Source organism: Streptomyces sp. NPDC107528 (assembly GCF_055639295.1).
In genome coordinates this window covers 369,942-424,707 of record NZ_JBVKAV010000007.1, presented here as the reverse complement: position 1 = coordinate 424,707, position 54,766 = coordinate 369,942, and the positions used below count along the sequence as shown (strand labels likewise).

The following is a 54,766-nucleotide window of genomic DNA, read 5'->3' as shown; positions in this document are numbered from 1 at the left end:
GGGCGTCGATGCGGGTGCACAGGGCGCGTTCGCTGTAGGGGTTGATCTTCAGGGCCCGGTCGGCGTACTTCAGGGCGTCCTCGAAGTCGTGGCGGGCGGCGGCGAGGGCGGCCCGGCCGGCCAGGGCCTGGTCGTTGTCGCGGTCCAGCTCCAGTGAGCGCTTGAAGGCCTGCTCTGCCTGCGGGTAGCGGGAGGGGTCGCCCTTCGTGCGGGCCTGCTCGACGTAGGCGAGGCCGAGGGTGGCCCAGCTGCCGACGTCCTTCGGCTGGTCGCGGAGGTGGGCCTGGAGGGAGGAGATTCCTGAGTCGAGGTCGCCGGTGGCGAGGAGGCCGGGCGACACCGCGGCCGCCGCCGGGGTGAGGCTCTGGCTCGTGTTGTCGCGGGCGGCGCCGAGGGCGATGGAGCCCGCGGTGAGTGCTACGGCCAGCAGGGTGGCGCAGCCGGCGACGTGGAGCGTGCGGCTGCGGCGTGCGGCTGCGGCGGCGCGGCGCAGGGCGGCTTTGCGGTTCTCGTCCCCGCCGCCCCGGCCCTTGTCGTCCTCCCCCTGAACGGGCCTCGTCCTCGAACGCCGGACGGGCTGGAAGGCCTGCCGTGCCCGCCGTACGGCGGCCACGCGCTGCTCCTCGTTCTCCGGCGCGCTGTCGTTCGTACGCGGGGCCATGCCCTCTCCTCAGTTGGCTTTCCTGCGACGGTGGTTGCTGCGTGCGGCGGCGCGGCCCGCGCCGTGGGGGATGAGTACTGCGCGGGCCGCGCCAGTTGGGGGGACTCAGCGCCTAGTACGCCCGGTCCCGCATCCGGCGCCACCACAACAGGGCCGCGCCGATCAGCAGGATTCCCAGCGCTCCGGCGCCTGCCGAACCGGCGATCAGGGTCATGTCGTCCGTTCCGCCGGAGGCACCCGCCGGTTGCAGCGCGTCGCCGAGCTGGCTGCGGACGTCGGTCTCGCCGTCCGTGCCCTTGGCGAGCGGGCCGCGGGAACCCTCGGTCGGGAGGGCGACGTACGGGAAGGCCTTCTCGAAGTCCTTGTCGTTCTTGTCGACGGCGTCGCCCAGGTCGTTCTTGGCTCCGAGCAGTTCACCCTCGACGACCTGGAGCGAGGCGTCGATCACGTCGTCGGTGAGGCGACGGCCGTTCGGGAAGCCGGCGTTGTCGCCGTCGAGGACACCGAGCCGCTTGGGTTCGGCGGTCGGCTTGATCGAGGTGTTCAGGCGCAGCATCTCCGAAGGCGTGACGTGCGGAGGCTGATTGAGACCCTTCACGCCCTTGAGGAAGACGTCGACGAGGTCGTTGCGCGGCTCGTCGGGGGCCGGAATCTTGTAGATCGCCTCGATGAGCTTCGGCAGCTCCGGGTTGGTGACGTTCTTCAGGAACTGGGCGTCCTCCCACGGCGAGGACGCGTTGAACTTGTCCTTGTCCTTGATGGGGTTGACGACCTCGTTGACCAGCGGGCTGCCGAGGCGCGAGACCTGCTCGAAGTGGCCCTGCGCGTTCTTGCGCTGAGTCGTCGACCAGATGCCGACGATCGGCTGGTCCGCCGACTCGGCGATCATGTGCGTCGGGACCTGCAGGGCGATGGAGTTGACGTTGTAGCCCTTGAGCGTGTCGTTGCCGACCTCGGAGAGGTTCCCGCCGTACAGCAGGTCGAAGACGCGCAGGTCCAGGAAGAACGGGTCGTCGGCCTGCCCGGCGAACGAAGAGGCGTCGCCCGCGAGCTTGTGCACGGCCTGATCGCGCAGCTTGGCGTAGTCCGGCATCGACGCCTTGCCGACGTTCGAGGGCGCCACCGGCACGTCGTTGGCGACCTTCGTCTTCGAGACCAGGTGCTGGTCCTTCAGCTTCAGCAGCTCTACGTCGTACGTCTGCGTGATGTTGAGGTCGGGGTCGTCCAGACTCTCGACCGGACCCGTGTTGTAGAGGAACGTCTTCTTGTTCTTGACGTGCGTCTTGAAGGTGAAGCGGTACAGCAGCTCGCCCTGCGCGTCACCGTTGTTGTCGATGTGGATGTCGTACTGGGCGTCCTCGGCGAACGTGAAGAAGTTGGGTCCGCCGGCGGGCTCCTCGAACGGTATCCAGTTCGCGACGATCGTCGTCGTGTCCGGCTTGTCCGGGCTGACGAACGCGTACACGTCCGTGTTGTCGTACTGCGGAGTCCCCGAGATGAGCGGGGCCTCGCGGTGGCTGGAGGCGGAGGCCGCCCCCGGTTCCAGCGCGGTCACGCCGGCGGCTGCGAGCCCCCCGGCGGCCAGCGCACCGCATACGAGGGTCGCGAGGCCCTTGCGTCCCGCACCGCTCCTGGAATTAGGTGTCATGCTGTCCGTCCTCAGTGCCAACTTGCCTGACGCACCGGGATTCGGAGCCGGGGGCGGGCCGGATTGGTCGATCTCGAAAACAAATTTCTCGGCTGCTCGACCCGCGTTTTCGGTTCGTTGATCCGTAACCCCATCCGGAGGTGTGTTCGTTGCGAATACCTCGTGGGACAAGACGGCCGAGATGCGGTCTGGCTGGAGGGGGAGACGAGTTGGAGGCGGACGAGCTGCTGGTGCTCGTGGCGGGCGGGGACCAGAAGGCGTTCGAGGAGCTGTACGGGCTGGTCTCCGGACCGGTGTTCGGGCTCGTACGGCGCGTCGTGCGCGACCCCGCCCAGTCGGAGGAGGTGGCGCAGGAGGTGCTGCTCGAACTGTGGCGGTCCGCCGCCAAGTTCGACCCCGGCCGGGGCAGCGCACTGTCGTGGATCCTCACCCTCGCCCACCGCCGCGCCGTGGACCGGGTGCGCAGCGCCCGCGCGGCAGGCGAGCGCGAGCAGCGCGAGGCACTGCGCGCGAACCACCCCGCGTTCGACCATGTCGCCGAGGAGGTCGAGGCCGGCCTCGAACGCGAGTGGGTGCGGCGCTGCCTGGAGCGGCTCACAGCCCTGCAACGCCAGTCCGTCACCCTCGCCTACTACGACGGCTACACATACCGTGAAGTGGCCGAGCGGCTCTCCCTGCCGCTCGGCACGGTCAAGACCCGGATGCGCGACGGACTCACCCAGCTGCGCAAGTGCCTGGGAGGTGTCGCGTGAGTTTCGTCGACCGACTGCTCCGGCGCGAGGACCTGCACTCCCTCGCCGCCCCCTACGCCCTCGACGCCCTGGAACCCGGCGAGCGGTACCGCTTCGAGAAGCACCTGAGGAACTGCGCCGTCTGCGCCGCCGAGGTGCGCGCCCTGTCCGAGGACGCCGTGCGCCTCGCCTGGTCGACGGCTGCCGCACCGCCCGCCGCGATGCGCGACCGGGTCCTGGCCGCCGTACGGTCGACTCCGCAGGAGTCCGCCGGGCAGGCCGTCGGCCGGGAGCCGGCACACGCGCGTGCCACTCAGCTGCCGCCGCATGTGTGGGGGAACCAGCCGCCGCCGCGCACCCGTGCGACCAGGACGCGCCCTTTGCTGGCGCCGTTCGCCACCCTCACGGCCGCCGCGGCCCTCGTCGTCGCCTCCCTCTTCGCCGTCCAGGCGACCAGGACGCAGGACCAGCTGGACGCCCAGCGTGCGCAGGCAAGTGAGATCGCTAACGTTCTGGCCGCGCCCGACGCCCGGGCGACCGCCGGCGAGGACGCTGAGGGGCGAACGATCGGAGTGGTCGCCTCCGCATCGGCGGGGAGCGCGATCGTCACTCTGAGCGGCTACGGCGATCTGCCGAGCGGCCGGGTGCACCAGCTCTGGGAGATGCGCCCCGAGGTGCAACCGCGCTCCCTCGGGCTCTTCGAGGGCGACACGCCCTTGCTGGCGTCCGGTCTCGACAAGTCGGCGACGTCACTGGCTGTGACCGTGGAGCCGGACGGAGGGTCTCCGCAACCCACCAGCCAGCCCGTTGTCCAACTCGCCCTGAAATCGGTCGGATTCGGAGAGTAATCAACGACGAGTCGTCAACACCCTTACGGGGAAGGTGAATCCTGTGACCGCGATACACGAGTGCCCCGCCGGGGCGATAGGGTTAACCTGCCCGGGCCGGGTGGACTCGTACGGGTGGGGAGTGACATGGATCAGATAACAGTGCGCAGCAGGGCCAGGGTCCCTGCGATCACCTGCGGGAGCAGCGCGACCAGTTCGCGCCTCGACCGCCATCTCTCGGTGCTGGCGGGTCCCGCCGTGCCGCAGACGGAGGCGGCCGAAGCGACCTCGCTGATGCGTGAGCTGACCAGTCGTGACACCACGCACGCGCGCAGCGACCGGGGTGCGCGAGTCCGCCGCGTCTCGCTCTTCGCCCCGCTGCGTCGACTGCGTCGTTCGCTGTTCGGCGGACGCTGACTCACACCGGCGTTCCCCCTGACGACCTCGCAAGGCCCGCGCTCGACAACCCGCTCCGACCCGGCGTCACGCCGCGCTGTCGTCGCCGTCATCCCCAACGGCACGCAGCGGCACCTCGGAGCGCTGCCTCGGCGCGGGCCCAAACCCTGAAATCCACCCACCCCGCTCCCCGGCCCACGTCCGCCCCACGTAACACCTCGGTCACGTACGGACGTTGACGGGCCACCCTGCACGAGCCGACGACCGTGTCGGCGACCCACCGGGCCGCCAACACGGTCGTCGCGTCATTCGGTCGCCGTACGTCACCGCTCCCCGCGCGTGTACCGGCGTACCGCGAGCGGTGCGAACACCGCTATGAGCACCGCACACCAGGCCAGCGACCCGGCGACGGGATGGGCGACCGGCCAGGCGGCACCGTCCGGTACCGGCGCGTTGCCGAAGAGGTCCCGCAGGGCCATGGTCACCGCGCTGATCGGATTCCACTCGGCGAGGGTGCGCAGCCAGCCCGGCAGGCCCTCGGTCGGAATGTACGCGTTGGACAGCAGCGGCAGGATGAAGGTCGCCCCGCCGAGCTGACCGGCGGCCTCCTCGTTCCGCGTGAGCAGCCCCAGGAAGATTCCGACCCACGTCGTCGCGAACCGGAACAGCAGCAACAGCCCCACGGCGCCGACCGCTGCCGGCGCGGACCCCTCGATCCGCCAGCCCACCGCGACCCCGACCAGCAGGAACGGCACCGCTCCGGCAGCCGTCACCAGCAGATCCGCCGCCGCCTGTCCCAGCGGCACGGCGGCCCGGCTCATCGGCAGCGTCCGGAAGCGGTCCATCACGCCGCGGTGGGTGTCCTGGGCGGCCTGGAACATGCCGGTCATGATCCCGTTCGCGGCGGTCGCCACCAGCAGCCCCGGCACCAGGAAGGAGCGGTACTCCTCGCCGGGCATCGCCAGCGCGCTGCCGAAGACGTAGCCGAAGAACAGCAGCATGGTGATCGGCATGGTCTGGGTCAGGACCAGCAGCCCCGGGTTGTTGCGGATCCGCCGCAGCTGCCGGCCCAGCATCGCGCCGCCGTCGTACGCCAGGGTGCTCATGCGGCACGCTCCTCTTCTCGGGCTTCCGGGGCTTCCGGGGCTTCCTGGGCTTCCGGGGATTCCTGGGTGAGTCGCAGGAACACGTCGTCGAGCGTCGGTGGTTCGATGCGGGCGTCGAGCAACGGCACACCCGCCGCGTCGAGTTCACGCACCAGGCGGGGGAGGGTGAGCGTGGCGTCCCGGGTGACCGTGCCGACGGCTCGCCGCTCGTGGTCGAACGACGGCTCGGCGCCCGTCAGTTGGTCCAGCACGGCCGCCGCCTTCACCATGACGTCCGGATCGGTGACGACGACCTCGACGTGCGCGCCGATGGCGGCCTTGAACTGGGCCGGTGAACCCGTGTGGGCGACCCGCCCCCTGTCCACCAGTGCGATGTCGTCGGCGAGTTGGTCGGCCTCCTCCAGATACTGCGTGGTCAGCAGCACGGTCGTGCCGTCGGCGGTCAGCTCCCGCACGGCGTCCCAGATCCGGTTGCGGCTGGCAGGGTCGAGGCCGGTCGTGGGCTCGTCCAGGAACAGCACGTCGGGGCGGCGCACGAGGCTCGCCGCCAGATCGAGGCGGCGCCGCATCCCGCCCGAGTACGTCGACGCCTGCCGGTCGGCCGCCTCGGTCAGCCCGAAGCGGTCCAGCAGTTCACCGGCCCGCTCGGCCGGTCCGCGCACCCGGTGCAGCCGGGCGAACAGCCGGAGGTTCTCGCGGCCGGTGAGGTCGCCGTCGACCGAGGCGTACTGGCCGGTGACGCCGATGCTGCGGCGGACGGCCGCGGGGTCCCGGAGCAGGTCGTGCCCGGCGATGCGGGCCGACCCGGCGTCGGGGCGCAGCAGCGTGGTGAGGAGCCGTATGGCTGTCGTCTTGCCCGCGCCGTTCGGGCCGAGGAGGCCGCAGACGGTGCCCTGCGCGACGGCCAGATCGAGTCCGCGCAGGGCGTGGACCTCGCCGAATCGCTTCTCCAGGCCTTCACTAAGTACAGCGTACGTAGAAGTCATGGGTCGACCATAGCGCACTACGTACGCTGTACGTAACTAGGATGGAGGCCGAGGTGATGATCGATGGCGGGCAAGGCGGCCGAACCCCAAGTGATCTGGGCGCGTCCCGAGCGGACCGGGCGTGGCCCCAGGCCCGCGTTCACGCGGGCGGACATCGCGGCTGCGGCGGTGCGGATCGCCGACACCGGCGGGCTGGATGCCGTGTCCATGCGACATGTCGCGGCCGAGCTGGGCTGCGGGACGATGTCGCTCTACAACTACGTCCCCCGCAAGGAGGACCTGTACGAGCTGATGATCGACGCGATCGGTGCCGAGCACGACATCCAGGAGCCCTCGGGTGACTGGCGTGCCGACATGATCCGCAACGCGCAGGAGACCCGGGCCATCATGCGCCGTCACACCTGGGTGCCCCGGCTGATGTCAGGGGTGTACGGCTTCAGCCCCAACACCCTGCGCTACCTGGAGCACTGCCTGGCCTGTCTCGAACCGCTCGACGTTCCGTACAGCGTGAAGATGGAGCTGGTCGCGCTGCTCAACGGCGTGGTGACGACGTACACCGAGAACGAGATCGCCACCGCCGAGCGCACCCGTGCCATGCCCTGGTCCGAGGAGGAGGAGAACGCGGTCCGTATCGCCTACCTCGGCAGCCAGGTCGCCACCGGCGCCTATCCGCGGCTGGCCGCGGCCTTCATGGCGGACAGCGGGCCGATCGATCTGGAGGCGGTGTTCGCGCGGGCGCTCGAACGGGTGCTGGACGCCTTCGACCCCGACCCGCGTTAGATCAGCGCGAGTTGTCCCTCCGGGCCCTCCTCGTGCCCGTCCAGCACTGATGCCGGCCTGCGCGCCGCCCCCGGCACCGGCAGGACTCCGGCCTCGTGGAGGTCGTTCGCGGTGATGGCGGAGGTCAACTCCTCTTGGAGCGGCCGCAGTTCCGCCAGCAGGGCCAGGACCGTGATCAGTTCCAGCAGCTCCGACGTCCACGCCTGCGGCCAGGTCGTCGGGCGGATCGCCGCCAGCGTGCCGGGCTCGGGCTCTGCGACCCGGGCTGCGAACCACTGCTCCAGAACCTTCGCGCCGGCCATCTCGAAGTCCCAGGCCTCCGGCGGCACGGGGGAGATGCGGCCCCCGTCGACGTGGAGGGCCTCCTCGTCGCGGTCGTAGTGCAGGGTCAGCGGGCGGGCCGGGAGCGGGGCACGGACGTAGGGGCGACGGCCGCCGGGGAGCTTCGGGCGGTCGCCGTGGCGGAGCATCAGCCAGAGCATGCGGTGGCCCGACTCGACGCCTCGCGCCCAGAGTTCGGGGTCCCGCGGGAGCGGGACGGTGAGGTCGGGGCGGGCGGCGGCCAGGATCCAGGCGAGGACGTCCGCCGGCGCGGGGGAGTGGCCCAGCCGGGAGGCGAGGTGTGGCAGCAGGCCCGGGGCCAGGTTGGGTTCCGTGCCGCCGGGGCGGCGGTACAGCGGGCGGACACGTCCCGGGCGGAGCAGCGGCAGCAGGGAGGTCGCCAGCAGCGGGGAGTCGGGGGTCTCCAGGACGAAGACCTGGCGCTCGTCCGCCACCCGCCACAGCTCGGGGCGGGCCGCGTCGATCAGACGGTGGTCGGGGATCAGCCACTGCTCGTCGAACGGGGCGTGCAGGACCCGCACCGGCTCCGGACAAGGACCCGAGGCGCGGATCAGCTTCTCCGTGCCGGTGGGCCGGCCCGGTAGTTGGCCGACCGCCGAGTGCAGGGTGCGGGAGCGCGTCGGCTCCAGCAGGGTGTCCCGGTCCGGGCCCTCGGCCTTCACGAAGGCGTCCCAGCGGGCCTTCAGGGAAGCCGCGTCGGGACCCGTCGGCCACCCCCGGCCGAGCCGCGGCGGTGCGACGGACCACGGCATGAGGTCCGCCAGCAGCGGAGCGTCGTCGTGCGTCACGCTGGGCATCGTACGACCTGGCTACGACACATGGGTCAGGTGGCGTCCAGGGTCACGGTGAAGGAGAAGCGGTCACCGCGGTAGTGGATGACCGCCGCGTCCAGGACCCGGCCCTGCGCGTCGTACGTCACGCCCGTGTAGTGCAGGATCGGGCTCAGCAGCGGGACTTGCAGCAACCGTGCCGTCTCCGGGTCGGCGAGGCGCGCCTCCACCGTGTCCGTGATGCGGCTGATGTCCGCCCCGACCACGTCCCGCAGCACCTTGGTCATCGGCCAGCGGACGAGGTCGTCCAGGTCGATGCGCGCGGCGAGTTCGGGGCGGACGTAATTGCGGGCGTGGTTGGTCGGCTCGCCCGACTTCTCCTCACTGCGCAGGCGGTGGTACGTCGCCACCTCGTCGAGATCCGGGAAGAACTCGGCGACTTCGGCGGGCACGGGTGCCGTGCCGTGCTCCAGCAGCTCCGTGACCATCCCGGACTGCTGGGCCACGATCGCGTCCACCGAGCCGAGCAGCCGCACGGGGGCGCCCGGGAGGGCGTCCGGCTCGATGAAGGTGCCGCGTCTGCGGTGGCGCGTGATCAGGCCCTCGTCCTCCAGCTCCTTCAGCGCTTGGCGCATGGTCAGCACGCTCACGCCGTAGTGCTCCGCCAACTGCTCCTCGGTGGGCAGGCGCAGCGGGTCCTGCGGCCGGCGGCCCAGTATCGAGGCGCGCAGTGACTGCGACACCTGGTACCAGAGCGGCAGTTTGCGGTTCAGGACGATGGAGTCCGGGGCGAAGGAGGTCACGGGGCCATCCGTACCGGTCGGGGATCTTTACTGCAAGGGGCGGAAGTGCCGCTCCATGCCGTGCCAGACGTCGTCGTAGCGCTTCTGCAGGTGCTCGGCGCCGGCCGCGTGCGGGGTCAGGGTGACCGGCCAGCGCGTCTCGAACATGAACGCAAGACCGTCGTCGATCTTCTGCGGCTTCAGCTCGGCCGCGCTCGCCCGGTCGAACGTCTCCCGGTCCGGGCCGTGCGCCGACATCATGTTGTGCAGCGACCCGCCCCCGGGCACGAAGCCCTCCGCCTTCGCGTCGTAGGCGCCCTCGATGAGGCCCATGTACTCGCTCATCACATTCCGGTGGAAGTACGGCGGCCGGAAGGTGTCCTCACCCACCAGCCAGCGCGGGGCGAACACGACGAAGTCGACACCCGCGAGGCCCGGTGTGTCCGACGGGGACGTCAGCACCGTGAAGATCGACGGGTCGGGATGGTCGTACGAGATGGTGCCGATCACATTGAAACGGCGCAGGTCATAGATGTACGGCACATGGTTGCCGTGCCAGGCGACCACGTCGAGCGGGGAGTGGTCGTAGGTGGCCGTCCAGAGGTTGCCGCAGAACTTGTTCACCACCTCCACCGGGCCCTCGACATCCTCGTACGCGGCCACCGGCGCCTTGAAGTCCCGTGCGTTCGCGAGGCCGTTGGCGCCGATCGGGCCGAGGTCGGGGAGGTGGAAGGGGGCACCGTAGTTCTCGCACACATAGCCGCGGGCGGAGTCATCCAGTAGCTCCACACGGAAGCGCACCCCACGCGGAATCAGTGCGACATGTCCCGGCTCCACATGAAGCAGCCCGAACTCCGTGCGCAGCAGCAGTCCGCCCTGCTCCGGCACGATCAGCAGCTCGCCGTCGGCGTCGCTGAAGACACGGTCCATCGAGGAGGTGGCGTGATACAGGTGCACGGCCATACCGGTGCGCTGGGTGGCGTCGCCGTTGCCGCCCAGGGTCCACAGGCCGGCCAGGAAGTCGGTTCCGGGAGCGGGCTCGGGCAGCGGGTTCCAGCGCAGCCGGTTCGGGTCCGGCTCGGACTGGGTGAAGGGCGCCGTACGGATCGCGTCGTTGTCGGTGCGGGTGAAAGCCGGGTGGGCGGCCGACGGGCGGATGCGGTACAGCCAGGAGCGGCAGTTGTGGGCCCGCGGCTCGGTGAACGCCGAACCGCTCAGCTGCTCCGTGTACAGCCCCAGCGGGGCGCGCTGGGGTGAGTTCCGGCCCTCGGGAAGGGCGCCGGGCACCGCCTCCGAACTGTGCTCGTTGCCGAAACCGGAAAGGTAGGTGAGCCCTTCGGCGGTCTTCCGCGCTCCCCCACGCTCGAACCCGCTCGCGCGGGAGGTACCCCCATCGCTCATGATCGCTCCCTCGAGATCTGATTCCTATGCTTCACCGTAGGATTGCGATTTCATCGGCGCAAGTGATCCGCCGGACCTCCTCTGCGGGGACGACGAGAAACGGGCGGGAACCCGACTCCAGGGGGATCCGGCTGTCGGGCCGGTGTTCTAGTCTCCCGGGCATGTCGTGGACGCGGACCCTGCTCGCCGCGCTCGCGGTCTGTGTCCTGCTGCTGACCGGATCCGCGGGCTGCGGCTCCGGTGACGCGCGGCACCAGGGTGCGAACGCGGTCTCGCCCTCCCCGGTGGGCAAGGTCCTCGACGACACCGACGAGCAGGGGCGGCACTATCGCGCGGTGGACGAGGGTGACGCCCCCGAGGTCGGCATCGAGGTGCAGCCGGACCCGGACGGCGGCGACCGGGGCTGGGACGTACGGCTGACGGTCCGCAACTTCCGCTTCTCGCCCGCAGGTGCGCCGGCGCGGGCGGTCGCCGGGCGCGGGCTCGCGTACCTCTACGTGGACGACCGCCTGGTCGCCGGGCTGCGCAGCCCCGACCACCGTCTCCCGGCGGAGCTCGTGCCACGCGGCACGCACCAGGTCACCGTCCGGCTGTACGCGGACGACGGCACGGTGTGGGCCGTGGACGGCGACCCTGTCGAGAGCACGGCCGACATCACGGCATCGGGGGCGGAGACGACCGTGACGCCGGAGTCCGCGTCGACAGCGTCCGCCGCGGCACTGAGCACGCCGGGTACCCGCTTCCGTACAGGGGGCCGAGGTTCACCGGACCGAGGCGGAAAGGCATCATGAAGACCGTGCCCCACCCAGACACGCTTCGCCGGGCGCCTGTGCAGCGGCGCAGCGCCGAACGGCTCACCAGGATCCTGGACGCCTGCGCCGACCTCCTCGACGAGGTCGGCTACGACGATCTGAGCACCCGGGCCGTCGCCCAGCGCGCCGGCGTGCCCATCGGCTCGGTCTACCGGTTCTTCGGCAACAAACGCCAGATGGCCGACGCCCTGGCGCAGCGCAACCTGGAGCGGTACGCCGCCCGTGTCACCGAGCGCCTCAAGGAGGCCGGCGACGGCGGCTGGCGTGCGGCGATGGACGCCGTGCTCGACGAGTACATCGCCATGAAGCGCACCGCCCCCGGCTTCTCCCTCGTCGACTTCGGCAACCAGATCCCCGTCGGGACCCGCGGCGAGCCCAACCACCGCGTCGCCGACGCGCTCACCGACCTGCTCGCCGGCTACCTCGGCCGCGAACCCGACGAGGACCTCCGCCGCATCTTCCTCATCGCCGTCGAAACCGCCGACACCCTGGTCCACCTCGCGTTCCGGGTGGCCCCGGAGGGCGACGAACGGATCATCGAGGAGGCGCGCGACATGCTGCGGGCGTATCTGGCGCGGGTGCTGGACTGACAACCCTGCCCGGGCGCCGCGCGGACGCTCCGCCCGGCTGACGGCTCGCGAATTTCCGACTCGCGAATTTCCGACCTCACCCCTCGCGAGGACTCCCCTCCGTGCATACCGGTCGGTATGCTCGGCCTCGCCCGTGCGTCACCGCCGCCGCCACCCCGGGAGGACCCGTGTCCCGCACCGCACTGCGCATCTGCCCCCTGTGCGAGGCCACCTGCGGCCTGACGCTCGCCATCGAGGGGACCGCGGTCACCGGCGCCCGTGGTGACCGCGACGACGTGTTCAGCCAGGGGTTCATCTGCCCCAAGGGCGCGTCCTTCGGGGCCGTCGACGGTGACCCCGACCGGCTGCGCACCCCGCTCGTGCGCAAGGACGGCGAGCTGCGCGAGGCCACCTGGGAGGAGGCGTTCGACGCGGTCGCCGCCGGTGTCCGGGGGGTCGTCGAGCGGTACGGGCCGAACTCGGTGGGCGTGGTGCTCGGCAACCCCAACGTGCACACCGTGGCCGGCGCGCTCTACCCGCCGGTCCTGCTCGCCGGCCTGGGCACCCGCAGCATCTTCACCGCGTCCACGGTCGACCAGATGCCCAAGCACGTCTCCAGCGGCCTGCTCTACGGCGACGCCCTCGCGATCCCCGTGCCGGACCTGGACCACACCGACCATCTGCTCCTCATCGGCGCCAACCCGCTGGAGTCCAACGGCAGCCTGTGCACCGCCCCCGACTTCCCGGGCAAGCTGAAGGCGCTCAAGGCCCGCGGCGGCACCCTCACCGTCATCGACCCGCGCCGCACCCGCACCGCCAAGCTCGCCGACCGGCACATCGCGATCCGGCCCGGCACGGACGCGCTGCTCCTCGCGGCGATGACATCCGTCCTCTTCGAGGAAGGGCTCGTGGCCCCCGGTGAGCTGGCGCCGCACCTCCAGGGTCTCGATGAACTCCCCGACGCCGTACGGGGCTTCAGTCCCGAAGCCGTGGCGGACGCCTGTGACGTGGACGCCGGCACGATCCGCGCCCTCGCCCGCGAGCTGGCCGCCGCCCCCACCGCCGCCGTCTACGGCCGCATCGGCAGCTGCACCGTCCCGCACGGCACCCTGGCCAGCTGGCTCGTCGACGTCCTCAACATCCTCACCGGCAACCTCGACCGCCCCGGCGGCGCCCTCTTCCCGCAGGCGGCCACCGACAAGACGCCCCGCCCCGCAGGGCCCGGCCACGGCTTCGCGCTCGGGCGCTGGCACTCGCGAGTGAGCCGACACCCCGAGGCCAAGGGGGAGTTGCCGCTGTCCGCGCTCGCCGAGGAGATCGACACGGCCACCGACGAGGGCGAGCCGGTCCGCGCCCTCATCGCGGTCGCCGCCAACCCGGTCCTGTCGGCCCCCGACGGCGACCGCCTCGACAAGGCCCTCGACTCGCTCGACTTCATGGTCAGCGTCGACCCGTACCTCAACGAGACCTCGCGCCACGCCCAGGTCGTGCTGCCGCCGCCCCCGCCCTCACAGAGCCCGCACCACGACTTCGCCTTCAACACCCTCGCGGTGCGCAACCAGGTCCGCTACACCCGCCCCGCGGTCCCACTGGAGCCGGGCCGGATGGCCGAGTCCGAGATCCTGGCCCGGCTGGTCCTGGCCGCGACCGGCATGCACCGCGCCGACCCGGCCGCGGTCGACACGCTGGTCATCGACCAGACCCTCGGCAAGGCGGTCAAGGAGCCGCACTCCCCGGTCCACGGCCGCGACCCGAAGGAACTCGCAGCTCAGCTCACCGGCGTGAACGGTCCCGAGCGGCGCCTCGACATGATGCTGCGCCTCGGCCCGTACGGCGACGGCTTCGGCGTACGACCGGACGGACTCGCCCTGGACAGGCTCCTCGCGCATCCGCACGGCATCGACCTCGGGCCGCTGAAGTCCCGGCTGCCGCAGCCGCTGAAGACCGTCAGCGGCAAGGTGGAGCTGCTGCCGCGGCCCATCGCCGACGACCTGCCCCGGCTGCGGGCGGCCCTGCGCGAGCGCACCGACGGGCTCGTCCTGGTCGGCCGCCGCCATCTGCGCTCCAACAACAGCTGGATGCACAACGTGCCCGCCCTCACCGGCGGCACCAACCGCTGCACCCTGCACATCCACCCCGAGGACGCCGAGCGGCTGGGACTGCGGGACGGGGCGCCCGTGCGCGTGAAGGGCGCCGGCGGGGAGGTGGTCGCGGAGGCCGAGGTCACCGACGCGGTCCGCCCCGGTGTCGTCAGCCTGCCGCACGGCTGGGGCCACAGCCGCCCCGGCACCCGGCTGAACCATGCGCTGAAGGACCCCGGCGTCAACGTCAACCAGCTCCTCGACGGCAGCCTGCTCGACCCGCTCTCGGGCAACGCGGTCCTCAACGGCGTACCGGTAAAACTCGCCACGGGATCAGCGCTGTGAGCAGTGCAAAGCTGTGACCAGCAGTTTTGCGCTTATTGCTCGCATGTCAACGTCTTGTTAACGCCGCTTGACGGGACCTAACGTCAACGCACCGCCGGCCCTGGTGGGTCGTTCAAGGGCGAACGTTAGGTATCCACTCATGCTGACCATCCTTGGCTTCGCCATGATCGCGACCTTCCTGGTCCTGATCATGATGAAGAAGATGTCGCCGATCGCGGCGCTCGTGCTGATTCCGGCACTGTTCTGCGTCTTCGTCGGGAAGGGCGCCAAGCTCGGTGACTACGTCCTCGACGGCGTCACCGACCTCGCCCCCACCGCGGCGATGCTCATGTTCGCGATCGTCTACTTCGGTGTGATGATCGATGTCGGCCTCTTCGACCCGATCGTGCGCGGGATCCTGAAGTTCGCCAAGGCGGACCCGATGCGGATCGTGGTCGGCACGGCGATCCTCGCCGCGATCGTCTCGCTCGACGGCGACGGCTCGACCACCTTCATGATCACCGTCTCGGCGATGTACCCGCTGTACAAGCGCCTGAAGATGAGCCTGGTCGTGATGACGGGTGTCGCCGCGATGGCCAACGGCGTGATGAACACGCTGCCGTGGGGCGGCCCGACCGCCCGCGCCGCCACCGCGCTCAAGCTCGACGCCAGCGACATCTTCGTCCCGATGATCCCGGCCCTCGCCGTCGGTCTCGTGGCCGTCTTCGTCCTCTCGTACTTCCTCGGCCTGCGCGAGCGCAAGCGCCTGGGTGTCCTCACGCTGGACCAGGTCCTGGTCGAGGAGAAGGCCGAGGAGAAGGAGACCGAGACGGTTCTCGTCGGCGCCGGGTCCGGGTCCGGTTCCGGTGCCTCCGGTACGGGCAAGGCCACCGGCGGCGCCGGCTCCGGCACGGACGCCGAGGACGACGCCGAGGACGACGCCGAGGACGACGACGAGGAGGGCGACGCGGAGCGCTTCCAGGTCCTCGACCCGGACCGGCCCACGCTGCGTCCCAAGCTGTACTGGTTCAACGCGCTGCTCACCGGCGCCCTGCTCACCGCCATGATCATGGAGTGGCTGCCGATCCCGGTGCTGTTCCTGCTCGGCGCCGCGCTCGCCCTGACGGTCAACTTCCCGCACATCCCGGACCAGAAGGCCCGCCTCGCCGCCCACGCCGACAACGTCCTCAACGTCTCCGGCATGGTCTTCGCCGCCGCAGTCTTCACCGGCGTCCTCCAGGGCACCGGCATGGTCGACCACATGGCCAAGTGGATGGTGGACGTCATCCCCGAGGGCATGGGCCCGCACATGGCCCTGGTCACCGGTGTTCTGAGCCTCCCGCTCACCTACTTCATGTCGAACGACGGCTTCTACTTCGGCGTCCTGCCGGTCCTCGCCGAGGCCGGCGCGGCGCACGGCGTCACCCCGCTGGAGATGGCCCGTGCCTCCCTGGTCGGCCAGCCGCTGCACATGTCGAGCCCGCTCGTCCCCGCCGTGTACGTCCTGGTCGGCATGGCCAAGGTGGAGTTCGGCGACCACACCAAGTTCGTGGTGAAGTGGGCGGCTCTCACCTGCCTCATCATCCTCGCGGCGGGAATGCTCTTCGGAATCATCTGACCCCGCGAGCAAGCACCTTCAAGTCTGGAAGGAACACGATCATGGCGCCCGGTGGGAACCGCGGCTGGCTGCTCCGTCTCGTCATCGCCTTCAGCTTCGCGCAGGGGGCGGTGTCGATGGCCCGGCCCGCCGTCTCCTACCGGGCCCTCGCGCTGGGCGCCGACGAGCGGGCGATCGGCGTGATCGCGGGGCTGTACGCCCTGCTCCCGCTGTTCGTCGCCGTCCCGCTGGGCCGCCGCACCGACCACGGCCGCTGTGCGCCGCTGCTGCCCGTCGGTGTCGTCCTGATATCCGGCGGCTGCGCCATGAGCGGCCTCGCGGACTCCCTGTGGGCGATGGCGATCTGGAGCGGGGTCATGGGCCTCGGCCACCTCTGCTTCGTCATCGGCGCCCAGTCGCTCGTGGCCCGCCAGTCCGCCCCGCACGAACAGGACCGCAACTTCGGCCACTTCACCATCGGTGCTTCGCTCGGCCAACTGGTCGGCCCGATCGCCGCGGGCGCGCTGATCGGCGGCCGGGACATGGCGGGGACCAGCGCACTCGCCCTGCTGGTGGCGGGTGCGGGCGGCGCGGTCGCGCTGACCTCGCTGTGGCGCATAGAGAGCCGTACCGCGTCCGAGTCCGGCAAGGAGCAGGGCGAGCGCGTCCCCGTCCGGCGCATCCTGCGCGCCCGGGGTGTGCCCGCCGGCATCTTCATCAGCCTCGCCGTGCTGTCCGCGACCGACATCCTCACCGCCTACCTCCCGGTGGTCGGCGAGCACCGCGGCATCGCCCCGTCCGTGATCGGCCTCCTGCTCAGTCTGCGCGCGGCGGCCACCATCGCCTGCCGACTGGTCCTGACACCCCTGCTGCGGCTGCTCGGCCGGGCCCTGCTGCTGACCGTGACCTGTCTGCTCGCGGCCCTGCTGTGCGCCGGGATCGCGCTGCCGGTGCCGGTGTGGGCGCTGGCCCTGGTCCTGGCGGTTCTCGGCTTCTGCCTCGGCGTCGGGCAGCCGCTCTCCATGACGACGGTCGTCCGGGCGGCCCCCGACGGCGCCCGCTCCACGGCCCTCGCCCTGCGGCTGACCGGCAACCGCCTCGGGCAGGTCGCCGCGCCCGCGTCGGCGGGCCTGATAGCGGGCCTCGCGGGCGTGGCGGCGCCCTTCGTCATGCTGGGGGCGCTGTTGCTGCTGTCGGCCGGGGTCGCGCTGCGGGCGCCGGCGAGGCCGGCGGGGGAGGCGGAGGGCGGCGGTGAGCGGGGCGGAGCCAGACCGGCATTGCGGCGAAAGAGTGGTATCTGACGGGTCGTAGGGCGATGCTCCCCCGATTCGTCGCGCGCATGTGAAAGAGAGTCAGGCAAAGCGCGATTTGTACGAAAATCGTCTGACTCGGAGGACTCGCATGCCCACCACGCCTCTTCCACGCCGCGCCGGACTGCGTATCGCCGCCGTCACGGCGCTCACTGCCGCGCTCACACCGCTCTCCGGGATGCCGACGGCGGGCGCACAGGAGAATGCCACCATCAAGATCCACACGGCGCCGTGGGACGGGGTCGCGCGCACGCCGTACGGAGACGCGATCGACGAGCCGCGTGTCTGCCGGTTCTACCTCGACGCCGTCAACTTCGAAGAGGTGACCACCGCCACCTACCGCATCGCGGCCGAACCCCCGGCCGGCGGAGCTGCCGGGCTCACCGGGACCATCAACCTCGCGAATGGCGCCGGCCACTCCGTGGACCTGACGCTGCCCGACGGGCAGTACCGGCTCTACTGGACGTACCCGGGCGCCACGGCCCCCGAGCGGGAGAAGAGCTTCACGGTCGACTGCCGGTCCTCGATGTCGACACCCTCGCCCGGCCCGCAGGGCGGTCCGCCCGCCGGCGGTGGCGGCATCGCTCGCGATGAGGCGTTCACCACGGTCGCCGGCGCCGGCGTCGTCGGCCTCGCCGCTGTGGGCGGGGTGATGTGGTTCCGGCTCCGTCGCCGTACGCATGGCGCGTAGGAGGCGACGCAGGCCCTGGTACCGCAGGCGTGCCTACCGTCTGACGAGGACGGCCGTACTGGCCGCCGCGCTGGTGGTGGTCGGCGTCCGGTGCGACCACGAGCGGCCCGGAGTGGATACGGCCGCTCCGGGCTCCCCCGAGGCCTCCGAGGTCCAGTCCGCCGGCACCGGGTCCGGTGCCGGCGGGGCGGGCGCCGACTCCCGTCCCGGCCCCACCGACCCGGGCGCCGCCGCCCGCGAGGCGTCGCCCCCGCAGCCCACTCGCTCCGAAACGGAGGTTCCGCCCGCAGGCGCGGCCGGCAGTCCCTCCCCGCCGCCCCCGAGCCCCGCCGGTAAGGGGAAGGCCGTCAAGCGCCCGGCCTCGCCCCGCCCCCTGCCCCGCTCGCGTGCGACCCGCCTCGTCATCCCCTACATCGGCGTCGACGCCACCCTCATCGACCTGCGCCTCGACGGCGAGCGGCGACTGCCCGCGCCCCCCGAGAGCGAGCCCGAAGTGGCCGGCTGGTACGCCGACGGGCCGTCACCCGGCGAGCAGGGCACCGCCATCGCGGTCGGCCATCTCGACACGAACACCGGCCCGGCCGTGTTCGGCGGTCTCGGCGAGCTGAAGCGCGGCAAACGCATCGAGGTCCGGCGCGCCGACGGCCGGAGCGCCGTCTACAAGGTGGACGCCATCAAGTCGTACGAGAAGGACAAGTTCCCCAACCGGGAGGTGTACGGCTCCCGGAGCCGACCCGAGCTGCGCCTGATCACCTGTGGCGGCAACTACGACCGCCGGACCGGCTACTCGGGCAACCTCGTCGTCTTCGCCCATCTCACCGCGACCCGTGAGCCGCGCGCGGTGGCCGACAAGCGCTGAACCAGGCCGTCCGCTTTCTCGTTTGCCCGACCGCGACGCGCGATTGCGCCCAGTCCCTTCCCCCAGCCGCACACATTCCGTTAACTTCCGTGACTCATACGCCCCGTACGACCCGCACGAGGCGTTCGACCGCGGAGCAAATGAGCCCCCGGGGGCAGCCGTCATGACACGCGCCATATCCCTGCACCACGTGAGCAAGTCGTACACGCGAGGCCTCCGGGTCGTGGACCGGCTCATGCTGGACATCGAGCCCGGCGAGTTCCTCGTCCTCCTCGGGCCCTCCGGCTGCGGCAAGTCCACCGTGCTGAGGATGATCGCCGGCCTGGAGGAGATCGACGAGGGCGAGCTGCTGCTGGACGGCGAGTGGTCCAACGACCTGCTGCCCGCCGACCGGCACATGGCGATGGTCTTCCAGAACTTCGCCCTCTACCCGAGCATGACCAGCCGCGACAACATCGGCTTCCCGCTGCGCATCGAGTCGCCCGGCGCGGATCCCCGCCCGCGGGTGGACGCCACCGCCCGCATGCTGGGCATCGAGGACCTCCTCGACCGCTTCCCCGCCCAGCTCTCCGGCGGCGAACGCCAGCGTGTCGCCATGGGCCGGGCCATCGCCCGTCACCCCACGGCCTTTCTGATGGACGAGCCGCTGTCCAACCTCGACGCCAAGCTGCGCAACCACCTGCGTGCCGAAATCTCCTCCCTCACGCGGAAGTTGGGCGTCACCACGGTGTACGTCACCCACGACCAGGCCGAGGCGATGTCGCTCGGCGACCGGGTGGCCGTCCTGCGCGGCGGCGTCCTCCAGCAGGTCGGCACCCCGCGTTCGGTGTACGCCCTGCCCCGCAACGTCTTCGTCGCCGCCTTCATCGGCACCCCGCGCATCAACCTCCTGCGCGGCCTCGTGCGCGCCCCGCTGGACGGCGCGATGACCATCAGCCTCGGCAAGCAGTACCTCCGGCTGCCCGAACCCCTGTCCCTGGACCACCAGTTGCTCCGCGTCCGGCAGGGCCGCGAGGTGATCGTGGGTCTGCGCTCGGAGGCGGTGCGGATCGCCTCGCCCGCCACCGCCCGCCCCGGCGAGGTGCACATCACTGGCCTCGTCGAGCACGTGGAGTTCCAGGGCCACGAGGTCCTCGTCCACTTCAACACCGGCTCCCAGTCGGCCGTCGTACCGGACCTGGAGGCGCCGCGCCCCGTGCCGCCGGTCCGGCGCCGCCGCCGTGACGCCGGCACGGTGCTGGACCGGCTCCGCAGCCGGGCGGGCGCGTTGCGCGCCGGGCCGGTGGTGACGCTGGACCATCCGGCCGACGCCGCTCCCGACGCGGCGCCGCCCGAGGGGCGGCTCCCCGGGGACCTCATCGTGCGCACCACGCCCGACATCGACCTGCGGCACGGCATGCAGGTTCCGCTCCTGGTCGACATCGCCCACCTGTTCGTCTTCGACCAGCACGGCGAACGTATTTGTCCCGCCCCGGCGCGGCTTCCGGATCTGGATGAATGAGACATCTCGGGCATAGGTAGTCATGGGTGCATGACCCTGCAACTCACCCGAACCAGGACCGCCTTGGCGGTGTCCGGTCTGCTGCTGGCCGTCGGCGCGCCCGCGGCGTACGCCACCCTCGACGACACAACCGCCTCGGCGCCGTCGCGGGGGGACTCGTACGTCGAGACGCGGCTCTTCTTCGGCACCGCGCGCCCCGACGGCGGCCCGGCCGTCACCGACCGGCAGTTCATGGCCTTCGTCGACAAGGAGGTCACGCCGGACTTCCCGGACGGCCTGACCCTGCAGAGCGGGCGCGGGCAGTGGCGGGACGCGAGCGGGGCGATCGAGAAGGAGCGGTCGTACGAACTGATCCTCCTGTACCCGGTCGACCGGGCCGCCGCGAACGACCGGAAGATCGAGGAGATCCGCCGGGCGTACGGGAAGCAGTTCGGCCAGGAGGCCGTGGCTAGGGTGGACGACAGAGCCAGGGTGGACTTCTGATGCCAGGGGCCAGCCCCGGCGCGAAGTCAGGGGGTGCCTGGCGCCCGAAAACTATCGCCGCTAGTTTATGAGTGGCACGACGACACGGCCCAGCCCGGGAGGACGCACCATGAAGGCGCACGACGGCATGTACATCGACGGCGAGTGGCGCCCCGCCGCCGGCCCGGACACCATCGACGTCGTGAACCCGGCCGACGAGCAGGTCATCGGCCAGGTCCCGGCCGGTACGGCCGTCGACGTCGACACCGCCGTACGGGCCGCCCGTGCCGCCCTCCCGGCCTGGGCCGCCACCCCGCCCGCGGAACGGGCCGCCCGGCTCACCGCCCTGCGGGACGCCCTGGAGGCCCGCAAGGACGAGATCGCCGAGACGGTCACCGCCGAGCTCGGCTCGCCCCTGAAGCTCTCGCAGTCGGTGCACACGGGTCTGCCGATCGCGGTCGCGGGCAGCTACGCCGAGCTCGCGGCGACGTACGCCTTCGAGGAGAAGGTCGGCAACTCCACCGTCCACCACGAGCCCATCGGCGTGGTCGGCGCGATCACGCCCTGGAACTACCCGCTCCACCAGATCGTCGCCAAGGTCGCCCCGGCGCTGGCCGCCGGCTGCACGGTCGTGCTGAAGCCCGCAGAGGACACCCCGCTGGTCGCCCAGCTCTTCGCCGAGGCGGCCCACGAGGCCGGCGTACCCGCGGGCGTCTTCAACCTGGTCACCGGCCGCGGACCGGTCGCGGGCCAGGCGCTCGCCGAGCACCCGGGCGTCGACCTGGTCTCCTTCACCGGCTCCACGGCCGTCGGCCGGCAGCTCGCCGCGGTCGCCGGCGCGGCGATCAAGAAGGTCGCCCTGGAGCTGGGCGGCAAGTCCGCCAACGTCATCCTGCCGAGCGCCGACCTGGCCAAGGCGGTCAACGTCGGCGTCGCCAACGTCATGTCCAACTCCGGGCAGACGTGCAGCGCCTGGACGCGGATGCTGGTGCACCGGGACCAGTACGACGAGGCCGTCGAGCTGGCCACGGCCGCCGCCACCAAGTACGGCGAGCGCATCGGCCCGGTGGTGAACGCCAAGCAGCAGGAGCGGGTGCGCGGCTACATCGAGAAGGGTGTGGCGGAGGGCGCGCGACTGGTGGCCGGAGGCCCCGAATCCCCGCGTGAACAGGGCTACTTCGTCTCCCCGACCGTCTTCGCCGACGTGACCCCTCAGATGACGATCGCCCAGGAGGAGATCTTCGGCCCGGTCCTGTCCGTCCTGCGCTACGAGGACGAGGAGGACGCCCTGCGCATCGCCAACGGCACGGTCTACGGCCTCGCCGGCGCGGTCTGGGCGGGGGACGAGGCGGAGGCGGTGGCCTTCGCCCGCCGTATGGACACCGGGCAGGTCGACATCAACGGCGGCCGCTTCAACCCGCTCGCCCCCTTCGGCGGCTACAAGCAGTCCGGCGTCGGCCGCGAGCTCGGCTCGCACGGTCTCGCCGAGTACCTCCAGACCAAGTCCCTGCAGTTCTGAGGAGCGTTCACGTGGTACGCGCAGCCGTCCTGCCCGAAGTGGGTGCCCCGCTGGAGATCACGGACATCGAGCTTCCCGACCCCGGCCCCGGCCAGGTCCGCGTCCGTCTCGCCGCCGCCGGGGTGTGCCACTCCGACCTGTCCCTGTCCAACGGCACCATGCGGGTGCCGGTCCCCGCCGTCCTCGGCCACGAGGGCGCCGGCACCGTCGTCGCCGTCGGCGAGGGCGTCACGCACGTCGCGCCCGGCGCCGAGGTCGTCCTCAACTGGGCCCCGTCCTGCGGTAGCTGCCATGCCTGCTCGCTCGGCGAGGTCTGGTTGTGCGCCAACGCCCTCAACGGCGCCGGCGACGTGTACGCCCGCACGGCCGACGGCACCGACCTCCACCCCGGTCTGAACGTCGCGGCGTTCGCCGAGGAGACAGTGGTGTCGGCGGGCTGCGTCCTGCCGCTCCCGGCGGGCATCCCCCTCACCGACGCCGCCCTCCTCGGCTGCGCGGTCCTCACCGGCTACGGCGCCGTCCACCACTCGGCGCGGGTCCAGCCCGGCGAGACGGTCGCGGTGTACGGCGTCGGGGGAGTGGGTCTCTCGGCACTCCAGGCGGCCCGTATCGCGGGTGCCGGACGCATCGTCGCGGTCGACGTCTCCCCGGCGGAGGAGGAACTGGCGCGCGCGGCCGGGGCCACCGACTATGTGGTCGCCTCCGAGACCACCGCCCGCGAGATCCGGGGGCTGACCGACAAGCAGGGCGTGGACGTGGCCGTCGAGTGCGTGGGCCGCGCGGCCACGATCCGCACGGCCTGGGACTCCACCCGCCGCGGCGGCCGCACCACGGTCGTCGGCATCGGCGGCAAGGACCAGCAGGTCACGTTCAACGCCCTGGAGATCTTCCACTGGGGCCGGACCCTCGCCGGCTGCGTCTACGGCAACTCCGACCCGGCGCGGGACGTACCGGTCCTGGCCGAGCACGTACGGGCAGGCCGCCTGGACCTGGGCGCGCTCGTGACGGAACGGATCGGCCTGGAGGGCATCCCGGCGGCCTTCGAGAACATGCTCGCGGGGAAGGGCGGCAGGGCACTGGTGGTGTTCTAGACCTGCTTTCCGCACGCCCCGGTCTCCGTGCGAGGCCGGGGCCGCAGGCGTGTCCGGATGCCGCTCTGTGTGCCATGTGCAGGTAAAAACTCCTGCTGTACGACCGTTGACGTACATACCGTCCGGTCAGTACGTTCCCCGGAACCTGAGCCACCCCCCGTTCCGTCCCCAGCACCCATCGGAGTGTGCACGCATGGACACGGCACCTTCCGCCCAGCCGCTCACCCCTACCGCGCCCGCCGCCGGCAACCGCCGCCGCGTCGCCACCGCCGCCGCTCTCGCGTCAGCCGTGGAGTGGTACGACTACTTCGTCTTCGGTATCGCAGCCGCTCTCGTTCTCGGCGACCTGTACTTCCCGGCGGGCAGCCCCACCGCCGGCGTGCTCGCCTCCTTCGCGACCTTCGCCGTCGGCTTCCTGGCCCGTCCCATCGGCGGCGTCGTCGCGGGCCAGCTGGGCGACAAGCGCGGCCGCAAGCCGATGCTGGTCCTCGCGCTCACCCTGATGGGCCTCGCCACCACCGGCATCGGCCTGCTCCCGACCTACGACACGATCGGCGTCGCCGCCCCGATCCTGCTGGTCCTCTTCCGCGTGCTGCAGGGCATCGCCGTCGGCGCCCAGTGGGGCGGCGCGATGCTGATGGCCACCGAGTACGCCCCCGAGGGCAAGCGCGGCATCTACGGCAGCTTCGTCCAGCTCGGCGTCCCCATCGGCGTGGTGACCGCCAACACGGTGTTCCTGCTGGCCGGCGCGTTCACCACCGACTCCGAGTTCGCGGCCTGGGCCTGGCGTGTGCCGTTCCTCGTCGGCCTGTTCGTCCTCGTGCTCGCCTGGTACATCCACACGCGCGTCGAGGAGACCCCCGAATTCCGGGACGCGGAGAAGAAGCTGGCCGAGGAGCAGAAGGCCGAACAGTCCTCTCCGTTGCGGACGATCCTGCGCGACCACCTCGGTACGGTGCTCCTCGCCGGAGGCTCCTTCGCCGTGAACACGGCGACCTTCTACATCATCATCACCGGCGTGCTCGACTACACGACCCGCGAACTCGGTATGAAGAAGAGCGCCGTCCTCACCGTCTCGCTCTGCATCAGCCTCACCCAGCTGGTGCTGATCCCGGCCGCCGCCGCGCTCTCCGACAAGTTCGGCCGCATCCGTATCTACGCGATCGGCGCGGCCGGCATCGCGCTGTGGGCCATACCCCTGTTCCTGCTGATCGACACCGGCTCACTGCTGTGGCTGGCCGTCGGCACGTTCGTCGCCAGCTGTTTCCTCAGCATCATGTACGGCCCCCAGGCGGCCCTGTTCGCCGAGCTGTTCACGCCCGAGATGCGCTACACCGGCGCCTCCCTCGGCTACCAGATCGCGGCCGTGCTCGGCGGCGGCCTCGCCCCGTTCGTCATGGTGCTGCTGCTGGAGGCCACGGGCACCTCGATGGCGGTCTCGGGCTACATCATCTTCCTCTCGGTGATCGCCCTGCTGTCCATCAAGGTCCTTGCGGACAGGGCGCGTTCACGCTGACTCCCGGGTCTGCTCGGGTCGCGGCGAAGCTGCCACGACCCGAGTGGCCCGCTTCCGGGAGCGGGACACGGCGACACCCGCCAGGCACAGCACCCCGCCGGCCAGCGTGAGCAGCCCCGGCACCTCGCCCAGAGTCAGCCAGGACATCAGCACGACCAGCGCGGGCACCGCGTACGTGGTCGCGCCCATGCGGCTGGCCGTCGTACGGGCCAGGGCGTACGCCCACGTCGTGAAGGCCAGCGCCAGCGAGAAGACGCCCAGGTAGACCATGTTGAGTGTCGCCGACAGGGAGGCATCGGCGGCGTCGGAGATGAGCTGCCCGCTGAAGGGCAGGCAGAGGACCGCGCCGACGAGGCAGCCGAACGTCGTCACCTGGAGCGCGCCGGCGTGGCCGAGCGCCGGCTTCTGCGCCACGGCTCCGCCCGCGTACCCGAGCGCGGCGAGCAGGCACAGCACCACGCCGAGGACCGACGAGCCGCCTCCGCCCGACATCGACAGCCCCACGGTCACCGCAGCGGCGAACGACACCGCCATACCGGCCAGCAGCGGCGGCGGCATCGGATCACCGAGCAGCCGGGTGCCGAGCAGGGCGATCAGGATGGGCCCCATGTTCACGACCAGAGCGGCCGTACCGGCGTCCACCTGCTGCTCGCCCCAGTTCAGCACGACGCTGTAGAAGCCGAACCAGAGCAGCCCCGATATCGCGATCCCGGGCCAGGCCGCGCGAGGGGGCAGCCCCTCCCGCCGGACGAGACACACGACCCCCAGCACCAGGGCACCGACGAGCAGCCGCCCGAGCGCCAGCGCGCCCGGCGAGTACTCCGCACCCGCGCTGCGGATGGAGACGAAGGCCGAGGCCCACATCACGACGGTGACGGTGGCGGCACCGGCCGCCAGCAGCCCGGGTCGGCGGGCGGAGTGTGCAAGGGGGACGTTCACCATGCTCCAGAGGCTAGGGAGGGGAAGGGGTGCGGGGCTGGCGGAATTCGGACCGGACGCTGCGGCTCAGCGCAGCGCCGACGACTCGATGCCGAGCAGCTCGAACAGCACTCGCTCGCCGCTGTCCGTGACCTTCACGGCCCGCTCCGAACCGATCCGTACGCACCACCCGGCCTCCAGCGCGTGCCGGCACAGTGCCGCACCCGCGACCCCGGCGAGATGGGGCCGGCGTTCGGTCCAGTCGAGGCAGGCGCGGGCCAGCGGGCGGCGGCCGGTGCTCTCGAGGCGGATGCCGGCGGAGCCGAACCAGCCGAGGCCGGCGTCGGTCAGCGCGAACCCGGTGTCCTGCCGCAGCAGCCCGCGCGAGGTCAGCGCGTCGGTGACGGCGATGCCGAGCCGCCCGGCGAGATGGTCGTAGCAGGTGCGGCCGCGGGCCATCGCCGAGCCCGCGCTGGACTCCCGCAGGGTCCGCGGGCGCCGGTCCGCCGCCGGGCCGACCTGCGCGGCCAGGTCCTCCACCAGCTGGGCGACCCGTGCGTCGGCCAGCCGCACGTACCGGTGCCGCCCCTGCCGCTCCTCGGTGAGCAGCCCGCCCGCGACGAGCTTGCCCAGATGCTCGCTCAACGTCGACGCGGCGACCCCGGCGTGCCGGGCCAGCTCACCGGCGGTCCACGCCCGTCCGTCGAGCAGCGCCAGCAGACAGGCCGCCCGGGTCTCGTCGGCGATGAGTCCGGCGAGGCGGGCCAGCTGCAGTGCCTGGGGGTCCCTAATGCTCATGGGCCCCAGCATGCGACACGGATACTTCGGCGTGCGCCGAAGTATCGGCAGGTGTGCCTACGTGGCCCGCCCAACCTGCTCGTACTGCCGCGCGAGGCCGTCCAGCAGCGCCGTCAGGCCCGTCTCGAAGGCGCGCTCGTCGATCTTCTCCTGCAACTCGGCGAGGAGATGGGCCTGCCCGAGGTGGGGGTAGTCGGCGGGGTCGTACGCGCTCGCGTCGTCCACGAAGCCCCCGGCGAACGAGCCGAGCGCCGAGCCCATGATGAAGTACCGCATCAGCGCACCGATGGACGTGGCCTGTGCCGGGGGCCAGCCCGCGTCGACCATCGCGCCGTAGACGGCGTCGGCGAGCCGCAGCGCCGCCGGGCGGCGGCCGGGGCCGCGGGCGAGGACCGGGACGATGTTCGGGTGGTCGCGCAGGGCGGCCCGGTAGGAGACTGCCCAGTCGTGCAGCGCGGTGCGCCAGTCCCGGCCGTCCTCGAACATCGACAGGTCGACCTGCGCGCTGACCGAGTCGGCGACCGCCTCCAGGATCTCGTCCTTCGTACGGAAGTGGTTGTAGAGGGAGGGCCCGCTCACGCCCAGCTCGGCCGCGAGCCGGCGCGTGGAGACGGCCGCGAGGCCCTCCGCGTCCACGAGCTCGCGAGCCGTCGCGACGATCCGGTCGTAGCTGAGGAGGGGCTTGCGGGGTCGGGCCATGGCGCACATAGTAGGGCTGCCGAACGGAAACTAGCAGTGCTAATTTAAATGTACGGCTTTCAATGTGCGGCCGTCGAAGTCCGTTCTCTGTGGGGTGACTCGGCATGAATCTGGAGCTCAGCGACGAGCAGACCGCCGTCCGGCAACTCGCCCGGGATTTCGTGGCGCGCGAGATCGCCCCGCACGTCGTCGCGTGGGACCGGGCCGAGGAGGTGGACCGCGGAGTCGTCAAGAAGCTCGGCGAGGTCGGCTTCCTGGGCCTGACCATCGACGAGGAGTACGGCGGCTCGGGCGGCGACCATCTGGCGTACTGCCTGGTCACGGAGGAGCTGGGCCGGGGCGACTCCTCGGTCCGCGGCATCGTGTCGGTCTCCCTGGGTCTGGTCGCCAAGACCGTCGCGGCCTGGGGGAGCGAGGAGCACAAGCGCCGCTGGCTGCCCGGGCTCACCTCCGGCGAGCAGGTCGGCTGCTTCGGCCTCACCGAGCCGGGCACCGGCTCCGACGCCGGCAACCTCGCCACACGGGCGGTCCGCGACGGCGACGACTACGTCATCAACGGCACCAAGATGTTCATCACGAACGGCACTTGGGCCGACGTCGTCCTGCTCTTCGCCCGCTCCACGGACGCACCCGGCCACAAGGGCGTCTCGGCCTTCCTGGTCCCCACCGACACGCCCGGCCTGGCCCGCCGCACCATCCACGGCAAGCTCGGCCTGCGCGGTCAGGCCACCGCCGAGCTGGTCCTCCAGGACGTGCGGGTGCCCGCGGCGGCCATGCTGGGGGAGGAGGGCAAGGGCTTCTCGGTCGCGATGTCCGCCCTGGCCAAGGGCCGGATGTCGGTCGCCGCAGGGTGCGTGGGCATAGCCCAGGCCGCCCTGGACGCGGCGGTCCGCTACGCCGGTGAACGCGAGCAGTTCGGCAAGTCCATCGCCCGGCACCAGCTGGTCCAGGAGCTGATCAGCGACATCGCCGTCGACGTGGACGCGGCGCGGCTGCTGACCTGGCGGGTCGCCGACCTGATCGACCGCGGGCTGCCCTTCGCCGTCGAGTCCTCCAAGGCCAAGCTGTTCGCCTCGGAGGCCGCGGTCCGCGCCGCCAACAACGCCCTCCAGGTCTTCGGCGGCTACGGCTACATCGACGAGTACCCGGCGGGCAAACTGCTGCGCGACGCCCGCGTGATGACCCTGTACGAGGGCACGAGCCAGATCCAGAAGCTGGTCATCGGGCGGGCGCTGACGGGGGTTTCGGCGTTCTGAGTACGCGGCTGAGTAGTTCAGCGGATGTGGCGCGGGCCTCGTTCGCCGACCCTTGGCCCATGAGTGACACACCGGTCAAGCAGCAGAGTACGGCCGCCTTCTACGGCCAGGCCGTCGCGTCCTTCGCGGTCGCCATGGCCGCCACCGGCATCGGCATCTACCAGCTGAGTGCCAACGCCTGGGTGCGTGGCTTCCTCGCGATCGCGGTTCTCTACCTGGTGACCTCGGCGTTCACGCTCGCCAAGGTCATCCGGGACCGTCAGGAGGCCGGGCAGATCGTCAGCCGGGTCGACCAGGCCCGGCTGGAGAAGCTGCTCGCCGACCACGACCCCTTCGAGAAGATCTGAGCCCCGAGGAGTGCGGGACCGGCCCGGGCGGGCCCGGTCCGGCTCGTTCCCGCCCCTGCCGACGCCTCGCTAAGCGCTCGCTCAGTATCGGCGGTATGGTGGTGGCTCTGTCAGCGAGAGGGGCGAGTGAGCGATGAGTACGGCGGAGGACACGGCCGACGGCGAGACGTCGGCGTGGGGTGAGGTCACGCCCGACGCGGCCCGGCGGCTGCTGATCGCCGCCGTGGAGGCCTTCGCCGAGCGTGGCTACCACGCCACCACGACCCGTGACATCGCGGGCCGCGCCGGCATGAGCCCGGCCGCGCTCTACATCCACTACAAGACCAAGGAAGAGCTGCTCCACCGCATCAGCAGGATCGGCCACGAAAAGGCCCTGGAGATCCTGCAGACGGCGGCCCGCCGGGAGGGCACGCCGAATGAGCGGCTCGCCGACGCGGTGAGCTCCTTCGTCCGCTGGCACGCCGGGGGACGTACGACCGCGCGGGTGGTGCAGTACGAGCTGGACTCGCTCGGCCCGGACGCCCGCGCCGAGATCCTCGCGCTGCGCCGGCAGTGCGACGCCGAGGTCCGCGGGATCATCGAGGACGGCGTGGCCGCCGGTGCCTTCGACGTGCTGGACGTCCACGGCACGACCCTCGCCGTCCTCTCGCTGTGCATCGACGTGGCCCGCTGGTTCAACGTCGACGGCCCCTGGACGCCCGACGAGGTCGGCGCGCTGTACGCCGACCTCGTGCTGCGGATGGTGGGCGCGAAGTAGCCCGCGCTCAGCGGTGGCCGCGGCTCAGAAGTAGTAGCGGGAGACGGACTCGGCGACGCACACCGGCTTGTCCCCGCCCTCGCGCTCCACGGTGAAGGCGACGGTCACCTGGACGCCGCCGTTGACGTCGTCCACACCGGTGATGGTGGCGGTGGCGCGCAGTCGGGAGCCGACCGGCACCGGGGCGGGGAAGCGGACCTTGTTCGTCCCGTAGTTGACGCCCATCTTCACGCCCTCGACCGCGATGAGCCGGGGTCCGAAAATGGGGAGCAGGGAGAGGGTGAGGTACCCGTGGGCGATGGTGGTCCCGAAGGGCCCCGCGGCGGCCTTCTCGGGGTCGACATGGATCCACTGGTGGTCGCCGGTCGCCTCCGCGAACAGGTCGATCCGCTTCTGGTCGACCTCCACCCAGTCGGTGTACCCCAGCTGCTCACCCACTGCCGCCTTCAGGTCGTCGGCGCCTGTGAAGATCCTCGGCTCTGCCATGTCCCGGCCTCTCGCGTCGCATGTCTCCGTCATGTCTAAGCAACTGCTTAGCATGCTAGGCCTTGGGGTCCCTGTCAACGGACGGGGGCCGTGCCGCGGTAGGTAGGTTTGAGGGGTGCCCCAGATCCCCGAGAAGATCCACGAGCTCACGGTCGGCCAGCTCGCCGCCCGTAGCGGCGCCGCCGTCTCCGCCCTGCACTTCTACGAGTCCAAGGGCCTGATCAGCAGCAGCCGCACCTCAGGCAACCAGCGCCGCTACACGCGTGACACCCTCCGGCGGGTTGCCTTCGTCCGCGCCGCCCAACGCGTCGGCATCCCCCTGGCGACGATCCGCGACGCCCTCGCCGAGCTCCCCGAGGAACGCACCCCCACCCACGAGGACTGGGCACGCCTGTCGGAGGCCTGGCGTTCGGAACTGGACGAGCGCATCAAGCAACTGAACCGCCTCCGCGACCACTTGACCGACTGCATCGGCTGCGGCTGCCTCTCCCTGGACACCTGCATCCTCTCCAACCCGAACGACGCCTTCGGTGAACGCCGGGCGGGATCGCGCCTGATGGTGGAACAGGGGGGAGGCCGGGAGAAGGGGAGGAGCGGCGGCGGGGCCGGGCGGTAGGGGCGGCGGAGGCAGGGGCAGGAGGCCGGGGGCCGCTGGCGCCGGGCAACTGCCGAGGGCAGCCGCGGCCCTGCACTCGTGGTCGTGCCCACGGAGCTGCGCCCGCGACCCGTGGCGGCGGGCGCTCATGCCGGCATGACTGGGGGCAGCGGTGTGCCGCTGGGCCGGCGCCCGTCCCCAAGAAAGCGGCACTCCGCGAGCGCGGGTGAGCGACCCCTTCGGGCGCAGCCCAAGCGCCGGGCACCCACAAGCCGGCGGAGCCCGAGTCACTCGTACTCGGTCCCGCCCTTCCGCGTCAGATACGCCGGGCTGACCGCCTTCGCGATGGCCCGCCCGCCGGTCACCGTGCTGTACCGCTCGGCGACCGGACGTATCACGACGCCCTCCCGCAGATGCAGCTCCCGCCCGGACACGGTCTCCCGTCCGCCGGCGACCTCCAGCACCCGCTCGATGTCGTACGGGCCCTCGAACAGGCGTGGCACCAGAGGCAGTTCACCCTTCAGCACCTCCGTCGCGTCCAGCCACTGCACCCGGCCGTCGATCTCCGCGGAGACGTCGAACACGGCGTACCCCAAGGTCTCCCGGCGCCCGTCGGCGCCGTACGTCAGGTCCTGCACGCCCGCGCCGTACACCTCACCGAAGACGCCCACCCGCCGCGCGCCCAGTCGCTCGGCCACCCGAGCCGCGACCTCGGCGACGCCGTACGCCTGCACCGCCCGCCAGTACAGGTTCCGTGGGTCCTCCTTCAGCGCCAGCGACTTCGACCCGAAGCCCTTGGAGGACACGTACATCCGCTCCTCGTCGGCGACATACGTGAGCAGGCACGCCGACCCGTGCAGCTTCTCGGTCAGCACCACCGGCTCGCCCGGGGTGAAGATGTCCGGATACCGCTGGATGTTCTCGATGTCGACCCACGGCAGCAGATCCGGCGCCGACTCCACGTCGCCGGACATCGTGGGCGGGACCGGCGGCACCCACTTGGTGATCCCGAGCCGCTCGGCGAAGTCGGCGCCCTCCGCAGCCGCGCGCGCCAGGTCGACGTCGGCCAGAGCCTTCGGCCGGCACACGATGCCCTGCGACAGCTCACCGCGCAGCCGCACCGCCTTGACCCGGTCCGCCTTGCTCCCCGCCAGCCGCCCGGTCAGCCCCAGCTCCTCGATCAGCCCCGCCGGCAGCACGGACTGCTCCGGGATGTACACGGCGGCGTCACCCGTGCGGTACGCGCCCTTGGCGACGACGGCGCGGTACAGACCCACCTGGGCCAGCTCCAGCGCGTCGGCGTTGGGATGTTCGTGGACGGTCAGCACTTCGGCGGTGACGCGCAGCGTCGACATGAGGCTCCTCGGTATTGCTCAGACGGGGGTGTCGCTCAGACGGGTTTCATCGCCCCCAACTGTCCGGACGGGAAAGGGATGGAGCGACCGGATTACCGCCTGCTATCGTCGCGATCTTCGGCCGGCGGCCCGCTGCCGTGCACGGAGTCCTGACGGGACCGACCCACCATGTCCTCAGCCGCCCTTGACGCAGCCCTCGCCCAGATCGACACCGTCTTCAGCGGATTCGCGAGCCCCGACGAGACCGGCTGCGGCTACTGCCACGCGCCCGGGGAGATCGCGTACCTGCGTACGCCGGACGTGCCCATCCCCGAGGACGTGGTGTGGTACTTCCTCTTCGAGGTGCCCGACCACTTCGACGACCACGCGGCCGTGATGCGCCGCCTGCTGCCGCAGGCGGTACGGGCGATGGCCGACGGCGTCCCGGGCGCGATCGGCCACGGGTGTCATGGGCTGTCCCGGGTGGACTGGCGCCTTTGGCCGGCCGAGCAGGCCGCAGCGATCGAGACGTTCCTGCACGCCTGGTGGCAGGCCGCCCTGGCGTCGCCCGAGCCGCCGTACGGCATCGACGGCATCTTCGACACCTGCGCCACGATCGCCAGGACAGTGACCCCTTTCCTCGCGGGGTGGGGTCCCGGCCGGGTCGCCGACGCGCACCTCGCTCGCTGCGCCGACGTCTGGCTCTACGACCTGCTGTCCGACTCCTCACCCTTCTGCTGGTGGTACGACGACACCGCGGACGCCGGGCTTACGGACCTGCGCACCTGGCTCTCGGGTCCCGGCGCCGCACGCCTGCACGAGGCGGGCGAGTACGACCTCGCGACCCGCGCCGAACTCCTCGACCTGCCCTACGACGAGCGCTGGGCCCACCCGTACTGAGCCAGCCCCTCGGCCACCAACTCGGCGTTGGAAGCCGCCCGTTCCCCGTCCGGAAGGACCAGCGTGTCCTCCAGGCCGATGCGCGTCGCCAGCCCCAGCCTTCCCGCCAGCCGCAGCACGGGCCAGGTACCCCCGTCCTCCCCGTGCAGCAGCACCGGGCGGCCGAACGCCGGGCCCAGGTCGGTCAGCAGCGAGTGCGCGGTCCCCTCGGCCGTCTCGGCCGACGTGTCCGTCACCTCCGCCAGCACCCGCAGCACCCTTGGCCCCAGCGGCGAGGCCGCGAACCGGACCGCCCCGTCCGTGCCGGACCAGATGCCGGCCTCGACGCCGACGCCGCGCTCGATCAGCGCCGCAGCGATCTTTTCGGCGCCCTCCTCATGCCAGTTGACCGAGGCGTGGTCCGGCAGCACGGTCCAGCTCCGGATGCGCTCCAGCCGCTTCTCGGGCTCCGGCTCCGCCCAGGCGCCCGTCGTCACCCCGACCGGCACCGACACCCGCGCCCGGATCGCCGCCAGCGTCGGTGCGAGCACGCGCGGCGACAGACTGTCCCCACCGCAGGGGGTCTTGGGATGGACATGGAGGTCCGTGGCCCCGGCCGCGACGGCCTCGGCCGCGGAGTCGGCCAGCGCATCCGGCGAGAGCGGCACCACCGCACCGTCGCCCGCTCCGCGGGACCCGTTCAGACACACCTGGATCATGGCTCGATGGTGTCAGTCACCACTGACATCTGGCCCAGACGGCATGACGGGTGGGCAATAGGGGGTGCGGCATCCCCGGCGCACCCCCGTCGTACTAGGCGGACACCAACAACCGCCGCTCGCGCCGCGACGCCGCCAGCGCTTCCGGCGTGAGAACCGGACGCGGCACCACGATTCCGCAGTCCGTGCAGACCGGGCCCGACGACGGTTCATGGGCCAGGTCGTACTGCCAGACCAGTCGCTCCCCGCCGCACACCGGGCACTCGCAACCCGGATCGCGCTCCAGCGCGGAGATCAGTCGGCGCAGCACCTCGGCCAGTGGTTCATCGGGGTGGACCCGGGGGTTGTCGCACCAGGCGACTCCGAAACCGCCCCAGGTCAGCCGGTGCCAGTCGTCCACGCTGCCCGGCCTGCGCAGTCCGTCGTGCTTTTCCTTCCTGCGTCGCTCGGCGAACTCGACCTCGTAGGCCAGCCAGACCGAACGCGCTTCCTCCAGCTCGTCCAACGCAGCCACGAGCCGCGCCGGATCGGGGGACCGGTCCTCCGGACCGAATCCTGCCCGGGAGCACAAGTGGTCCCAGGTCGCCCTGTGCCCGTAAGGAGCGAAACGCTCAAGGCACTTACGCAGCGAGTAGCGCCGAAGCGCCAGATCGCACCGCGGGTCGCGCACCTGTCTCGCCAGACTCCGGAAACCGGCCATCGCCCTGCACCTCCGTCACACCTGCACCTGTACTTCGGTCACTTCGGCGTCGCCGCACGGACTTCGCGCGACGTTGACGAATAGACGTATCGACAAGCGATTCGGCTCCATCCCCGCTCCATCCGATTTCCGATGGCCTCCATAGCGCTCCCTCGTGCGGTCTCTGTCGCGTTCCCAGGCGACTCCCAAACATGACGCATGTTCATCTTCAATCTCGGGGATACCGCCGGTAACATCCCGGCTCACCCTCGTCGGTAGGAGCGGCCATGCCACGGCGTACCCCACGCAACGCCTTAGTCGGACTGAGAACTCCCGGCAGATTCCACGGGTTCCTGAAGACCGCATCCATATGCGCTCTGATCGCCGGTCTTTTGTCGCCATTTTCCCCGGCGGTCGCCGCGCCCGAGGCGTCGGCCGAGGCGCCGGCGGCCGCCGACCACTGCGGGAAGCAGTGCTCCGACATCCTTCCGCCGGGCCAGAACGGCAACGCGACCCTCGCCCAGATCCTGCTCAACCAGGCCTTCGGCACGATGCCCGAACACGCCTCCGACCAGCTGGGTCCCTATGCCGACCTGGCCAAGGGCCACCCCGGCCTCACCAACGCGACGATCAACAACTTCTTCAACGACGCCTCGTTCGGCGTCCCGTCCGATCAAGTCGCCTCCACCGTGAATCCCGCCGGGCGCGGCGACGTGACGATCGTCCGTGACAAGAAGACGGGTGTGCCGCACATCACCGGTACCACCAGATTCGGCACGGAGTTCGGCGCCGGCTATGCGGCCGCCCAGGACCGGCTGTGGCTGATGGACGTCTTCCGGCACGTCGGACGCGGGCAGCTGACCTCCTTCGCGGGAGGCGCGCCGTCCAACCAGGGCCTGGAGCAGCAGTTCTGGCGCCACGCGCCGTACACCGAGGCCGACCTCCAGGCCCAGATCGACAGCGCCGTCGCCTCGAACGGCGAACGCGGGCAGCTGGCTTTCGCCGACGCGAAGGCCTACCTCGACGGCATCAACGCCTACATCGACGCCTCCGACAGCGGCCGCTACTTCCCCGGCGAGTACGTCCTGACCGGTCACAAGGACTCCGTCACCAACGCCGGCACGATCGAGCACTTCAAGCTGACCGACATGGTCGCGCTGGGCTCCGTGATCGGTGCCCTGTTCGGCTCCGGGGGCGGCGGCGAGGTCAACAACGCGATCTCGCTGCTGGCCGCCCAGGAGAAGTACGGTGTGGCCGACGGCACCGAGCTCTGGGAGTCCTTCCGCGAGCGCAACGACCCCGAAGCCGTCGTCACCGTCCACGACAAGAGCTTCCCGTACGCCACCAAGCCCGAGAACCCACAGGGCGCGGCCCTGCCGGACGCCGGCTCGGTCGCCGAGGAACAGCTCGTGTACGACCGCGCCGGCAGCGCGGCCGGTTCCGCCGCGGCCGGCGCCTCCGCCAAGGCCGCCGAGACCGCGATGACCTCGGCGAAGCGGGGTATGTCCAACGCCCTGGTGGTGAGCGGCGAGCACACCGCGAGCGGCCACCCGGTCGCCGTCTTCGGCCCGCAGACCGGGTACTTCGCACCCCAGCTCCTCCTGCTCCAGGAGATCCAGGGCCCCGGCATCAGCGCGCGCGGCGCCTCCTTCGCGGGCCTGAGCATGTACGTCGAGCTCGGCCGCGGCCAGGACTACTCATGGAGCGCCACGACGTCCGGCCAGGACATCATCGACACCTACGCCGTCGAGCTGTGCCAGGACGACCACCACTACCTGTACCGCGGCACCTGCACGGCGATGGAGAAGATCGAGCAGAAGAACGCCTGGAAGCCGACGACGGCCGACAGCACCCCCGCGGGCTCGTACACGATGCGTGTCTGGCGGACGAAGTACGGCCCCGTCACGCACCGCGCGACCGTCGGCGGCAAGAAGGTCGCCTACACCACCCTGCGCTCCTCCTACCTGCACGAGGCCGACTCCATCATCGGCTTCCAGATGCTGAACGACCCCGACTACGTCAAGGGCCCGGAGGACTTCCAGAAGGCGGTGCAGCACATCAACTACACCTTCAACTGGTTCTACGCCGACTCCGAGCACACCGCCTACTACAACAGCGGCGACAACCCGGTGCGGGCGACCGGCGTCGACGCGGAGTTCCCCGCATGGGCACAGTCGGCCTACGAGTGGCGGAACTGGGACCCGGCGACGAACACGGCGCAGTACACCCCGCCCTCGGCCCACCCCAACTCCATCGACCAGGACTACTACGTCTCCTGGAACAACAAGCAGGCCAAGGACTACACGACCGCACCTTGGGGCGACGGCTCGGTCCACCGCGGCAACCTGCTTCAGGACCGGGTGCGCAAGCTCGTCGACGCGGGCGGCGTGACCCGGGCCTCGCTGGTGAAGGCGATGGCCGACGCGGGCCTTGCCGACCTGCGTGCCGAGGACGTACTCCCGGACCTGCTCAAGGTCGTCACCAGTTCCCCGGTGACCGACCCGACGGCCTCGGTGGCGGTGAGCAAGCTGCAGACGTGGCTGTCGGCGGGCGGCAAGCGCACCGAGACGTCGGCCGGTTCGAAGAAGTACGCCGACGCCGACGCGATCCGCATCCTGGACGCGTGGTGGCCTCTGCTGGTGAAGGCCCAGTTCGAACCGAGCCTCGGCAGCGAACTGTATGCCGCGATGACGGACAACCTGCCCATCGACGAGTCCCCGTCGGCCGCCCACGGCCCGACCGGCGCGCACGCCGGAAGCGCCTTCCAGTACGGCTGGTGGTCCTACGTCGACAAGGACATCCGCGCCGTGCTCGGTGAGCCGGTCCAGGGGCCGCTCGACCGCGAGTACTGCGGCGGCGGCAGCCTCAGCGCCTGCCGCGACCTTCTGATCGGCACCCTGAAGGAGGCGGCCGGCAAGACCGCGGCCCAGGTCTACCCCGGCGACGACCAGTGCTCGGCGGGCGACCAGTGGTGTGCCGACTCGATCGTCCAGCGCACCCTGGGCGGCATCAAGCACGGCAGGATCAGCTGGCAGAACCGGCCGACGTATCAGCAGGTGGTGGAGTTCACGTCACACCGGTGACGGCAAGGTGGCGGCGGGTCACTTGATGCGGCCCGCCGCCAGCACCACCTGCGCCAGCTCCCGGTGCACGATGTCGCTGTGCGCCCCCGCCGGCGGCCCCCCGCGCTTGACGACCGCCGCCGCGTCGATGTTCACGCACCCCGAGGTGGGCAACCTCGCCTTCAGCGCGTCGGCCAGCTTGAACGACCGAGTCCCCGGCACCGCCTGCACCCCGCCGTGCCCCAACGCACCCCACTTGGCGCCCAGCATCCGGCCGACGTCGACAGCCGCGACCCCTCGCGCGTCCCCCGCCATGCGGGAGGCCAGCGGATACACCGTCGACAGGGCCGAGTCGTGCCGCGAGTGGCAGCACACCAGCGGTCCGTCGATGCGGTTCTGCTGGCCCTCCAGCACCCCGCCCGCGCGCGCGTCGTGCGGCAGCCGGGACGCGAACGCGTAGTGCGAGAAGGCGCCTTGGAGCAGCGTCACCGACTTCACCGTGCGCACGCCCTTCGGCAGCCCGCGCAGCGCGAACGACACCAGCCGCGCTCCGAAGCTGTGCCCGACCAGATGCACCCGCACCTGGGGCGCCCGCCCGGCCAGCTGCCCCACCACCCTTCCGAGCCCACGCTCACCGACCGTTCCGGCGCGTCGCTTCATGGCGTAGTACGTGGCCTGCCGCAGCAGCTCGTGCGCGCCCTCCCAGGGGTTCGGCAGCGAGAACGAGGCCGCACCATCGGGCACGGGGTCGGGCGCGCTGCCCTCCGGAGTTCTGTCCGGCGCTTCGAGATGCGCCAGCGCCCGCGCGAACTCCTCGCACACCGCCGCCACCGGCCCCGAGAGCATGTCCGGCGAGTTCTGCGGCACGCCCTCCGCCAGCGTGTCCGCCGCGAACAGCACCTGCGGTCCCGGCGGAACAACGTCCACCAGCATCCGCACCAGCCGTCCGAACTCCTCCAACTCGGCCTCCTCACGCGGCTGTTGGTCCAACAGTCGCGCGATCTGGTCGATCACGGTCGCCCGCCCGGGAAAGGTCTCCAGCAGCGCGTGCCGCGTGTCCTTGTCGAGCGCCGGACGACGCGGAAGCTCGGCCGCCACCGCCCGCGGGAAGTCCGGGATCGGCTCGTCAGCGAACCTCATCGACGGCCAGACCACGCCCACGTACCCGATCTTCGCCGCCGGGGCGAGCTGCGGGATCGGTGCGAAGAAGCGGTCGTAGAGCCGGGTCGCCACCGAGCGGTCGTTGTTCCAGCCGTGCGCGAAGACGATCAGATCACGGACGTGGTGCTGCGCCACCTGGGCCAGCAGCCGGTCCCGCTTCCCGGAGTCCGGATCGCCGTCCGCGTCGAAGGTCAGCTCCCAGTAAGGAGTCACGCTCACTGCCGGTTCCGCCATGACGGGCCCTCTCGTCCCCCGAAGTGGTGCGATACGGGCGCATCGTCCTGCTACCGGGCGGGATTGGCCATACGTCATCACCCATCCGTGTAACCCGCCGTGGTGGCCATGAGCACGGGCCGCTCACTTGTACAGGAGGTACTCCCGCCGCACCCGCCGGAACGCCGCCAGCTCCCCCTGCCAGCCCGCCACCACCTCGTCGGCGCTCGCGCCCGCGTCGATCATCGTGCGGACCTGCGCGGAGCCGGTGAGCTTGTCGATCCAGTTGTCCGGACGCCAACTGAAACCGCTCCAGGCCCTCTTGGCGGTCACCAGCAGGGCGATGCCGGTGCGGACGGGGTCGTATGCGGCGCGGTCGTGGACGTGGAGCTGTACGCCGCCGATGGTCTTGCCCTGGAACTTGGAGAACGTGGGCGCGAAGTATGCCTCCCTGAAGCGCACGCCGGGGAGCCCAAGTTCGTTCGCGGCCGCCGCCCAGCGTCCGTCGATGCCCTCAGCGCCCAGCAGCTCGAAGGGGCGGGTGGTGCCGCGTCCCTCCGAGAGGTTCGTGCCCTCGAAGAGGCAGGTGCCCGAGTAGACCAGCGCAGTGTCCGGCGTCGGCATGTTCGGGCTCGGCGGCACCCACGGCAGGTCCCAGGCGTCGTAGAACCCGGACCGCTTCCAGCCCGTCATCCGTACGGTCTCCAGCGCCACCGGGGTGGTGAGGAACTCCCCGTTGAACAGCCGCGCCAGCTCGGCGACCGTCATGCCGTGCGCCTGGGAGATGGGCCGGCGGCCGACGAAGGTGGCGAACTCCTTGTGGAGGACGGGGCCTTGGGCCGCGCGTCCGGTCACCGGGTTCGGCCGGTCAAGTACGACGAAGCGCTTGCCGGCCAGCTGGGCCGCCTCCATGCAGTCGTAGAGCGTCCAGATGTAGGTGTAGAAGCGGGCGCCCACGTCCTGGATGTCGAAGACCACCGTGTCCACGCCGGACGCGGTGAAGATGTCGGCGAGGGGGCGGCCGCTCTTCAGGTACGTGTCGTAGACCGGGAGCCCGGTCGCCGGGTCGTCGTAGCGGCCCTCGGAGCCGCCCGCCTGGGCGGTGCCGCGAAAGCCGTGCTCGGGGCCGAAGACGGCCGTCAGGTTCACCCTCTCGTCGGCGTGCATGACGTCTACGATGTGGCGGACGTCGCGGGTCACGCCGGTGGGGTTGGTGACGATTCCGACGCTCTGGCCCCGCAGGTCCGCGTAGCCGTTTGCGGCGAGGTTCTCGAAGCCGGTCCGCAGGCGGTGCCGGGTCGCTGAGGCCGGGGGTGCGGCGGAGAGAGCGGTTGCTGCCGTGGTCGCTGCGAGGAGAGCTCGTCTGGATAGGCGCATGAGGGGCACGGTATTGCTCCCGCAGGGTGTGGGGAAGGTGCCGTCGTTTGTGGCTTGTCGCGCCCACGCGGCGGAGCCGCACATCGATACGGCCCCGCGCCCCTGGAGGGCGCTTGCAGTCGCCCTTCCGTGTGACATACCGACCGGTTAGTCTGGTCGTCATAGCAGAGCCGCAGTCGAAGGAGACCGATGGTGGAAGCCGTTCAGGGTGCCGGAGTCGTCGTGACCGGGGCTGGGGGTGGCATCGGGGCCGCGCTGGCCCGGCGCTTTGCCGCCGAGGGGGCTCGTGTCGTCGTCAACGATCTGGACGCGGGGAAGGCCGAGGCGGTCGCCGAGGAGATCGGCGGCATCGCGGTCGCCGGTGATGCCTCCGCCGTCGTCGCCGATGCCCGGGACGCGCTGGGTGGCACGGTCGACGTCTACTGCGCCAACGCCGGAGTCGCCTTCGGGGGTGACGACCCCGGACAGCCGCTCGACGAGAAGGCCTGGTCGACGTCCTGGGACGTCAATGTGATGGCACACGTGCGTGCGGCCAACGAACTGCTCCCCGCCTGGCTGGAGCGCGGCAGCGGACGTTTCGTCTCCACCGTCTCCGCCGCCGGACTGCTCACCATGATCGGCGCCGCGCCCTACGCCGTCACCAAGCACGGCGCCTATGCCTTCGCCGAGTACCTGTCGCTGACGTACCGCCACCGCGGCGTCAAGGTGCACGCCATCTGCCCGCAGGGCGTGCGCACCGACATGCTGGACGCCACCGGCAGCGCGGGTGACCTGGTGCTCAAGCCCACCGCCATCGCGCCACAGGACGTGGCGGACGCCCTGTTCAAGGGCATGGCGGAGGACCGCTTCCTGATCCTGCCGCACCCCGAGGTCTCCGGGTACTACCAGGCGCGGGCCGCCGAGCCGGACCGCTGGCTGACCAACATGAACCACCTCCAGCAGAAGTGGGAGGAAGCCCGGTGACCGAATCCCCGTACGCGGCCAAGCCCTGGGTGGCCCTGCTCACCGACGTCCAGCGCGCCCCGATCGCACCGGCCGACTCGCTCGTGCACGCCCTGCGCCGGGCCGTCGCCGAGACCCCGGAGCGCGTCTTCCTCGCGTACTTCGACGGCCGCCTCGCCTACCGCGAGGTCGACGAGCTCAGCGACTCCGTCGCCGGGCACCTCGCCGCCCGTGGCCTGGAGCGCGGCGACCGGGTGGCGATCCTGCTGCAGAACTCCCCGCACTTCGTGCTCGCCCTGCTCGGCGCCTGGAAGGCGGGGGCGGTCGTCGTGCCGGTCAACCCCATGTACAAGTCGGGGGAGGTGGGCCATGTCCTGCGGGACGGGGAAGTGGCCGCGCTGATCTGCTCGGACCGGGCCTGGGAGTCGTATCTGCGCGAGACCGCGGCCGACTCGCCGGTGCGGATCGTGCTCACCGGCTGTGAGCTGGACTTCCAGACGCGGGGCGACGAGCGCGTGCTGACCTTCGAGCGACTGCCGGGCGCCGAGGACGCCGACGACCTGACGGCCGTCGCCCGAGCCGGGCACAAGGCGCCGCAGGGGCGTGAGCTCGGCCCGTCCGACATCGCGCTGATCAGCTACACCTCGGGTACGAGCGGCACCCCCAAGGGCGCCACCAACACGCACGGCAACGTCATGTACAACGCCGAGCGCCAGCGGACGGGGCTCGGCCTGCCGGACGCGCCCGTGTACTACGCGCTGGCGCCCCTGTTCCACATCACCGGGATGGTCTGCCAGCTCGGCGCGAGCCTCAACAGCGCGGGCACGCTGGTGCTGACGTACCGCTTCGACGCGGGTGTCGTGCTGGACGCGTTCGCCGAGCACCGGCCGCACTACACGGTCGGCCCGTCGACGGCCTTCATGGCGCTGGCCGCCCACCCGGCCGTCACCCCGGAGCACTTCTCCTCCTTTGTGAACATCTCTTCGGGCGGCGCCCCCGTGCCGCCCGCCCTGGTGGAGAAGTTCCGGGCCGGCTTCGGGCCGTACATCCGCAACGGCTACGGCCTCACCGAGTGCACCGCCCCGTGCGCCTCCGTCCCGCCCGGCCTGGAGGCCCCCGTCGACCCGGCCTCCGGGACACTGGCCGTGGGGCTGCCGGGCCCGGAGACGGTCGTACGGATCGTCGACGAGCAGGGCCAGGAGGTGCCGTTCGGCGAGCAGGGCGAGATCGTGGTGCGCGGGCCGCAGGTCGTGCCCGGCTACTGGAGGCGCCCCGACGCCACCGCCGAGACCTTCCCCGACGGCGAACTGCGCACCGGGGACATCGGCTTCATGGACGCCGAGGGCTGGCTGTACGTCGTCGACCGCAAGAAGGACATGATCAACGCGTCCGGCTTCAAGGTGTGGCCGCGCGAGGTCGAGGACGTGCTCTACACGCACCCGGCGGTGCGCGAGGCGGCCGTCGTGGGGGTGCCCGACGGGTACCGCGGGGAGACCGTCAAGGCGTACATCAGCCTCCGTCCGGGTGCGGAAACGGACCCCGACACACTCGCCGCTTACTGCAAGGAGAGACTGGCCGCCTACAAATATCCGCGTCAGGTGGAGATCCTGCCGGACTTGCCCAAGACGGCAAGTGGGAAGATCCTCCGTCGGGAACTTCGTTCCCGCGCGAACGACGGCTAGACGCAAGCAGGAAAATATCGGAAGGGCAGGTGGCGGCACAGTGGCCAGGACGACGGACGGTGACGGTACGCCCGTCCCGCAGCGGCTGCTCGCCGCCGCCACCCGGCTCTTCGCTGAGCGGGGCTACGACCGCACCTCGGTGCAGGAGATCGTCGAGGCGGCCGGCGTCACCAAAGGGGCGCTGTACCACTACTTCGGTTCCAAGGACGACCTCCTGCACGAGGTGTACGCGCGCGTGCTGCGCGTTCAGCAGGAGCGGCTCGATGCCTTCGCGGGGGCCGACGAGCCCATCGAGAAGCGGCTGCGGGGAGCGGCTGCGGACGTCGTGGTGACGACCATCGAGAACCTCGACGACGCGATGATCTTCTTCCGCTCGATGCACCATCTGAGCCCGGAGAAGAACAAGCAGGTGCGCGCCGAGCGGCGGCGCTACCACGAGCGCTTCCGCGCACTCGTCGAGGAGGGCCAGGAGACGGGCGTCTTCTCCACGGCGACCCCGGCGGACCTCGTCGTGGACTACCACTTCGGCTCCGTCCACCACCTGTCGACCTGGTACCGCCCCGACGGCCCGATGAGCCCCCAGGAGGTCGCGGACCACTTGGCGGACCTGCTGCTGCGGGCGCTGCGGCCCTGAGGAGACGGGTTCGGGTACGGGTAAGGGGCGGTCGCTCTTGCGACCGCCCCTTACCTACGTCCCGTTACAGGTACTTCTTCAACTCCCGCCGAGCCAGCGACCGCTGGTGCACCTCGTCCGGCCCGTCGGCGATCATCAGGGTCCGCGCCCCGGCGTACAGCTCCGCGAGCGGGAAGTCCTGACTGACACCTCCCGCCCCGTGCAACTGGATCGCCCGGTCGATGATGTCGACGACCGCCCGCGGCGTGGCGATCTTGATGGACTGGATCTCCGTGTGGGCGCCCTTGTTGCCGACGGTGTCCATCAGCCAGGCCGTCTTCAGGACCAGGAGCCGCAACTGCTCGACCGTCACCCGCGCGTCGGCGATCCAGTTGTGGACCACGCCCTGCTGGGCCAGCGCCTTGCCGAAGGCGTTGCGGGACACCGCCCGCCGGCACATCAGCTCGATCGCCCGCTCGGCCATGCCGATCAGCCGCATGCAGTGGTGGATACGGCCCGGACCGAGCCGCGCCTGCGCGATGGCGAACCCGCCGCCCTCCTCGCCGACGAGGTTGGAAACCGGCACACGCGCGTGGTCGAAGATCACCTCGGCGTGGCCGCCGTGGGAGTGGTCCTCGTAGCCGAAGACCTGCATCGCGCGCTTGATGGTGACGCCCGGGGTGTCCCGGGGCACCAGGACCATGGACTGCTGACGGCGGATGTCCTCGCCGTCCGGGTCCGTCTTGCCCATGACGATGAGGATCTTGCAGTCCGGGTTCATCGCCCCGGAGATGTACCACTTGCGGCCGGTGATGACGTACTCGTCGCCGTCCCGCTCGATGAGCGTGGTGATGTTGGTGGCGTCCGAGGAGGCCACATCCGGCTCGGTCATCGCGAACGCCGAGCGGATCTCACCGGCCAGCAGCGGCTCCAGCCACTGCTTCTTCTGCTGCTCGTCGCCGAACTGGAACAGCACCTCCATGTTCCCGGTGTCGGGCGCCGCGCAGTTCGTGGCCGTCGGTGCCAGGTGCGGGGAGCGGCCGGTGATTTCGGCGAGCGGTGCGTACTGGAGATTGGTGAGCCCGGCCCCGTACTCCCGGTCCGGCAGGAAGAGGTTCCACAGGCCCTGCCTGCGCGCCTCGGCCTTGAGCTCCTCCACCACGGCCGGCGTGTCCCACGGGGACGCCAGCTCGGCCCGCTGCTCCTCGGCGACCGCCTCGGCGGGATGGACGTACTCGTCCATGAAGGCGAGCAGCTTGGCGCGCAGTTCCTCCGTGCGTGCGTCGAACGCGAAGTCCATGGCCCGTCAGCCCTCCTGGATGCCGTCTTGAAGCGTGGTCAGACCGTGCTCGATGAAGACCGGGACCAGGTCGCCGATGCGGTCGAAGCCGCGGCCGACCGTCTGGCCCAGCGTGTAGCGGTAGTGGATGCCCTCCAGGATCACGGCGAGCTTGAACCAGGCGAACGCCGTGTACCAGGAGACCGCGGAGACGTCGCGCCCCGAGCGCGCGGCGTACCGCTCGATCAGTTCGGCCGGTTCCGGATGCCCGGGGGCCTCGGCGGTCGTGGAGACGGGGGAGTCGGGCATGCCCAGCGGCATGCTGTACATGACCAGCAGACCCAGGTCGGTCAGCGGGTCGCCCAGCGTCGACATCTCCCAGTCGAGGATCGCCTTGATCTTGTCGTCGTCACCGATGAGGACGTTGTCCAGCCGGTAGTCGCCGTGGACCACCGTCGCCGCGGGAGAGGCCGGCAGCCTGCGGCCGAGGGTCGCGTGCAGCTCGTCGATGCCGGCCAGGTCGCGGTTGCGGGAGGCGTCCAACTGCTTGCCCCAGCGGCGCAGCTGACGGTCCAGGAAGCCCTCGGGCCGGCCGAAGTCATCGAGGCCCACCGACGCCGGATCCACCCCGTGCAGTTCGACGAGCGTGTCCACCAGCGACAGGACCGCGCCCCGGGTGCGCTCCGCGCCGAGCGGGGCGAGCTGGTCGGCCGTGCGGTACGGGGTGCCCTCGACGAACTCCATGACGTAGAACGGCGCTCCGAGCACCTCCTCGTCCTCGCACAGCAGCACCGGCCGCGGCACCGGCACGTCCGTCGGATGCAGCGCGCTGATGACCCGGTGCTCGCGCTTCATGTCGTGCGCGGTGGCGAGGACGTGGCCGAGCGGGGGCCGTCGTACGACCCATTGCGAGGTGCCGTCGGAGACCATGTACGTGAGGTTCGACCGTCCGCCCTCGATGAGCCGGCCGGTCAGCGGACCGTGTGCCAGACCGGGCCGCTCGCGCTCGAGCAGGCCGCGCAGCCGGTCCAGGTCGAGGCCGGGCGGATGGTCGGGGCTCATACAGGGCTCCTAAGGGCAGGTGAACGAGACCTGACTCATGATGCCGACCAGTCGGTATGTCGTCCAGTGGGGGAGCCGAACGTGATCGGGGCCACGATAGGCCGACAGCTCCCCGCGCGGTGCGTCGGGGAGCTGTCGGGAGTGCGTTCTCGGCCAGAACGGGGCCGGTCGGTCAGGGCCGCCCGTGGGCTCAGTGGTCGTCCCAGTGGCCTGCGTGGGCGGCGTGCCGGTGGCCGTCGTGCAGGTAGTCGACGTGGTCGCCGTGCAGGACGCTCTCGTGCCCGCAGTCGGCGCCGTGCTGATGGGTGTGGCCGTCGTGCGCGACGTGCCCGTCCGACTCGCACTCGTCCCAGTGACCGCTGTGCTCCCTGTGGAGGTGACCGTCGTGCGCGTAGTCGGTGTGGTCGCCGTGCGGCACCGCGGTGTGCCCGCAGTCCGGACCGTGGGCGTGCGTGTGGGAAGGGTGTTCCACGTGCATGGTGGTCATGGTGCTCACCTTCGAAGGTGCGGGTTGTGACGTCGGACAGGCTGCCACGCAAACGGCGCATATCGGGTTATTCGGGCTTGCGTGGCGCCCTCCCAGCCCGGAGGGTCGAACCCATGAAGGGGATCAGCTACACACGCTACGGCGGGCCCGACGAGCTCGCATACGGGGATCTGCGCGATCCGCGCGTCGGCCCCGACTCCGTACTGGTGAAGGTGCGGGCGGCCGCGGTCAACCCGGTCGACTGGAAGTGCCGCGAGGGCTACATGGACCGGATGCTGGAGCCGGTCTTCCCGGTCGTCCCCGGCTGGGACGTAGCCGGCGTTGTCGTCCAGCCGGGCGTGTCCGTCACGGAGTTCGGCGTCGGTGACGAGGTCATCGGCTATGTGCGTGAGGACGTGCTCTCCCGCGGCACCTTCGCCGAGTACGTCGCCGCGCCCGTACGCACCCTCGCGCGCAAGCCCCGCAACCTCACCTGGGAGGAGGCGGCCGGTCTGCCGCTGGTGGGGCTGACGGCGTTCCAGGTGCTGACCAAGGTCCTCCAGGTCAAGCGCGACGAGACGGTCCTGGTGCATGCCGCGGCCGGGGGTGTGGGCTCGATCGCCGTCCAGCTCGCCCGCCATCTGGGTGCCCGGGTGATCGGTACGGCGAGCGCGCACAACCACGACTTCGTACGACAGCTCGGCGGTGAGCCGGTCGAGTACGGCGACGGCCTGACCGAGCGGGTGCGGGGGCTTGCGCCCGAGGGCGTGGACGCCGCGTTCGACACGGTCGGCGGCGACGCGCTGAAGGCCTCGGCCAACCTGCTGGCCCCCGAGGGCCGCCTGGTGTCCATCGCCGACCCGGACGTCTTCGACTACGGGGGCCGCTACTACTTCGTCCGCCCCGACACGGCTGACCTGCTGCGGCTGTCCGAGCTGGCGGAGGAGGGGGTGGTGTCCGTGCACGTCTCGGAGACGTTCCCGCTGGAGCGGGCGGCGGACGCGCACCGGCTCAACCAGGAGGGCCGTACCCGGGGCAAGATCGTGGTGACGGTGGACTGGGAGACGGAGGAGGAGACGGTGGCGCCGGAGGGGCTGTGGCAGGGGGCGGAGTGAGCGGGCCGTAGCCTTACGCGGGTCTCAGAGGACCAGGGCGGCGCCGCAGATGGCCAGGGCCAGGGTGAAGAGGACGGTGGCCGTGGCATGCCGGGGGGCCAGCGCCGCCGGTTCGGCGGACGAGGCGAGGACGCGGATACGGCGGTGGGCGAGGGCCAGGAAGCCCAGCCACAGCCCGATGCACAGGGCGCAGACGAGGAGCCCGACCACGGAGACGTCGCCGTGCAGTGCGGCCTTCACGGCGAGTACGGCGGCCACGGTGCCGGACAGTGTCGTACGGCGCCATGCGAGACGTGTCCGCTCGGGCTGCAGCCCCGGATCCCTGACGGGCTCGGCGACCGCCCCGGGGTTCACCCTTCCCATCCCACGAGCACGACGACGACCATCGCGATGGCCACGACCGCGACCACCAGGCTCAGCACCGCCGGGAACCGCGAGACGGGCAGGTCCTCGCCCCGCCGCATGGCCCGCTCGCAGCGCACCCAGTGATTGACCGCACGCAACGAACACAGCACGCCGGCCGCGAGCAGCGCGAGCGCCAGCCCGACGCGCCAGCCCCAGCGCAGGTCCGGCAGAAACTGGTCCACCGCGAAGCCACCGCCGACGAGTGCGAGCGCGGTACGCAGCCAGGCCAGAAAGGTGCGCTCGTTGGCCAGCGAGAACCGGTAGTCGGGCGTGCCGCCCTCCTGCCGGATCTCCTGCGGCGCAAACCACAGCCGGACGTTCCGTACGAACTCGATCACATGCCCGACCCTATCCGGGGCCACGGACAGGGGCGTTCCGGCACCGCCCGGCACGCCCCGCCGCGGCACGCCCCGCCCCGCCCCGCCGCGGCACGCCCCGCCCCGCCCCGCCGCGGCGGGCCACGGCGCGGACCGCCGGCAGGCCGGTGCTGCCAGGGGCGGAGACGGTGGGCTGCCCGGGCACGTGGCAACCGCAGGTGGCGGTGGTGATGGCGCGGGCGGCGGGTGTGCACAGGGGGCGCGAGGGCCGGGGGAGGGTGCGGGGGCTGCCCAAGGGGCGTGTCCGAGGTGGTGGCGACGGCGCGGATGGCCGGCGGGCTGAGAAAAGGTCGCGTCGGCGCGGAGGCGGCCCCGCCCGAGCCATGCCTGCAGCCCGGACTTCCATGGGCGGAGCCGAGGCGGTTGCGATGGTGTGGGCGGCCGGTGTGCTTGGAGGTCGCGAAGGCCGCGGAGGGGGGTGTCCGGGAGGGACGGCGGCCAGGAGATGGCCTCGTCGAGGCAGCACGGGTGCTCCCAGAGGGGGCTGGCGGCCGGTGTGTTCAGAAAGGTCGGGACGGCCGCGGAGAAGGGTGTCCGGGAGGGACGGCGGCCAGGAGCCGGCCTCGTCGAGGCAGTCCCGGTGCTCCCAGAGGCCAAGGCGTTGCGACTCCCCCGCCGCCTCCCCGAGTCGGCGGCACGTCCGCCGGCGCCCCGGGGCAGGGGTGCACCCCCGTCGACGCGCCCGCGGGGCCGCAGCGCGGCGGATCAGCCGGCCGCCCGGTGGGCCTTGAGGCGCTCGTACGCCGCCAGGCCGTCCGGTACCCACGTCCAGTCCGCCAGCCGCCGTTCCACCTCGGCCTCCGGCAGGAAGTCGTGCCAGGCGACCTCCTCCGGCTGTGGGCGCACCGGCAGCTCGCAGCGGACCTCGTACACCGCCGACCACCAGGTCTGCCCGGCGCCGTCGTCGTAGAGGAACTTGAAGAGGTGGGTGGGGCGGGGGAGGCCGCTGACGCCGAGTTCCTCCTCGGCCTCGCGCAGCGCGGCGTCGTCGTACGACTCGCCCGCGCCGACCACCCCGCCGACGAACATGTCGTACCGCGAGGGAAAGACCAGTTTCGTGGGCGTGCGGCGATGTACGAAGAGGCGGCCCTCAGAATCCCGGGCCTCGATGAAGACGCAGCGGTGGCGCAGCCCCTTGGCGTAGGCCTCGCCGCGCCGGGACCGGCCGACGACCCGGTCGTGTTCGTCGACGATGTCGAGGATCTCGTCAGTGGCGCTCATGAGGGCCATCCAACCAGGGCGGCACCCGGATGGTCAGCGCGCCGGAACCGCCGCCACCGCCGCACGAGGCTGCGGCTGCTTCACGCCGCACGGCATCGCCGAGTGGGTGCCGAGCATGATGATGCCCACCACGATCGCGGCGAGCCCCGCCGCCTCCCACGCCAGCGCGCCCGAGTCGGCGCGCAGCCGGTCGCCGAGGAAGCCGACGCCGCAGAGGATGCCGGCCAGCGGCTGGGCCGCGGTCAGGGCCGGCAGAGACATCCGCAGGGAGGCCGTCTCGAACGCGCTCTGGACGAGGATCAGCCCGGTGAGGCCGAGCGCCACCACGGCGTACGGCTGCCAGCTGGTGAGAACCTCAGCCATGCCGCCCTCGGCGAAACGCTGCCCGGTCAGGCGCGTCAGCGCGTCCTGCACGCCGTACAGCAGACCGGCGGCCGTGGCCAGCAGCGCGGGACCGGCCCTGAGCCGCGAACGCTTCGCATACGCCGTGAGCAGCAGAGCCGCCCCGATCATGACGCCGATGATCAGCCACTGCCGGAAGGGGCCGCTGGGCGCCGCCCCGCCGTGCGGCTGTCCGGCGATGATGAAGGCCGTGACACCGCCCGCGAGCAGTGCGAGTCCCGTCCAGCCCTGGCGGCCCAACGGCTGCTTGGTCTGGCGGCGCGAGAGAGCGAGCGCGAAGAGCAGGTTTGTCGCCAGCAGCGGTTCCACGAGGGAGATCTCGCCCTGTCCCAGCGCCATCGCGCCGAGCGCCATGCCGACCACCATGAGCCCGATGCCGCCCAGCCAGCGGGGCACCTTCATCAGGTCGAGGAGAATCCGGGGGGAGAGGAAGTCGTTCAGCGGCGCCTTCTGAGCCGCGTTCTGCTGCAGTACGAAGCCGAAGCCCAGGCAGCAGGCGGCACTCACGGCGAGTATCAGGATCAGAAGCGACACGCTGCGTACCTCGATCATCCTGCCGGGGTGAGGGGACGGGGTGCGTAAGGGCCGACTGTAGCGGCCCAAGGCCCGGCATGCGCAGGCTCCCCATCGTGCGGTGCCTGGTCCGGCTACGCCATGACGTACGCCACACACTCTGAACAATTCCGACATTTAAGGCTCGGTGCGTGGCTATTGAACGCATCAACTGTCCCACCAGTAACACCAGTTGACGCGTGTAACGCCTCGACGGCCCTTGACGTGAACCGTTGGCTGCGGGTTTGCTGTGCGTGATCGCTCGATGACAGGTCACATTCTTTCCCCCACATTCTTCCCCCGACAGAACCCAGAACCGGTGTCCCCACCCCCGCCACCCCTCGGCCGCGGCCGCAAGCGCGCATCCCACACCTTCGACGCGGCCCTGGACGACGCCGAGCTCGCCGCAGCCCGCGCCGCGCTGGCCCAGGGCAGATGGCAGACGGCCCGCTCACTGCTCGCCCGGACCGGCGACGACTGGGACCGCAGAGGGCACCGCGTCACCGTCCTCGCGCAGGAGCCGTACTGCGTCCCCTGGACCCGCGACTGGCTGCTCGCCGAGCCCGACTCCGCCGACGCCGCCGTCCTGCTCGCCCTCGCCCAGGTTCGGCGCGCCCTGCGCGGCAAGGAGAAGCCCGTCCGCGCCCGTGAGTCGTGCCACGCCGCCGCCGCGCTCGCGCCCGCCGACCCCACCCCCTGGCTCGGCCTGCTCATGCTGGAGAGCTCGCTCGGCGCAGAGGAGGCGGTACGGCGCCTGTTCGCCGAGGTCGGCGCTCGGTACGCCGACCACCACCACGCCCACCACCTGATGGTCGCCCGGCTCGCCGAACGCCACACCGGCGCCGGTCCCGACCCGCTGCACGAGGTGTACGACTTCGCCAACGCGGCGGCCGAGCGGGCCCCCGCCGACTCCCCGCTCGCCGTCCTCCCGGTCATCGCCCACGCCGAGCGATACCGCGTCCTCGCGGGGGCGGGGCGCGAGCAGCCCGACGCGGCCACCTCCGGGCACTGGGCCGGCCGCCGGGCCCGGCAGGTGATGCGGGCCGCCTTCGACTGGTGGCTGGAGTGGGAGCAGGAGGGTCACCCGCGCCGTCTGATCGACCTGAACTACCTCGCCCACGCCAAGGTCTGCGAGGGCCGCGGCGCCGAGGCCGCCGCCCTGTTCCACCGCATCGGCGAGCACGCCACCCCGTCGCCGTGGTCGTACCCGGACCGCGAGCCGTATCCCGCCTTCCGTGCCGCACGCGACACCGCGCTCGGCACGGCGTAACGCCCCCAACCGCAGTCGACCCAAGGACGGTCCCCGATGACCACGGGCAGTTCCAGCACGAGCAGAGCCACCGCCGGCAGTGGCGGGATCAGTACGTTCAAGGGGCAGGACCGGGCCCTGCGCGCCGACCGGCTGGGCACGACGGGCCTGCTGCTGTCCGTGCTCGCCGCGACTGCACCCCTCATGGTCGTCGCGGGTGTCATGCCCACGACCTTCGGGGTGATGGGTGTCGTCGGGCAGCCGCTCCTCTTCGTGATCCTCGGCCTGGTCCTCGCGCTCTTCAGCGTCGGATACGCCGAGATGAGCCGGCACGTCCACAACGCCGGCGCCTTCTACGCCTACATCTCCCGCGGCCTCGGCGGCATGGCGGGCGCCGGCGCCGCGATGGTCGCGCTCGTCGCCTACAACGCCCTACAGGTCGGCATCTACGGCATCTTCGGCTTCGAGGTCTCCGGGCTGTTCGCCACCTACCTCGACACGGAGGTCGCCTGGTGGATACCGGCGCTGGCGGCCGTCCTCCTCGTCGGTGGACTCGGCTGGCTGAAGATCGACCTCAACGCGCGCGTGCTCGGCGTCCTGCTGATCATCGAGGTCGCCCTCGTGGTCATCTTCGACGTCGCCGCGATCGCCGACCCCGGCAAGGAGGGCCTGTCGCTGCACGCCTTCAACCCGGACACCCTCACCGGCGCCGGCATCGGCACCGCGCTGTGCTTCTGCGTCGCCGCCTTCCTCGGCTTCGAGCAGGCCCCCGTCTACGCCGAGGAGACCAGCCGCCCGCACGTCCTCGTGCCCCGCGTGATGTTCCTCGCCATCGGCGGCATCGCCGTCTTCTACACGATCAGCTGCTGGGCGTACACCGTCGCCGCCGGCCCCTCGGCCATCGTCGGCACGGCGCAGGAGCAGAGCGCCGGGCTGCTGTTCTTCTTCACCGAGGACCTCCTCGGCGCCGGCTTCACCGACGTACTGCACGTGCTGTTCGTGACCGGCATGTTCGCGGCGATGCTCAGCTTCCACAACGTCGTCGCCCGCTACGCCTTCGCCATGGGCCGCGAGGGCCTGCTGCCGTCCGCCTTCGGCCGCACCAGCGGCGCGAGCGGCGCCCCCGGCACCGGTTCGCTGCTGCAGACGGCGATCTCCCTCGTGGTCGTCGCCGCCTTCGCGCTCACCGACGACAAGCCGACGGGGGACCCGACCGCACCGGTGCTGCACCTGTTCACCTGGATGGGCAACCTCGGCGCGCTGGGCGTCGCCGCGCTGATGGCCGCCGCGTCGGTCTCCGTCATCGCCTTCTTCGTGCGCCGCGGAGCCGTCGCCGCCCAGTTCTGGCGGCTGGCCGCCTCCGGGCTCTCGGTCGTCGGGCTGCTGTTCATCGTCGTCTACACCGTCAAGGACTTCGACGTCCTGATCGGCGCGGGCCCGGACTCGGCCCTGAACTGGGCGTTGCCCGCCGTCATCGTCCTCGCGCTGGTCGTGGGTGTGCTCCAGGGCCTGCTCCTGCGCTCCCGCGCACCCGAGCGGTACGCCCGCATCGGGCTCGGCAACGAGGCGTTCCAGCTGGACAAGGCGGCGGCGAAGACGCCGTAGCCGGCATCCGTGCGCGAGAGCCGCGTAAGAAGTGCTTACGGAACCCTGACGAGCACCCGCGATCCCTGGTCCGGCCGGGGTCGCGGGTGTTCGAATGAGTATGTGAACCGCGAACAGCCCGAGCACGAGGGCGGAGAACAGGACGAGGAACAGGGCAGGGAGCAGGGCAGGGAACAGGGCGAGGAGCAGATCGGGCAGAAGGGCAAACCGATCGGCCGCCGCGTCCTCCTCGGCACACTCGGCCTGGGCGCACTCGGCGTGGTCACCGCGCCCGTCCTGCAGCGCGGGATGGAGTCCTTCCTCGCGAGCGCGTCCGACAAGGACCCCACCGGCCTGACCGACCTGCTGCCCAACGGCGGCGGTTTCCGCTACTACTCGGTGACCTCGTCCGTCCCCCGCAAGAACGCCACCACCTACCGCCTCACCATCGACGGCCTGGTCGACCGCCCCAGGACCTACACGCTGGCCGACCTGCGCGCCCTGCCGCAGACCCGGATGGTTCGCGACGTCCAGTGCGTCACCGGCTGGCGGGTCCCCGACACCCCCTTCGAGGGCGTGCGCCTGTCCCGCCTCCTGGACGCCGCGGGAGTGCGCAAGGGTGCCGGGGCGGTGCGCTTCACCTGCTTCGACGGCGCCTACAGCGAGAGCCTCACCCTCGAACAGGCCCGCCGCGCCGACGTCATGGTGGCCCTGCGCATGCAGGACAAGGACCTGAACCACGCCCACGGCGGCCCGGTCCGCCTCTATGTGGCACCCATGTACTTCTACAAGTCCGCCAAGTGGCTCTCCGGCATCACCGTCACCGAGGACGTGAAACCGGGCTACTGGGAGGAACGGGGCTACGACGTCGACGCCTGGGTCGGCCGCTCGAACGGACGCGACGATGAGCCTACGACTTGACGCCCCCGGCCGGTCCACGGACGTCCGGCGCTTCGGCCCGGCCACCCGTTGGGTGCACCGCACGACGGCCGCGCTGATGGGCGTGTGCGTGGTGACCGCGGCCTGTCTGTACATCCCGCAGCTCGCCGAGCTTGTCGGCCGCCGCGAGCTGGTGGTCCGTATCCACGAGTGGGCCGGCCTCGCTCTGCCCGTGCCGGTCCTGGCCGGCCTCGCCTCCCGCTTCTTCCGCGCCGACCTCGGCTTCCTCAACCGCTTCGGCCCGCACGACCGCGACTGGCTACGAGCCGCCCTGCACCGCGACAAGCGGTCCGCGTCCCGTCCGGCGGGCAAGTTCAACGCCGGGCAGAAGATCTACGCCGCATGGATCGCTGGCGCGACACTGGTGATGGTCGGGACGGGCCTCATCATGTGGTTCACCCACCTCACTCCTCTGCAGTGGCGCACCAGCGCGACCTTCGTCCACGACTGGCTGGCCCTCACCATCGGCATCGTCCTCGCCGGCCACATCGGCATGGCCCTGGGCGACCCGGAGGCCCGCCGGGGCATGCGGACGGGCTCAGTCAGCCGGGAGTGGGCGAAGCGGGAGCATTCACGGTGGCGGCCATGACGTGCCGCACGACGACCGGCTGAAGGGCCTGCTGAGAGTCCCTGAGGTCGAGGTCGAGGTCGGTGGGCTGGGTTGTGCCACCGGCCGGCATCTCCGGGCGGGGCGATGTCGCTGGTCCGCCGCCGGCTGGCACATCCGTGCCGGGCGAGTCACTGGTCCGCCGAGGTCTGGCACGGTCGCGCCGGGCGATGAGACCGATCTGCCGCTGGCCGGCACGTCCGCGCCGGGCGATGTCGCTGGTCCGCGG

At 71.3% G+C, this 54,766-nt stretch carries 54 protein-coding genes (1 of these 54 running past the window's edge); 31 read left to right on the top strand and 23 right to left on the bottom strand.

All coding sequences use genetic code 11. The features are described 5' to 3' along the window. Nucleotides 1-661 carry the beginning of a tetratricopeptide repeat protein gene (locus ACZ7L5_RS24360; RefSeq protein ID WP_471518716.1) on the bottom strand. 857 nt of this gene lie to the left of the window's left edge, so only the first 661 of its 1,518 coding nucleotides appear in the window; it begins with the start codon at nucleotides 659-661; the stop codon falls past the left edge of the window. A 112-nt stretch (nucleotides 662-773) separates the two neighbouring features. Continuing rightward, the gene (locus ACZ7L5_RS24355) at nucleotides 774-2,309 is read right to left on the bottom strand and encodes a DUF4331 domain-containing protein (RefSeq protein WP_471518715.1); all 1,536 of its coding nucleotides are present in this window, start codon (nucleotides 2,307-2,309) and stop codon (nucleotides 774-776) included. A gap of 209 nt (nucleotides 2,310-2,518) precedes the next feature. Here ACZ7L5_RS24355 and ACZ7L5_RS24350 point away from each other — a divergent pair, with 209 nt between their 5' ends. The 3 genes from ACZ7L5_RS24350 to ACZ7L5_RS24340 all read left to right on the top strand — a co-directional run bounded on the left by ACZ7L5_RS24350 (nucleotide 2,519) and on the right by ACZ7L5_RS24340 (nucleotide 4,284). After that, nucleotides 2,519-3,061 carry a sigma-70 family RNA polymerase sigma factor gene (locus tag ACZ7L5_RS24350; RefSeq protein ID WP_190073442.1) on the top strand — a complete coding sequence of 181 codons (543 nt, stop codon included), beginning with the start codon at nucleotides 2,519-2,521 and terminating at the stop codon, nucleotides 3,059-3,061. Further along, the gene (locus ACZ7L5_RS24345; protein WP_471518714.1) at nucleotides 3,058-3,888 is read left to right on the top strand and encodes an anti-sigma factor; all 831 of its coding nucleotides are present in this window, start codon (nucleotides 3,058-3,060) and stop codon (nucleotides 3,886-3,888) included. The genes ACZ7L5_RS24350 and ACZ7L5_RS24345 overlap by 4 nt, the downstream gene beginning before the upstream one ends. A 126-nt stretch (nucleotides 3,889-4,014) precedes the next feature. After that, on the top strand, nucleotides 4,015-4,284 hold the full coding sequence (locus ACZ7L5_RS24340) for a hypothetical protein (RefSeq protein WP_328882664.1): 270 nt from the start codon (nucleotides 4,015-4,017) through the stop codon (nucleotides 4,282-4,284). A gap of 302 nt (nucleotides 4,285-4,586) precedes the next feature. Here the strand turns inward: ACZ7L5_RS24340 and ACZ7L5_RS24335 are convergent, their stop codons facing one another. Together ACZ7L5_RS24335 and ACZ7L5_RS24330 are read right to left on the bottom strand one after the other, a co-directional pair. Continuing rightward, complete coding sequence (locus tag ACZ7L5_RS24335) at nucleotides 4,587-5,369, bottom strand: ABC transporter permease (RefSeq protein ID WP_362380947.1); 783 nt, start codon at nucleotides 5,367-5,369, stop codon at nucleotides 4,587-4,589. Further along, a complete protein-coding gene (locus ACZ7L5_RS24330) occupies nucleotides 5,366-6,355 on the bottom strand; it encodes an ATP-binding cassette domain-containing protein (RefSeq protein WP_471518713.1) in 990 nt (329 codons plus the stop codon). The genes ACZ7L5_RS24335 and ACZ7L5_RS24330 overlap by 4 nt, the downstream gene beginning before the upstream one ends. A gap of 63 nt (nucleotides 6,356-6,418) precedes the next feature. On the opposite strand from ACZ7L5_RS24330, the gene ACZ7L5_RS24325 reads away from it, so the two are divergent. After that, a complete protein-coding gene (locus ACZ7L5_RS24325) occupies nucleotides 6,419-7,135 on the top strand; it encodes a TetR/AcrR family transcriptional regulator (RefSeq protein WP_471518712.1) in 717 nt (238 codons plus the stop codon). Here the strand turns inward: ACZ7L5_RS24325 and ACZ7L5_RS24320 are convergent. Genes ACZ7L5_RS24320 through hmgA form a run of 3 tightly spaced genes read right to left on the bottom strand, consistent with a single transcriptional unit; the run spans nucleotide 7,132 to nucleotide 10,430 of the window. Beyond that, nucleotides 7,132-8,274, bottom strand: coding sequence for a type ISP restriction/modification enzyme (locus tag ACZ7L5_RS24320; protein ID WP_471518711.1), 1,143 nt, complete (start codon nucleotides 8,272-8,274; stop codon nucleotides 7,132-7,134). The two genes, ACZ7L5_RS24325 and ACZ7L5_RS24320, sit on opposite strands and share 4 nt — an antisense overlap. Nucleotides 8,275-8,300: 26 nt before the next feature. Then, entirely contained in the window at nucleotides 8,301-9,050 is a 750-nt protein-coding gene (locus ACZ7L5_RS24315) for a GntR family transcriptional regulator (protein WP_362380951.1), read from the bottom strand. Nucleotides 9,051-9,077: 27 nt separating this feature from the next. After that, nucleotides 9,078-10,430 carry a homogentisate 1,2-dioxygenase gene (gene hmgA, locus ACZ7L5_RS24310; RefSeq protein ID WP_471518710.1) on the bottom strand — a complete coding sequence of 451 codons (1,353 nt, stop codon included), beginning with the start codon at nucleotides 10,428-10,430 and terminating at the stop codon, nucleotides 9,078-9,080. A 161-nt stretch (nucleotides 10,431-10,591) separates the two neighbouring features. Between hmgA and ACZ7L5_RS24305 the strand changes: the two genes are divergently transcribed. From ACZ7L5_RS24305 to ACZ7L5_RS24250, 12 genes are all read left to right on the top strand, one after another. Continuing rightward, nucleotides 10,592-11,221 (top strand): hypothetical protein, encoded by a 630-nt coding sequence (locus ACZ7L5_RS24305; RefSeq protein ID WP_471518709.1) that lies wholly within the window; start codon nucleotides 10,592-10,594, stop codon nucleotides 11,219-11,221. Further along, nucleotides 11,218-11,832: a TetR/AcrR family transcriptional regulator gene (locus ACZ7L5_RS24300; protein WP_471518708.1), complete on the top strand. Its 615-nt coding sequence runs from the start codon at nucleotides 11,218-11,220 to the stop codon at nucleotides 11,830-11,832. The genes ACZ7L5_RS24305 and ACZ7L5_RS24300 overlap by 4 nt, the downstream gene beginning before the upstream one ends. Nucleotides 11,833-11,999: 167 nt before the next feature. Then, the gene (locus tag ACZ7L5_RS24295) at nucleotides 12,000-14,237 is read left to right on the top strand and encodes a molybdopterin oxidoreductase family protein (protein ID WP_471518707.1); all 2,238 of its coding nucleotides are present in this window, start codon (nucleotides 12,000-12,002) and stop codon (nucleotides 14,235-14,237) included. A gap of 103 nt (nucleotides 14,238-14,340) precedes the next feature. Further along, nucleotides 14,341-15,834 (top strand): CitMHS family transporter, encoded by a 1,494-nt coding sequence (locus tag ACZ7L5_RS24290; RefSeq protein WP_471518706.1) that lies wholly within the window; start codon nucleotides 14,341-14,343, stop codon nucleotides 15,832-15,834. Nucleotides 15,835-15,875: 41 nt separating this feature from the next. Next, the gene (locus tag ACZ7L5_RS24285; RefSeq protein ID WP_471518705.1) at nucleotides 15,876-17,114 is read left to right on the top strand and encodes an MFS transporter; all 1,239 of its coding nucleotides are present in this window, start codon (nucleotides 15,876-15,878) and stop codon (nucleotides 17,112-17,114) included. 100 nt (nucleotides 17,115-17,214) lie between these two features. Beyond that, nucleotides 17,215-17,814, top strand: a complete 600-nt coding sequence (locus ACZ7L5_RS24280; RefSeq protein ID WP_471518704.1) for a hypothetical protein — start codon at nucleotides 17,215-17,217, stop codon at nucleotides 17,812-17,814. Next, a complete protein-coding gene (locus tag ACZ7L5_RS24275; RefSeq protein ID WP_471518703.1) occupies nucleotides 17,804-18,673 on the top strand; it encodes a class F sortase in 870 nt (289 codons plus the stop codon). Before ACZ7L5_RS24280 ends, ACZ7L5_RS24275 begins: the two co-directional genes overlap by 11 nt. Nucleotides 18,674-18,836: 163 nt before the next feature. After that, nucleotides 18,837-20,174 carry an ABC transporter ATP-binding protein gene (locus tag ACZ7L5_RS24270; RefSeq protein ID WP_471518702.1) on the top strand — a complete coding sequence of 446 codons (1,338 nt, stop codon included), beginning with the start codon at nucleotides 18,837-18,839 and terminating at the stop codon, nucleotides 20,172-20,174. A gap of 30 nt (nucleotides 20,175-20,204) precedes the next feature. Then, nucleotides 20,205-20,657 carry a DUF3574 domain-containing protein gene (locus tag ACZ7L5_RS24265; protein ID WP_471518701.1) on the top strand — a complete coding sequence of 151 codons (453 nt, stop codon included), beginning with the start codon at nucleotides 20,205-20,207 and terminating at the stop codon, nucleotides 20,655-20,657. Between the two features lie 109 nt (nucleotides 20,658-20,766). Further along, complete coding sequence (locus ACZ7L5_RS24260) at nucleotides 20,767-22,155, top strand: aldehyde dehydrogenase family protein (RefSeq protein ID WP_471518700.1); 1,389 nt, start codon at nucleotides 20,767-20,769, stop codon at nucleotides 22,153-22,155. Nucleotides 22,156-22,166: 11 nt separating this feature from the next. Then, nucleotides 22,167-23,246, top strand: a complete 1,080-nt coding sequence (locus ACZ7L5_RS24255) for a Zn-dependent alcohol dehydrogenase (RefSeq protein ID WP_471518699.1) — start codon at nucleotides 22,167-22,169, stop codon at nucleotides 23,244-23,246. Between the two features lie 193 nt (nucleotides 23,247-23,439). Then, nucleotides 23,440-24,762, top strand: a complete 1,323-nt coding sequence (locus ACZ7L5_RS24250; RefSeq protein ID WP_471518698.1) for an MFS transporter — start codon at nucleotides 23,440-23,442, stop codon at nucleotides 24,760-24,762. Here ACZ7L5_RS24250 and ACZ7L5_RS24245 read toward each other — a convergent pair. The 3 genes from ACZ7L5_RS24245 to ACZ7L5_RS24235 all read right to left on the bottom strand — a co-directional run bounded on the left by ACZ7L5_RS24245 (nucleotide 24,754) and on the right by ACZ7L5_RS24235 (nucleotide 27,177). After that, on the bottom strand, nucleotides 24,754-25,704 hold the full coding sequence (locus ACZ7L5_RS24245) for a DMT family transporter (RefSeq protein ID WP_471518697.1): 951 nt from the start codon (nucleotides 25,702-25,704) through the stop codon (nucleotides 24,754-24,756). The genes ACZ7L5_RS24250 and ACZ7L5_RS24245 overlap by 9 nt on opposite strands. Before the next feature lie 63 nt (nucleotides 25,705-25,767). Next, the gene (locus ACZ7L5_RS24240) at nucleotides 25,768-26,490 is read right to left on the bottom strand and encodes an ArsR/SmtB family transcription factor (protein ID WP_471518696.1); all 723 of its coding nucleotides are present in this window, start codon (nucleotides 26,488-26,490) and stop codon (nucleotides 25,768-25,770) included. A 45-nt stretch (nucleotides 26,491-26,535) separates the two neighbouring features. Further along, nucleotides 26,536-27,177, bottom strand: coding sequence for a TetR/AcrR family transcriptional regulator (locus tag ACZ7L5_RS24235; RefSeq protein WP_328882685.1), 642 nt, complete (start codon nucleotides 27,175-27,177; stop codon nucleotides 26,536-26,538). A 104-nt stretch (nucleotides 27,178-27,281) separates the two neighbouring features. On the opposite strand from ACZ7L5_RS24235, the gene ACZ7L5_RS24230 reads away from it, so the two are divergent. The 3 genes from ACZ7L5_RS24230 to ACZ7L5_RS24220 all read left to right on the top strand — a co-directional run bounded on the left by ACZ7L5_RS24230 (nucleotide 27,282) and on the right by ACZ7L5_RS24220 (nucleotide 29,537). After that, nucleotides 27,282-28,433: an acyl-CoA dehydrogenase family protein gene (locus tag ACZ7L5_RS24230; RefSeq protein WP_471518695.1), complete on the top strand. Its 1,152-nt coding sequence runs from the start codon at nucleotides 27,282-27,284 to the stop codon at nucleotides 28,431-28,433. Nucleotides 28,434-28,492: 59 nt separating this feature from the next. After that, entirely contained in the window at nucleotides 28,493-28,780 is a 288-nt protein-coding gene (locus ACZ7L5_RS24225) for a YiaA/YiaB family inner membrane protein (protein WP_328428790.1), read from the top strand. Between the two features lie 133 nt (nucleotides 28,781-28,913). After that, complete coding sequence (locus tag ACZ7L5_RS24220; protein WP_363038867.1) at nucleotides 28,914-29,537, top strand: TetR/AcrR family transcriptional regulator; 624 nt, start codon at nucleotides 28,914-28,916, stop codon at nucleotides 29,535-29,537. Between the two features lie 24 nt (nucleotides 29,538-29,561). On the opposite strand, the gene ACZ7L5_RS24215 is transcribed toward ACZ7L5_RS24220, so the two are convergent. Beyond that, nucleotides 29,562-30,023 (bottom strand): MaoC family dehydratase, encoded by a 462-nt coding sequence (locus tag ACZ7L5_RS24215; protein WP_471518694.1) that lies wholly within the window; start codon nucleotides 30,021-30,023, stop codon nucleotides 29,562-29,564. Nucleotides 30,024-30,138: 115 nt separating this feature from the next. Between ACZ7L5_RS24215 and soxR the strand changes: the two genes are divergently transcribed. Further along, nucleotides 30,139-30,639 (top strand): redox-sensitive transcriptional activator SoxR, encoded by a 501-nt coding sequence (gene soxR / locus ACZ7L5_RS24210; RefSeq protein WP_328882689.1) that lies wholly within the window; start codon nucleotides 30,139-30,141, stop codon nucleotides 30,637-30,639. A gap of 266 nt (nucleotides 30,640-30,905) precedes the next feature. Here soxR and ACZ7L5_RS24205 read toward each other — a convergent pair whose 3' ends face one another. Continuing rightward, nucleotides 30,906-31,973 (bottom strand): RNA ligase (ATP), encoded by a 1,068-nt coding sequence (locus tag ACZ7L5_RS24205; protein ID WP_471518693.1) that lies wholly within the window; start codon nucleotides 31,971-31,973, stop codon nucleotides 30,906-30,908. A gap of 168 nt (nucleotides 31,974-32,141) precedes the next feature. Here ACZ7L5_RS24205 and ACZ7L5_RS24200 point away from each other — a divergent pair, with 168 nt between their 5' ends. Next, entirely contained in the window at nucleotides 32,142-32,852 is a 711-nt protein-coding gene (locus ACZ7L5_RS24200; protein WP_471518692.1) for a hypothetical protein, read from the top strand. Here ACZ7L5_RS24200 and ACZ7L5_RS24195 read toward each other — a convergent pair. Both ACZ7L5_RS24195 and ACZ7L5_RS24190 read right to left on the bottom strand, forming a co-directional pair. After that, the gene (locus tag ACZ7L5_RS24195; RefSeq protein WP_471518691.1) at nucleotides 32,822-33,550 is read right to left on the bottom strand and encodes a 3-keto-5-aminohexanoate cleavage protein; all 729 of its coding nucleotides are present in this window, start codon (nucleotides 33,548-33,550) and stop codon (nucleotides 32,822-32,824) included. The genes ACZ7L5_RS24200 and ACZ7L5_RS24195 overlap by 31 nt on opposite strands. A gap of 94 nt (nucleotides 33,551-33,644) precedes the next feature. Then, nucleotides 33,645-34,250 (bottom strand): hypothetical protein, encoded by a 606-nt coding sequence (locus ACZ7L5_RS24190; RefSeq protein ID WP_328882693.1) that lies wholly within the window; start codon nucleotides 34,248-34,250, stop codon nucleotides 33,645-33,647. 266 nt (nucleotides 34,251-34,516) lie between these two features. Between ACZ7L5_RS24190 and ACZ7L5_RS24185 the strand changes: the two genes are divergently transcribed. Further along, entirely contained in the window at nucleotides 34,517-37,312 is a 2,796-nt protein-coding gene (locus ACZ7L5_RS24185; RefSeq protein WP_471518690.1) for a penicillin acylase family protein, read from the top strand. Nucleotides 37,313-37,330: 18 nt separating this feature from the next. Here the strand turns inward: ACZ7L5_RS24185 and ACZ7L5_RS24180 are convergent, their stop codons facing one another. Then, on the bottom strand, nucleotides 37,331-38,686 hold the full coding sequence (locus ACZ7L5_RS24180; protein WP_471518689.1) for a serine-threonine protein kinase: 1,356 nt from the start codon (nucleotides 38,684-38,686) through the stop codon (nucleotides 37,331-37,333). Between the two features lie 123 nt (nucleotides 38,687-38,809). After that, a complete protein-coding gene (locus ACZ7L5_RS24175) occupies nucleotides 38,810-40,042 on the bottom strand; it encodes an exo-beta-N-acetylmuramidase NamZ family protein (protein WP_471518688.1) in 1,233 nt (410 codons plus the stop codon). A 189-nt stretch (nucleotides 40,043-40,231) separates the two neighbouring features. Between ACZ7L5_RS24175 and ACZ7L5_RS24170 the strand changes: the two genes are divergently transcribed. Genes ACZ7L5_RS24170 through ACZ7L5_RS24160 form a run of 3 tightly spaced genes read left to right on the top strand, consistent with a single transcriptional unit; the run spans nucleotide 40,232 to nucleotide 43,300 of the window. Continuing rightward, a complete protein-coding gene (locus ACZ7L5_RS24170) occupies nucleotides 40,232-41,005 on the top strand; it encodes an SDR family oxidoreductase (protein ID WP_471518687.1) in 774 nt (257 codons plus the stop codon). Further along, nucleotides 41,002-42,666, top strand: a complete 1,665-nt coding sequence (locus ACZ7L5_RS24165) for a class I adenylate-forming enzyme family protein (protein ID WP_471518686.1) — start codon at nucleotides 41,002-41,004, stop codon at nucleotides 42,664-42,666. Before ACZ7L5_RS24170 ends, ACZ7L5_RS24165 begins: the two co-directional genes overlap by 4 nt. 40 nt (nucleotides 42,667-42,706) lie before the next feature. Then, complete coding sequence (locus tag ACZ7L5_RS24160; RefSeq protein ID WP_328882699.1) at nucleotides 42,707-43,300, top strand: TetR/AcrR family transcriptional regulator; 594 nt, start codon at nucleotides 42,707-42,709, stop codon at nucleotides 43,298-43,300. Nucleotides 43,301-43,364: 64 nt separating this feature from the next. Here ACZ7L5_RS24160 and ACZ7L5_RS24155 read toward each other — a convergent pair whose 3' ends face one another. From ACZ7L5_RS24155 to ACZ7L5_RS24145, 3 genes are all read right to left on the bottom strand, one after another. After that, a complete protein-coding gene (locus tag ACZ7L5_RS24155; protein WP_471518685.1) occupies nucleotides 43,365-44,579 on the bottom strand; it encodes an acyl-CoA dehydrogenase in 1,215 nt (404 codons plus the stop codon). Between the two features lie 6 nt (nucleotides 44,580-44,585). Next, complete coding sequence (locus ACZ7L5_RS24150) at nucleotides 44,586-45,620, bottom strand: phosphotransferase family protein (protein ID WP_471518684.1); 1,035 nt, start codon at nucleotides 45,618-45,620, stop codon at nucleotides 44,586-44,588. A gap of 190 nt (nucleotides 45,621-45,810) precedes the next feature. Beyond that, the gene (locus tag ACZ7L5_RS24145; protein ID WP_471518683.1) at nucleotides 45,811-46,107 is read right to left on the bottom strand and encodes a hypothetical protein; all 297 of its coding nucleotides are present in this window, start codon (nucleotides 46,105-46,107) and stop codon (nucleotides 45,811-45,813) included. Nucleotides 46,108-46,220: 113 nt separating this feature from the next. Between ACZ7L5_RS24145 and ACZ7L5_RS24140 the strand changes: the two genes are divergently transcribed. Continuing rightward, nucleotides 46,221-47,201 (top strand): NADP-dependent oxidoreductase, encoded by a 981-nt coding sequence (locus tag ACZ7L5_RS24140; RefSeq protein ID WP_471518682.1) that lies wholly within the window; start codon nucleotides 46,221-46,223, stop codon nucleotides 47,199-47,201. 24 nt (nucleotides 47,202-47,225) lie between these two features. Here ACZ7L5_RS24140 and ACZ7L5_RS24135 read toward each other — a convergent pair whose 3' ends face one another. From ACZ7L5_RS24135 to ACZ7L5_RS24120, 4 genes are all read right to left on the bottom strand, one after another. After that, the gene (locus ACZ7L5_RS24135) at nucleotides 47,226-47,564 is read right to left on the bottom strand and encodes a DUF202 domain-containing protein (protein ID WP_471518681.1); all 339 of its coding nucleotides are present in this window, start codon (nucleotides 47,562-47,564) and stop codon (nucleotides 47,226-47,228) included. Continuing rightward, a complete protein-coding gene (locus ACZ7L5_RS24130) occupies nucleotides 47,552-47,944 on the bottom strand; it encodes a YidH family protein (RefSeq protein ID WP_328882705.1) in 393 nt (130 codons plus the stop codon). Before ACZ7L5_RS24130 ends, ACZ7L5_RS24135 begins: the two co-directional genes overlap by 13 nt. Before the next feature lie 744 nt (nucleotides 47,945-48,688). After that, nucleotides 48,689-49,204, bottom strand: a complete 516-nt coding sequence (locus ACZ7L5_RS24125) for an NUDIX hydrolase (protein ID WP_471518680.1) — start codon at nucleotides 49,202-49,204, stop codon at nucleotides 48,689-48,691. A gap of 33 nt (nucleotides 49,205-49,237) precedes the next feature. Further along, nucleotides 49,238-50,140: a DMT family transporter gene (locus tag ACZ7L5_RS24120; RefSeq protein ID WP_467478718.1), complete on the bottom strand. Its 903-nt coding sequence runs from the start codon at nucleotides 50,138-50,140 to the stop codon at nucleotides 49,238-49,240. A 337-nt stretch (nucleotides 50,141-50,477) separates the two neighbouring features. On the opposite strand from ACZ7L5_RS24120, the gene ACZ7L5_RS24115 reads away from it, so the two are divergent. From ACZ7L5_RS24115 to ACZ7L5_RS24095, 5 genes are all read left to right on the top strand, one after another. Then, a complete protein-coding gene (locus tag ACZ7L5_RS24115) occupies nucleotides 50,478-51,428 on the top strand; it encodes a hypothetical protein (RefSeq protein WP_471518679.1) in 951 nt (316 codons plus the stop codon). A 36-nt stretch (nucleotides 51,429-51,464) separates the two neighbouring features. Continuing rightward, the gene (locus ACZ7L5_RS24110; protein WP_471518678.1) at nucleotides 51,465-53,012 is read left to right on the top strand and encodes an APC family permease; all 1,548 of its coding nucleotides are present in this window, start codon (nucleotides 51,465-51,467) and stop codon (nucleotides 53,010-53,012) included. Nucleotides 53,013-53,201: 189 nt separating this feature from the next. Further along, complete coding sequence (locus tag ACZ7L5_RS24105) at nucleotides 53,202-53,912, top strand: molybdopterin-dependent oxidoreductase (protein WP_471518860.1); 711 nt, start codon at nucleotides 53,202-53,204, stop codon at nucleotides 53,910-53,912. After that, nucleotides 53,896-54,519, top strand: coding sequence for a cytochrome b/b6 domain-containing protein (locus ACZ7L5_RS24100; RefSeq protein WP_471518677.1), 624 nt, complete (start codon nucleotides 53,896-53,898; stop codon nucleotides 54,517-54,519). Before ACZ7L5_RS24105 ends, ACZ7L5_RS24100 begins: the two co-directional genes overlap by 17 nt. 1 nt (nucleotide 54,520) lies before the next feature. Then, nucleotides 54,521-54,766 (top strand): hypothetical protein (locus tag ACZ7L5_RS24095; protein WP_471518676.1); only part of this gene is annotated, 246 nt, incomplete at its 3' end.

What these genes read in the sequence shown, in the direction of transcription:
- ACZ7L5_RS24355 (WP_471518715.1), bottom strand. Translation starts at nt 2,309, where the DNA reads ATGACACCTAATTCCAGGAGCGGTGCGGGACGCAAGGGCCTCGCGACC.
- ACZ7L5_RS24340 (WP_328882664.1), top strand. Translation starts at nt 4,015, where the DNA reads ATGGATCAGATAACAGTGCGCAGCAGGGCCAGGGTCCCTGCGATCACC.
- ACZ7L5_RS24335 (WP_362380947.1), bottom strand. Translation starts at nt 5,369, where the DNA reads ATGAGCACCCTGGCGTACGACGGCGGCGCGATGCTGGGCCGGCAGCTG.
- ACZ7L5_RS24330 (WP_471518713.1), bottom strand. Translation starts at nt 6,355, where the DNA reads ATGACTTCTACGTACGCTGTACTTAGTGAAGGCCTGGAGAAGCGATTC.
- ACZ7L5_RS24325 (WP_471518712.1), top strand. Translation starts at nt 6,419, where the DNA reads ATGGCGGGCAAGGCGGCCGAACCCCAAGTGATCTGGGCGCGTCCCGAG.
- ACZ7L5_RS24320 (WP_471518711.1), bottom strand. Translation starts at nt 8,274, where the DNA reads ATGCCCAGCGTGACGCACGACGACGCTCCGCTGCTGGCGGACCTCATG.
- hmgA (WP_471518710.1), bottom strand. Translation starts at nt 10,430, where the DNA reads ATGAGCGATGGGGGTACCTCCCGCGCGAGCGGGTTCGAGCGTGGGGGA.
- ACZ7L5_RS24305 (WP_471518709.1), top strand. Translation starts at nt 10,592, where the DNA reads ATGTCGTGGACGCGGACCCTGCTCGCCGCGCTCGCGGTCTGTGTCCTG.
- ACZ7L5_RS24300 (WP_471518708.1), top strand. Translation starts at nt 11,218, where the DNA reads ATGAAGACCGTGCCCCACCCAGACACGCTTCGCCGGGCGCCTGTGCAG.
- ACZ7L5_RS24285 (WP_471518705.1), top strand. Translation starts at nt 15,876, where the DNA reads ATGGCGCCCGGTGGGAACCGCGGCTGGCTGCTCCGTCTCGTCATCGCC.
- ACZ7L5_RS24280 (WP_471518704.1), top strand. Translation starts at nt 17,215, where the DNA reads ATGCCCACCACGCCTCTTCCACGCCGCGCCGGACTGCGTATCGCCGCC.
- ACZ7L5_RS24275 (WP_471518703.1), top strand. Translation starts at nt 17,804, where the DNA reads ATGGCGCGTAGGAGGCGACGCAGGCCCTGGTACCGCAGGCGTGCCTAC.
- ACZ7L5_RS24270 (WP_471518702.1), top strand. Translation starts at nt 18,837, where the DNA reads ATGACACGCGCCATATCCCTGCACCACGTGAGCAAGTCGTACACGCGA.
- ACZ7L5_RS24265 (WP_471518701.1), top strand. Translation starts at nt 20,205, where the DNA reads ATGACCCTGCAACTCACCCGAACCAGGACCGCCTTGGCGGTGTCCGGT.
- ACZ7L5_RS24260 (WP_471518700.1), top strand. Translation starts at nt 20,767, where the DNA reads ATGAAGGCGCACGACGGCATGTACATCGACGGCGAGTGGCGCCCCGCC.
- ACZ7L5_RS24250 (WP_471518698.1), top strand. Translation starts at nt 23,440, where the DNA reads ATGGACACGGCACCTTCCGCCCAGCCGCTCACCCCTACCGCGCCCGCC.
- ACZ7L5_RS24245 (WP_471518697.1), bottom strand. Translation starts at nt 25,704, where the DNA reads ATGGTGAACGTCCCCCTTGCACACTCCGCCCGCCGACCCGGGCTGCTG.
- ACZ7L5_RS24240 (WP_471518696.1), bottom strand. Translation starts at nt 26,490, where the DNA reads ATGCTGGGGCCCATGAGCATTAGGGACCCCCAGGCACTGCAGCTGGCC.
- ACZ7L5_RS24235 (WP_328882685.1), bottom strand. Translation starts at nt 27,177, where the DNA reads ATGGCCCGACCCCGCAAGCCCCTCCTCAGCTACGACCGGATCGTCGCG.
- ACZ7L5_RS24230 (WP_471518695.1), top strand. Translation starts at nt 27,282, where the DNA reads ATGAATCTGGAGCTCAGCGACGAGCAGACCGCCGTCCGGCAACTCGCC.
- ACZ7L5_RS24225 (WP_328428790.1), top strand. Translation starts at nt 28,493, where the DNA reads ATGAGTGACACACCGGTCAAGCAGCAGAGTACGGCCGCCTTCTACGGC.
- ACZ7L5_RS24220 (WP_363038867.1), top strand. Translation starts at nt 28,914, where the DNA reads ATGAGTACGGCGGAGGACACGGCCGACGGCGAGACGTCGGCGTGGGGT.
- ACZ7L5_RS24215 (WP_471518694.1), bottom strand. Translation starts at nt 30,023, where the DNA reads ATGGCAGAGCCGAGGATCTTCACAGGCGCCGACGACCTGAAGGCGGCA.
- ACZ7L5_RS24205 (WP_471518693.1), bottom strand. Translation starts at nt 31,973, where the DNA reads ATGTCGACGCTGCGCGTCACCGCCGAAGTGCTGACCGTCCACGAACAT.
- ACZ7L5_RS24200 (WP_471518692.1), top strand. Translation starts at nt 32,142, where the DNA reads ATGTCCTCAGCCGCCCTTGACGCAGCCCTCGCCCAGATCGACACCGTC.
- ACZ7L5_RS24195 (WP_471518691.1), bottom strand. Translation starts at nt 33,550, where the DNA reads ATGATCCAGGTGTGTCTGAACGGGTCCCGCGGAGCGGGCGACGGTGCG.
- ACZ7L5_RS24190 (WP_328882693.1), bottom strand. Translation starts at nt 34,250, where the DNA reads ATGGCCGGTTTCCGGAGTCTGGCGAGACAGGTGCGCGACCCGCGGTGC.
- ACZ7L5_RS24185 (WP_471518690.1), top strand. Translation starts at nt 34,517, where the DNA reads ATGCCACGGCGTACCCCACGCAACGCCTTAGTCGGACTGAGAACTCCC.
- ACZ7L5_RS24180 (WP_471518689.1), bottom strand. Translation starts at nt 38,686, where the DNA reads ATGGCGGAACCGGCAGTGAGCGTGACTCCTTACTGGGAGCTGACCTTC.
- ACZ7L5_RS24175 (WP_471518688.1), bottom strand. Translation starts at nt 40,042, where the DNA reads ATGCGCCTATCCAGACGAGCTCTCCTCGCAGCGACCACGGCAGCAACC.
- ACZ7L5_RS24170 (WP_471518687.1), top strand. Translation starts at nt 40,232, where the DNA reads ATGGTGGAAGCCGTTCAGGGTGCCGGAGTCGTCGTGACCGGGGCTGGG.
- ACZ7L5_RS24155 (WP_471518685.1), bottom strand. Translation starts at nt 44,579, where the DNA reads ATGGACTTCGCGTTCGACGCACGCACGGAGGAACTGCGCGCCAAGCTG.
- ACZ7L5_RS24150 (WP_471518684.1), bottom strand. Translation starts at nt 45,620, where the DNA reads ATGAGCCCCGACCATCCGCCCGGCCTCGACCTGGACCGGCTGCGCGGC.
- ACZ7L5_RS24145 (WP_471518683.1), bottom strand. Translation starts at nt 46,107, where the DNA reads ATGACCACCATGCACGTGGAACACCCTTCCCACACGCACGCCCACGGT.
- ACZ7L5_RS24140 (WP_471518682.1), top strand. Translation starts at nt 46,221, where the DNA reads ATGAAGGGGATCAGCTACACACGCTACGGCGGGCCCGACGAGCTCGCA.
- ACZ7L5_RS24135 (WP_471518681.1), bottom strand. Translation starts at nt 47,564, where the DNA reads ATGGGAAGGGTGAACCCCGGGGCGGTCGCCGAGCCCGTCAGGGATCCG.
- ACZ7L5_RS24125 (WP_471518680.1), bottom strand. Translation starts at nt 49,204, where the DNA reads ATGAGCGCCACTGACGAGATCCTCGACATCGTCGACGAACACGACCGG.
- ACZ7L5_RS24110 (WP_471518678.1), top strand. Translation starts at nt 51,465, where the DNA reads ATGACCACGGGCAGTTCCAGCACGAGCAGAGCCACCGCCGGCAGTGGC.
- ACZ7L5_RS24100 (WP_471518677.1), top strand. Translation starts at nt 53,896, where the DNA reads ATGAGCCTACGACTTGACGCCCCCGGCCGGTCCACGGACGTCCGGCGC.